Source organism: Xylanibacillus composti, assembly GCF_018403685.1.
Lineage (GTDB): Bacteria > Bacillota > Bacilli > Paenibacillales > K13 > Xylanibacillus > Xylanibacillus composti.
Genome location: NZ_BOVK01000049.1, coordinates 1 through 57,671, shown reverse-complemented (window position 1 = coordinate 57,671; position 57,671 = coordinate 1). Strand labels below are relative to the sequence as shown.

Below are 57,671 nucleotides of genomic sequence, written 5' to 3'. Positions count from 1 at the left end.
CGGATGATCTGGAGAGGGACGGACTTGTCATCCGACATTACTTTCAGTTGAAAACAACAGTAGATCGGGTTCAACTGATCCGGACGCTGAAGACAGATGATGAGTACGATCTCGTCTTTGTTGTCATGACATATACAGATTTTCCAGCCGTACTCCCTGTCCTCGCAAAGAATAGAAGTCAAAATATCGTGATCATTGGGAACAATACTGATGCTCATGATATGGATCATTATTTGAGGGAGCATAGCGATCCCCCTAAAAATGTCGCCTTCGGATTTCAAACAACCGCGGGCACTCGGAAGAACAACCGAATCATCTGTATCCGCGGAGGGGGAGGGCAGATGGTGCTCGGAGGACTGCATGGTCCTATCCCTTTCGAGCCCCTTCTCAATCAGGCGTTTGCGAAAACCAAGTATAAGCTTGTCTATCACGAGAATATAGACGCATGGCTTAAGAATCATATTGTGCCCATCGTTGTGCTGAACGTTGCAACGGTTATACACGAGCATCAAATGAAGAAAATTGCTGGGGACGACAAGCTGTTGCGGCAAATGATTGCTGCTATGGATGAAGGGTTTCGCGTGCTAGAGGCCTTGAACTATCCGTTAACGCCAGCGGCACAAGCCTCACTAATCCGCAATCGCCCCATGCTTATGCGCCTGCTTTTGAAGGTGTATCATAGGTTGCCGTTTAGTCAGTTGGTTAACGGATCCGTAAGTGAAATCGTTGCGCTGAGTCGTGTGCTTCGACGCTGGAAGGAACAGACCCCTATCCGTACTCCTAACTGGGATGATCTGGAGAGGAAGTTTCATGCTAAACTCAACTGATCCCGTATTATACGCCTCAACGCAACGCCCCTTAATGCCTGATGTTTTCAACCTACTGTCCTAGCACTACCTGTGATGATATGGTTCTCTGTAACGGGACTATCAGCGAAGACAAAAGGCGGCCCTATGGCCGCCTTTTGCTTATTGGAATGTTTGTCGAGTAGGAAGTGTCCGCATATCAAATGTTCAAACCGCCTGACAACGGCAACAACTTTCAATTTCCATGGCTGTCCGCAATCACTTGATCAAGAAACTTGTCGGCGTCACAGTTGAACTTCCAGCAAACCCCAAACTTATCCACCAGCATTCCGAAGCAGGATGACCACGGCGTGTTGGATAACGGCATGATCACATGGCCGTCAACCGATAGATGATGAAAGTATGTCTCCAGTTTTTGTTTATCCTCGTAGACTAAACTGATCCATACGTTGTTTCCTTTCACCAGCTCACCTGTCACGCTCTTCATGGAAGGCAGCAAATCCGACATCATGATTTTCCCGCCTGCGAATTCAATCGAAGACTCCATAATCATATTCCATTCATTTTCGGACAGCGGGCGGCTTGGGTCTTGTGGAAAGTCCTTATAAGCAGCCTTTTTTACTTCCGTTGCCTGCAGAGCCTCCGAATAAAATTCAATCGCTTGTTCGGCAACCCCGTCAAAATTCAAATACGCTATAGCTGACATCAAGCAAAACCTCCTTCTTGTGATACATGTAGTATAATGGACAAAAGGTGACGGCTTGGTGTCATCGTTCTGAAAATCATACAGAAAAAAAGAGGGCAATTATGGAGAAGGTTGAAAGACTCATTTCGATTATCATGATATTGCTGAAAAAAGAGGTTGTTTCTGCAACGGAATTCTCGCAACTATTCCATGTTTCCAAAAGAACGATCCTGCGCGATATGGAAACCTTGAGCTTATCGAACATCCCCATCTACTCTGTCACTGGGGTCAAAGGCGGCTTCGGCATAATGGATGAATACAAGGTGGACAAACGCCTTTTAAGCAACTCCGATTTAGCGAACATACTAACTGCGCTCGGTGGATTGGAACAAATCCTCCTTACGGAAGAAGTTGAAAGAACGATGAAAAAAATAGAGGCTATGGTCAGTCCATTGTCTCTGAATCGTTCCATTCAACTGTCGTTTTATGATTGGGAAGGTCGGTCCGAGATTCTTGAAACCTTAAAGACATGTCAAGAATCCATTTTCAAGAAAAGGCTGGTTTCGTTTGATTATACGGATAAAGACGGGGCTGTAACGAATAGGATGGTCGAGCCCTATGAGCTGCATTTCAACGAAACGAGTTGGTACTTGAAAGGATTCTGTTTACAGCGACAGGGATATCGTACATTCAAATTGTCCCGGATCGATCATATTGCTATGGATGAACATGCATTTCGCCCTAGAGACGATTGGTCAGAGCAAGAACAAGATGCAAGTTATCTGCCGCAACTCGTCTCGATTAAGGCATGGATATCGCCCAGCATAAAAGATCAAATCATCGAAAGATATGGTCGAAGGAGTATTGAAAACCATAGTTCTGGATGTTTATTAGCAACCATTCATGTCCCTCAGAATCGTACGGGATTTCAATTTTTGGCAAGCTTCGGCACTCATCTCAAAGTTGTAGAGCCCGAAGCCTATGTTGATGACTTTCGGAATTTTTTGTATCAAATGATGGAGAACTACTCTTGATTAGACCTCGTCTCGGCGATTTGGGCTATGTTTTTGCAGGGACACTATAGTTATACGATTATGCAATCGCCGCATTCATCTGTTCAAGCAGTGAAACAGCCTGCTCTTCCAGCGCCTTAACAGATTGCAGTACTTTGACGGCACGTTCAAGGTTCACAACCGAGTTTGGATCGCCGCCCGCAGGAAAAGGAAATAGCACAACAAGCTCTTGCAGCTCTTCCGACATCTGCTGGTACACCTGCGCGGCCTCGGCACTGAGAGCACGCATGCGTTTATACGATTCACCATCTCCTTGCCATTTTGCGCAAATTTCCCTAAGGAATTCTGCAGCAAGTCGGCGAGCATCCTGCACAACTTCCATATTGTAGGCGTTCCCATTCGGCTCAATCTTGCCGCCGTGGAAAGCATCTATCCACACGTCATAGGCGCGCAATCCCCGTTCGCCACGATCGGTCGGAGACTCTATCCCGTGGTAGTGATCAAGAATCATCATGAGCGCATCCCGAAACATGGAACGCAGATCCTTCTCAGTCCGTTCCTCCAGAGCCAGTATAAATAATTCCTCCAGCGTCCCTCGTCCGAGATGATCGTAAGGGAGCTTGTCATCCTGCATGCATGCCATTGCCGTCAAGATCCGCTGCTCATCGTCATAACCATAGATGACTCCGAATTCGGGAATGAACAAATCCCAAGACAGAACCGGAATGCCTCTGTCGATGGAACGGTGAATCAGATCCAGAGCGGCGGGCAGCTTTTCTTGGATTGGCCTCTTCTCTTTGGCGGCTGCCGTAAGCAATGCCGGGTCGAGCAAGCTGGCATTTTCTCCGGGCCCATCTTGCATGTTTGGCGTCTCTACGATACGGCTGCTCCATCCGATGTTTTGCAAGCCGCGGGCCAAAATATCCCGGAACGAGTACATCGTCGGCCCCGCGATATGGACATCGTTATGGCAAATGGTCATGCGAAAAGCTTGACCGGTAAGTCCCATCACCATCGGCAATGACAGCTGCTGATCGGTAAAGCTCAGCATTCGGTAGAAGGCCCACCCAACTGATGTCCATGTTCCGGGCGCATGGAATGTTGCTGTTTTCGGTAACAAGTTTGTTTTCAAAGCTCCCAAATCCTTTCGTTCCGTTATATATTGGTCGACTACGATACGGATTCGCTCTTTGGCGACTTTTTTCCGGGAACGGGACAAGATTTGATAGACGTTGGCGGGGGATAAACTGAACAACTTCGCGATTTCCTGCGGTGACAAATGTTCGAAGAAATGAGACTCGAAAATTTGCCTCTCCCGCTTGGATAAGCAACTGAGCAGGCTCGTGATCATTTCATGCAGCTGTCGGCGCATCAAGTGCACTTCCGGATTGGCACTGGTGTTTGCATGTTCAGCGAACGAACGCGAGACACGGTGAAGAATATCGTCCAAATTCGACCAAACAACACCTGTCGGGTCTCCTTCTTCCCCGGAACGCTGCAGCGACGAGAAAGGACTCTCCTTCAGAATCGGGTCCCTTCTCAGCCGGGAATACGCTTGATTGCGGACGATCCGGTGAAGCCAAGGCAAAAACCGCGCAACATCGACTAACGTCCCCAGGTGCAAAAAAGCACGGATCAAAGCGTCCTGCACGATATCTTCTGCCAGGAAAGACTCCTGCGTTAATATTTGCGCATACCCGTACACTTGCCGCCGGTGACGCCGGATCAACTCTCCGAACGCCTCCCGGTCCCCAGCCTGCGCACGTTGAACCAGGATGCTGTCCTCCAGCATGTCAAGATCATGCTCCGTCTCTCCATTTCTTACCTCTGCACTTTTTCCCCAAATCACACCGTCCCCGATAAAAAACACCTCGCAACTATATCGACCTAATATACTGACTCGAAAGAAAAGAGATTTCTGACATAACGGAAGAAAATTTTTGCAAAGCTTTTTGTCGATCCCCGCATTTCACTTAAAAGCATTGGATACGGCGGGGTAATCCGCCTTCCCCTGTCAGACAGTTGGCGTATTCATACTGCCATGAGAATCTTAACGTCTACTCCTGACTCCGTTGGCACTCCTTCCCCAACAAGCAACGCTCGATGCAAGAAAGACAATGCCCAACCAACAACGACGTACCTTTACATCAGAATTTAAGGTCAGCGATCTAACATATGTGAAGGTAGGGTACCGGTGGCACTACGTTTGCGTCCTCATTGACCTGTTAAATCGAGAAATCATTGGCCAAAGTGCAGGTCCACATAAGGACGCTGCTTTGATTTCCCGTGCCTTTGCTACGGTAGAAGGCGATCTGAGCCAAATCCAGTGGTTTCACACGGACCGTGGGAGTGAGTTTTATCCCATTTAGCCAGCCAGACTTTTACAGCTATAAATGTTAATAGCCTAAAAGGGGGATTAGAATTAGCAAGCATACTGAAAGAGCACCAGGAAGTTCTGGTGCTCTTTATTTATCTAGTTAAATTATTATTCGCCTTTGTACGCTTTTTCGAGTTCGCTTATATTCAGTTTACCCTCCATACTAAGCATAGCAGCGCTAACCCGATCAGCTTTAGCAGGGTCTGGATCACGCATCATGATGTCTAGGCTTTCCGGCATAATCTGCCATGTCAAACCATACTTGTCCTTGAGCCAGCCACATGACATTATTTCGCCGCCTTCGGATAGCGCTTCCCAAAGATGATCAATTTCTTCCTGGGTTTTGCAGTTTACCGCTATTGAGATAGCCTCACTAAAAGTATAAAACGGGCCACCATTTAGCGCAGTAAAGTTTTGGCCATTCAGTTCAAAGTCTATTGTTGATACATCTCCGGGTTTCTTTCCAGCTGCTTTGGCCACTGACTCTGTGAGATACGATGTGTTTATTATTTTTGAATTTTCAAACAGTGATACATAAAGATCTACCGCTTCTTTTGCTTGGTCGTTAAACCAAAGATAAGTTACTATTTTTCTCATACGAACCTCCTAAGTGAGATGGATAATTACTTTAATTAGAGATGATTCCATTATAGGTTTCATCTCTTATTTTGACTGCCTGTACGGTTACTCTTGTTGGATTGCTATTTCCATTATTAAGGACACCTCTTTCATCATAAGCGTAATTTTGTTTCTTATATCGTTAGACGAAATGAAATTGCGAAATTCATCGGTGTATTTGTTCGGGAAGCCCAAATCGAGTAAATAATTTTGGGTTAATGAAATTTTGGGTGTGCAAAATTTTACCGTCTTTTATTTCAATGACGTGAATGCCCCAAGGCACTAAGACGGATTGATTGTCGCTTGGCATATATTGCGCAAATGCAGGATAACCGCCATTCACCGTTATCGGCAATAATCGAGAACTTTCACAATGCCAACGAGTTAGTGTAAAAAACTTGGACAGATTGTCCTTGCCGCGGACCCACATCTCGAAAGGCGGCATGGATAGGCATCCCTCTTCATGAAACAACGCCACTAATGCAGGGATATCAAATTGCTCAAAAGCATCCACATACCGTGAGAGCAGCTCATGATTCGGTACAGCCTCCATCGTGCATAACTCTTCGGAGCGAAGTTCGGCCCGGCCCATCGTCTCTCTCGCTCTTTGCAAGGCGCTGTTCACGGCTGCATGTGTCATACCTAGCGTCTCCGCGATCTGTTTGGAGGACCACTCGAACACATCCTTCAATATAAGCACTGCACGTTGTCGGGGAGGTAACGTTTGTAAAAGGGCCATAAAGCAAAGTTGAAGCGTATCTTTCCGCAAGACAATATGTTCCGGGTTATCAGTAAAATCCGGAGCAGGCCAAATCCATGACGATTCTGGCAACGTCTCGCGAGGTTCGATGATGGAAACAGCCGGGTCAAATATGTCAACAGGAAGGGAGCGGCGTTTAGCTTGTCTCAGCTTGTCTATACATACGTTTGACGCGATGCGGTAGATCCACGTTTTACGCGAAGATTGTTGCCTGAATGAATTCCAGCTCTGCCAAACGCGAATGTAGGTTTCCTGAACTGCATCGTCCACGTCTTCGATAGATCCTAGCATCCTATAGCAGAACGATGTTAACTCCGGCTTTAACTTCTCAAATATTTCAAGATCAAGTGCGGTTTCGTTCATCTTAGCCTCCTAATGATCTATCATCATGCTACATTCGACGAAAACCAATCCAGCCCGATAGTTAAGTGGAGTAACCTAAACAACACTTTTTGTACTTGCTTCCACTCCCACATGGACAGGGATCATTTCGATCTATCTTTTTATTCAAAAGTATCCCTCTTTCCCGCGAGTTTGTGAAAATAATTTCGAAAAGATTCAATCACGATAATCTGTCCCTCTGGTACACTGACATGTATAATGTTATTGGCTCACAGAGACAGAAGTGTTCCTGCTGTTGCGCTGACCAACAAACCATTTACAATATCCTCCATCTATTATAACAGATTGCCCGCTTAGTTTATACCATCACAATCATCCCTATCACAAGTAGCTGCTGCCTAAATCGCCCGTTTGACTTGAATGACCTTGCCTTCGAACATGCAGAATGTGAACTTGATTTCATCGCTCAAATCGAATGGTAAGGTTTTAACTGTGGTAAGCATCTCCGTGCTGTCTGTAACGGCAAGTTTGATGGAAAATGGCCATCCTTCTGGATGGCCGATTCTATATCAATTTAGTCTGATTGAGTTTTTGCGACTTTTAAAATTGACTCTAATTGGTTCAAGTATGCCAAGAACGCTTCACGTCCCTCTGGAGTGCCAACTAAAACAGTCTTTGGTCTGCGACCCAAAAAAGTTTTATGTATGGCAATATACCCTGCCTCCTCTAAAATCCTTGAATGAGCCGACAAATTTCCGTCACTTAACCCGAGCTTCTGTTTCAATTGCGTAAAATCTAATTCGCCTTGTGTGACTAGCAGTGTCATAATGCCCAGTCTTGCCTTTGCATGGATCGTCTCATCTATCGTGGAAAACAGACCCTTATCCAACAGTGGCACCGGCTTTCGATCGACTGACAAGCCACCAGCTTAGTCCAAGCAATAATCCTCCAAGGATCGCCTTCACAACGAACACTGGAGTTTCTACATGATGTATCGGTGTAAAAATCCACAATTTCAAGATCAGGGATTTGCTCAAAAAAGAAACCCCGAAAAAGCCCACTCCAATCCATCCTATTCGACTTTGAAGAGTCACCCCAGTCATCAGAAAAGCAACCCCAACAACCATAATCCAATAATTATACATATGTGTAGCCGAATAGCCGCCTGTATTCCAAAATAAAACCGCGACGGCAAAGAAGAACAGTATCGACCAGTTCCAAATTAAAATCCTCATCATAAATGGAACCCTTGGCAGCTTTGTTCTTTTTTTAATGAACCATGTCCCTACTAGTCCAATTAGAAAAAGAACCGGCCAATGCTTTCCATCAAGACTAAAGCTTGTTGGAACTCCAGGAATTGATGGTATTAGCATTCCAGCCATCCAAATCACTGAAAAAAGTAGAAAAAAGGGCCTCCAAGAGAAAAGGCTGTCCCTTGCCTCTTTGCACAGTGATTTGATGTAACCAATGTCTTCTAAAGCTTCTGTCGTATTCATGTTGAATAAACACCTCTTTCCTTTGGAATTTAATAAACTTTGTTGTTTTGATTACTTTGTATTATAAAGTATATTCTTCACAGGCGCAAGCGGAATCAGAGTTCATCCTTATTATAGTCAGCAATAATTGAAATTGTTTTATTTGCCACTTCACTACCGAGCGAGGCATACAATTTCTTATCGCCAATAACATAAAATTCTTCTTTAGCTCGCGTAGCTGCAACATTCATCATATTTGGGTCAGAGACAGCCCATCTTGCCGCTCCCCTGCTATTAGAGTCAGCTCCAAGAACAAAGTAGACAATTTTAGCCTCTTTCCCTTGAAAAGTATGAACAGTTCCAATATTCGTTGTTTTCCCATTTTCTCGTTTGGTAAAGTTAATTTCATCTAGAACTTGTGCAAGTTTATAAGCCACATTTCTAAATGGGGTGATCACATAAATTTCATCCGCTAAACTCGGATCCTCTTGCAAACGTTTATCAATCATACTTTTTAGTAATTCAGCTTGTTCTTTAACAAATTTGTCATTTGCTATTCCGGTTGAATCATACCACTGTGATTTTCCTTGTGACTCATCTTCTGATTTACCTTGCACCATCAACCCGTCATACGATATCTCGTTTGAAATCGTGAACATCGGATAGTTCGAGCGTCTGTGTACCCAGAGGGGGATGCCAATCCATTCATCCTCACTTTTTTGATAACCATACTGACTTGTGGCATCCACAATGGTTTGAGTAGACACATCAGCAGAGACAAATTTCTCATCGACTTTATAGTGTCTTCCAATCAAGGTCAGAACATTTGAATCTAACGTCAATACTGGTTTAATTTGTGATGGATCCCCAACAACCATAACCTTCTTGCTTCTAAAAATTGCACCAACACTAGCTTGTGGTAGTGCTTGACCAGCCTCGTCTATGAATAGATTGCCTATTGAATTTTCATTTAGATTTCTAAACATTCGCCCAAAACTAGCAAAAGTGGTGCTGACAACCGGAATAGTGAAGTTCAACCAATTCCATGACTCTGAAATTAGCTGTTGTCCGTTCTCTTTTCCCATGTACTCAGACTGCCTACTCCATATATTCCTTGCAGCTTTTAGATTCCTTCGGTTTTCAAACAGGAATTGCTTTCTAACCTTTAAAGCCGCAATAAATAGCTCTGATTGTAATTTACGGAAGTTCCTTGTAAACCATGGATTAGACTTTTGCAGCTCATCATAGCATTGTGTAAAATTCAGTTCCTGAATGCCACTTTGAGATTTAAGATTTTCTAATGCTGCAATTTCTTCTTCCATTTTTTTAGTAGCGTTATGTTGAGTAATCATCAAACGCTCAAAGTCTGCTCTTGTGTCCTGAATTTGTTTTTGGATATGCTCACTTTTTGTAACTGTTTTTTTAAACCTATTTTCGAGTCGCATGCGGTCATTCAACCATTTCGTTTTTTGTTTAGATAGACTATTTAATTGATGATTCACATTATTCAGGTTTTTGAAGTATTGCTCAACCTCGGGTCGATTAAATATTTTATGAAACCACAAAAAGCTAGGCTTTTGTAGAGTGACTACATCATAATTCCTTTTGGCTTGAGCTTGTAGATCGATTAGATTCTCTATTTCAATAGAAACATGCGATAAATCATCTTGTAGATTTTCACTTTCTTGCCTCAGTCTTTCAAGTTCACGTGTCGCTTCTTCCTCCTGTGTAATTAAATTTGTTCGTTTCTTTTTTTCTTCATGTTCAAAAGCAATCATTTGCTCCTTATGGATAGATATTAATTTTCGCAGATAAACCATTTTCTCGCTATATTCTTGCATTTCTTCTCTTTCACGTTTTAATACGTCGAACAGGCGGGAGAACTCTTGATATACACTTTCACCTGTGTTCGCTTGCTCATTATCTTCTAGATCTTTTTCAATTGCTTCAATGTTTAAAAGCAACTTGTTCATATTTGTTGACGCGCCACCCTCTAACGAGAATAAACCCCAACTTTCCTCGCTTAAAAGTTTAGTTTTAACCTCTCGGTTCTTTCCGAAGCCTTCTCCGGTTATTTCAGAATTAGATATATCCTTGAAATAATCTGCTTCATCCAATTGCTTTTGAAAATCGTCGGCAATCGCTTCTTTCTTAGGCAACTCCTTAACAATGTTTTGGACAGCCCCATTGTTTGAACTTGCAACAACAATATTTTTATCTGAAATGGAGGGCGGTAAAACGCCAATTTTAGCACTTTGCCAATAAACTAAACTCCCTTTAATCCTTTTATCAGAAAGCTGTACAATTTCCGCTGCCTGTTGTACCACCAAATCAGCAAAAATATCTTTTAACAGTGTTGTTTTCCCTGTTCCTGGCGGACCATTGACACTGCGAATCTCATTTTTGTCGTTTAATGCTAGATTCACCGCAACCTGTTGCATGAACGAAAGCGCAAAACCAGGATTTCTTGGGTATCGACCCAACGGATAGTATTTAGGTTGTAAAATAGTCTCGAAAATCGGTGAGTTAAAATGATCAGACTCTTTATTCCCATCCAAATTTTGCTTGAATCCTGAAAAGCCATCAAAATATCGATCCAAGTTTTTATTAGTAATGATCTTTGCTTTGTTCAGGTCATCAATAAAGAACGAATGTAAATTTACATCCCCGTTCTCCAGATTTTTCACAAATGCATAGCGGAAATTTTCTACGGAAACATGATACTTTTGAAAAAGCTCAGAAATGGTGGAATTGAAACCTTCATCAAACTTGCTGATCAAGTCTTCTCTAAATTCGTTTTCAACTTTTGATATATCCCCCGGTAAATCACCATGTTGGCGAATGTAACCGCTCATTGTAAAGAACAATTTGTCTGCTATAAAATTCAATTCATTATCAAAGTAAATCGAGAAAGTGAATTTATCAGAGTTGCTAATTTCTTCATAGGTTTTAGCAATCTTGTACTTCTCCCTCAATATATCCACAACTTCTTGAAAATCGAAAATATCAAAATATAATACTAGGCCCGACTTCTTAAAGAAATTATCCGTTACATTTTGTTTTTCTTTTTGCTTAGTTAAAAAGTCTGTAAAAAACTTATTCCAGTCTTCTTCCATTGTATGTAAGGACTTTAGCGATTTGTCTTTTCTATTAATAGAACCTTCGGATAGTTGTTCTATCGTAATCCAAGCATTTAAAATATCTTTCCTTTTATTCATGTTCTCCCCCCAGTATCATCTCCACTTACATATTATAAGCCTCTCACCTGAGCATATGAAGACAAAAAAGCTCTCAAACCCTAGAAATCTACATGGGAGAGATGATCCATATGGAACATGGCTGGAGAATAGCATTCCATCACATCCTCCATGGGTGCCAAGTTCATTCGCAGCATTTTGGACGCCGAAGAGGCCGCATAGCCCGCCTTATCGGCAAACTGGTTGCGACCAGATAACAAATTCCATTATGGTTAAGCTTCCCCTTCCCTCCTCGCATCATGATTAGATTAGTAATTGCGCAATCTCCCAAATATGCCCGTCTGGATCGGTGAAACATACAGTGCGCATACCGCAAGGGTTCATTGGACCATCGATTACGGTGACGCCACCTGCACATAAATCGGCATGGGCAGCATCCACGTCGTCTACTAGTATGGTGAGCTGGAATCGTGACCTTGCCTCTTGGTTCGTGACCGCTTCAGAAGGGGTCAGGCCTCGTACAGCGCCAACATGAAACAAATTAATGCTCATGTTGGCAAAGTCGAATACAGCGGAGTTCTCATCCTCATAGGCAGGGGAAAGACCGAAGATATCTTGATAAAAGGACTTCGCGGCGCGAAGATCATCGACGAACAATGTAATGACGTTAATGCTCATGGAATCTAGAGCGATCATCGCTTCACCTCGAATTGGTTGCTGAAGATTTAGCTAAAGAGTCCGCCTAAACGATCATCGGCAGGCGGCGGGTATCCCAGATTTCTCGCCATCGATACGATTTGGCCTTTGTGATGGAATTCGTGTGTCTCCAAATGCGTGATCAGCAGTAATGGCGTTGGTGCCTTCGGGTAACCTTGCCAGCTCTCGTCTTGCTCAATCGGTTCAGACCAGCGATTATCGAATTCGTATAAGAACTGTTGTACCCGTTCATCCACATTCGCAAACCACTCACGGACGAACTTCACATCAGCAGTCTCATTCACGGAAATTTCCCTATGTTCATCTAATTTTTTAGATGCGAAGGCTCCTAGCCACCACCTATAAGTGTCAACTACATGAAGATGGGTCCGAATGATCGTTCCGCGCCCAAACGCAGGAACCGGACTGTGCAAGATCGGGGTGGGTATCTCTTCCAAGAACGCAAACAAATTCTGTCGGGCGGATCTGACCCAATCGTATTGTTGCTGCAGTATGTTCAACAACTGCCGTCACTCCTCGAATATCGAATAATACTATCCATCTTGCATCGGCAACTTCTCGCTTATCGTCAACACGTTGCCGTCGGGGTCTATAATCGTAAAATATAGCGTGCTTCCGCGCAATTCGATCCGATCCACCAGGGCGCCTTTTTCAATCATCGACTGGTATGACTGGAAGATCGCAAATGGATCTGCACGGCGGAAAGCGTCAACTAACGCTTCGAACACTTCGATGCTAAGTCCGCCGCGCGGAGCAGTAAGCACGGAATCATCCCAATATTCAGGATGGCGCTCAACGGCCGTCTTCAGCCTTGTCCTCGCCCGCTTCAGCGCCGCCTTGACCGAACCCTCGGATTGTCGGAACAGCAGTCCCGTTTCTTTCGCAGTAAAGTGAAATACGTCGATTAGCAGAATGAGCACGACCTGCTTGGGTTCGAGCCGATCGGACAATAGCTCCAGCGCCTCCCGCACATCCCATCTGCTCCATTCGTCATAGGAATCGGTTTGCTCCAGGAGCGGTCTGACTTGCGGCAGCAATTTGCGACTGCGGCAAATATCTACCCACTCGTTGGCGGCAATTCGAAACATGAATGGCTTCGTAATTTCCCTTTTCGGAAACCGGACATGCCAACGATAAGCTTTAATCAGAGATTCCTGCAGCAGATCGTCCGCATCCCATGCTGAGCCCGCTTTAGCCAAACAATACCGTCTTAGATCGCTATGTAGCGGGATCGTCATCTCCGCAAACGTTTCATAGCCTGGGTTCGTACGGTCTTCCTGCGTCACGATAGTTGCTTCCTCACGTTATCTTTGTAAGTGTAATACGGCGTATTTCCCGTCTCTTGCACAATATCAACAGGATTTCCGTCTGGATCGAAAGCTTTAAAGAAAGAGTGTCCTTCCTCTACGAAGATTTCGCTTAATTCTGCGCCTTTCGCCTTAAGCTCTCTATACGAATGGTTAATATCGTACGAGGTGAAATTGAAATAAGGCATCGCATGTTTCCCGGTGTCGAATTGGACAGGCTGCGGTTTGTCCACTTTCCACAGTAAAACCAGTGTTTGAGCGTTAGGGAACGCGAGCCCGATTCGGTAATCGGTCTTCTCGATTGCCTTCAGTTCAAACATTCGAACATACCACTCTTTCGAACGTGCAACGTCGGTTACCGGAATAAAAATACTGGATACGAACGAGACTATATTTTCCATAGCTAATCAACACTCTCCTTTTACCTTTTTTTTCAACTCTATTAACGATAAAAAAGGATCAAAAGATACGGGGTACAAAAAACTTAATATCACGCTCCACTTTATTGAACGTTGTCGTTACTTATGATACGGTTCACCGCACTGTTTGCATCTCCAACCCTTTGATCCCGTATAACTCTTACCGATGCCGCCATTTCATCAGTGTGGGATATATTGATGTTGTACTTGCGGGCGATGTCCCCGTGTCTCTTCACCTGTCCGAAGTTCCTCCAATATTGCCAATTGTTCAGCTGCGTGATATTCACTTTTTATCGCCATAAGAAAAAACTCCCCTTCAAGCAGACCGTTTATTTGTTAAAGGGGAGCATATCAGATTTACGGGGGATAAATAAATCGTTTGACTACAGACGGCTATTTGAAAATTGGCGATGCCAGTCCGTATGCTGTTGAAAGTCATTTGCTACAGCGAGAACAGTGTTTTCATTATGCATTTGACTGACAACCTGCAGGCCAAGAGGCAAACCGTTTCCGCTAAAGCCGCACGGGATACTGATTGCTGGGAGTCCATAGTAGTTTGCGAAGAAGGTATTCTCTGCACTAATGGAAGTTGGGCCTCCGCTCAAAGCCTGCTCAATGGTGGGGGTAATGTCCGTTGTAGTTGGCAGCAGCAGCACATCCACATCTCGAAAAAGAGTTCGGGAAACTTCCGCGCGGATGTTATGAATCTGTGGCAAATCCACGTTCGGCTCTATGGGAGCATCCACTTCCTTTACGTCATAGTCTAACGACATAAGCATATCTGCCGCTTTTGTAAAAACATCCCTCACTTCATTTGAAGCACGATAATTCCGAACAACTCCGATCCGGGCTCTTCTTCTCTCAATTGTATAAGGCTTATCAATATGCTGCTGAGCCGGCTCCTTCTCTAAGCTCTGGTTTTTTTCGGAAAGTGCGTTAAGAAGTACGGCGGTATCCTCAACCGATCGGCACATGACGGCACCGTGGGCGACATGGAGAATAAATTCGTCGACGGGCTCCCCCTCCAGGATGCCAACTGTACTAAGCAGTCCATATGTAGCTTTAAACCCTGTCACTCCGCAGCACGCTGCGGGAATTCTGCAGGAACCGACCGCATCCGTATCTACCGTTGCATAACACATTCCCGTTACCACCGCTGCCGCAGAGCCGCCAGATGAGCCACCCGCTGCATAATCTATGTTCCATGGATTTCGCACACTGCCAACATGGCTGGCAACCGAGGTCGTCCCCATCCCGAGTTCGTGCATATTGGTTTTCCCGATTATAATACCACCGGCTCTCCTTATTAGAGAAACAACCACAGCATCCTTGTCGGGAATTCGATTGGAAAAATGGATGAAGCCTGCCGTTGTCGGAATACCCGCAGTATCATAAAAATCCTTGATTCCAATAGGAATTCCGTGCAGTTGTCCTTTCCATCCCCCTGACATGATCTCGCTCTCTGCTTTTCGGGCATCATTTAACGCCTGTTCCGCCAAAACCGTAATAAAGGCCCGGAGTGTTTGGTTCATATTAGCGATAACTGATAAACATTCTTGCACAAGCTCTACCGGCGAGATTTGCTTCAGGCGGATCAGCTCGCTGGCTTGTGTTAGGGTCATTAACTCGCTCCGTGCAATCGGCATACCCTATTCTCCTTTCGAAGCTCATTTTGGCAACAAAGGAAGGCAATAGTCGATCATAAACGCCGAGCCATCATGCCTTTCCTTCTGACAATATATTTCGAGACAGGGCTTGTCCGCTAACTGAAAGCTGCTGTCCAATAACCATTGCCCATACATAAAATCAACCGTTTCACCTATCTTTTGGACCACATCCTCCATTCGTTCACCCTCCTCTCGACATACTGCATAAAGCCCTCCCTCAACTTGCTGGATCCCGATTTCTCCGCTTGCTTCAGTGATTTCATTGGGGATGGAGAACGCTGCATCGTAACGGCACTTGTCCCTTGCGGTTATGTCGGGATTATCATAGGTAATCCCCATGCAAACCGTTTCCTCTGAAAACAAGTTCCTGGATGCAAGCCACTGCTCCACTTTGCGGAACGAAACAAAGATATCATTGTTGAAAACGCCTTTGTCGTAACCAGTGAAACAACGATGGTAGGCAACATGGAATGAAGGCAATGTTTTAATCTCTACTTTTCTATAGTAATCCATTTGGATTTTTCGGACTTTCTCCAAATTGCCAGCAACTTTGCCATTCTTGCGAAAATGATTTCGAAAGGAGTTGGCGGAGGTGCCGAAATGAGCCCGAAAAGCTCTCGCAAAAACGGATGGCGACGAAAACCCGCACTGCATGGCTATCTCGGTTATGCGACAGTCGGGTTGATGCAACAGCAAGTTTGCAGCTTTTTCAATTCGAACCCGTTGTATGAATTCGTTCGGGTTTTCCCTAACCAGGCTTTTGAAGATTCGATGGAAATGAAACGGTGAATAATGGGCAATTTCCGAGAGTTCGTGAAGCGGCAATTCGCGGTCCAAATGGTTATTGATGTAGTCCAACACCTGATTTACTTTTGAGACATAATCTTTTCTGCTCATCCGCACACCTCTTTGTTCTGTTTCACTCACAGGTTTAGTATACCGAATGCCCGTCATCCCAGGTAAATGTGTTTTGCTTACCTGGTCTAAAATCCATGTGAATAATGCATGGTCCGTCTGGATCCGATAAAGCAGAGAAAACTCCATCAAAGTGAAGAATACATCTTTCGTACACTGTTTTTGCAGGGAGGCTTCGTACTTACAGTAACATCTCTTCTTTCTTTACGAATCAACAATAATAGGCACTCCACATGTGTCGAGAACCTTACGATCTAAGCTCCAACCTGCTAATTTATCGCTGCCGCTTCGACATTCAGTTCAATTCTCTGCTTTACCCCTATTTGTGATACGGTTCTCCGTAGCATTTCAGAGGCGAAATTACGTTCCACGCCACTTATGCTTAAATAAAAAAGCCAGTCCCTAGAAAAGGAGACCCGCTACAAAAATGTGTGTATTTTGTCTAAACACTCATTGACTACTTCATCAGGAGCTTTCCCGACGATATCAATGCGCCTAGCTCGCCAATCAAGATTTTTGATCTGATCCGTTAAAATGACCCCGTTAAACACCAATCCGTCGGGGAGCAATACTTCATATCCCCAACCTCGAACCGTATGTGTAATTGGGCAAACAGAAACAAAGCCCGTCGTATCATTAAAAGCTTTTGGTGAAAGCACGATTCCAGATCTTCTACCGGCTTGTTCATGACCTGCCTGGGGATTAAAATTAATCCATACGAGGTCTCCGCGGTCTGCAAGCATCTAAAGCAATTCCTTCCCTTCAACACCGAATTCCAGTTCGTCGTGACGATTTTCAGGTTTACATTGGGCCAGCAATTCTTCCAACGTCGGCTTTTTCTTATTAGGTATTACGATGAGCGTATGATCGTCACTTACCACTAAATCCACTTCGGATCCTTGACTTATCGCAATTCTTTCTGCTATCTGGCTTGGAATACGAATGCCCAGACTATTTCCCCATTTCTGAACGGTGGTCGACATGGAGAATCCCTCCTTTTTTCGATAACTCTTTCTCATTTTATCACACCCCCAACAATTTGTATATACTAGTATATACATAGAGGTGTGATTTGATACCAAAGATATGAATAGGAGAGTATCTCATTGGAGACGGTTTACGGTTGAAGGCATCTAATTTATTGGGAATGGCTTCATTCAATTCGCACAGGGAAGCGAATAGCCGGGCGAACGTTATTAGATACACCAAAAGGTACTTGTTCATCTCCCGCAGCACGGGCAGCCGCCGTTCGATGAGCGACACCGCCTCCGCATCATGTCCGCCGAGGAGCCAATGGTCGACTGCTACCGCATACCCGTTTGCCTCCCAGCCAGCCTGCGGCTCTCTGAAGTGGCTTTCTATTCACTAAGTATCTTGCCCCAACGGTCAATTGAACTCTGCTATTATACGATGCAATATATTTTTGCTATCTTCGTCCTTGGGTCGGGGTTTCCTACCGATTTGTTTATAAACTTCCTTTCCCTCCAATAGTTGCCTTAGATTTAATACATGAGCCGATAATCCGTTCAACATATGTCTTTGTGGTAACAACGAATCGTCCCTCCATACCCACTCCGGTAAGTCATTCATAATAATGCTTCCATCATTGGTATGGGCATAATCGAAAACGAAAAGCATGGAAAGAAGTAAACCACTCCCCTCTTCTAAAATCATCACCCGAACGCATAGACAGCCTGATAGAGCATTTTCACTCCCGACACCACGTCTGGAGAGTACAAGCTCCCAACGTTAACCAGAAGCCCTCGCTCTCCCTCCTACCTAGCCAACTGTAATGTCAAAAACTATAATACATTCCAAATTCACGAAATCATAAATAAGCATCAAGAACTTTTGTCTTGATGCTTATTTATAAAACTATATCTTCAGCAACTGCTCAATCCATTTTTTTCTTACCGTTATAGCCTTTTTCCGCTTTACCATCACTTGTGATACGGTTCCCCCCGCTGAATCTTAAACGCCCGGTACACTTGCTCCAGCAGGAGCAGGCGGACGAGCTGATGAGGGAATGTAAGCGGGCCGAGGGTGAGCTTGGTATCGGCGCGTTGCAAGACTTCCGGTGCGAGGCCGAGGCTGCCGCCGATGACGAAGGTGAGGTGGCTTGTCCCGTAGGTGGTCAGCTGGGTGATGTGCGAGGCCCATTGTTCTGAGGTCCATGCCTTGCCATCTAACGTTAATGCAATCACATGACTGTCCGGGCGGATGGCAGCCAGAAGCCGTTCCCCTTCCTTGCGCTTGACCTGCTCCTCTTCGGCTCCGCTTAGGTTGTCCGGCGCTTTCTCGTCCGGCACCTCTGTGAGTTGCAGCTTGGCATAGGCGCCAAGGCGCTTCGTGTATTCGGCGATTCCCTTCTGCAAGTACGATTCCTTGAGCTTTCCTACTGCTGCGATCTGCACCGTTAGCATGCGGCCTGTCCCCTTCTCAACTGGTTTCCTATGCAAAAAACGCCTGATCGGCGTTCGTGCTGGCGAGTATTCGTGGCATTGCTATCCGCCGGTTAGTCGTCCTTATTGCCTCCCTCTCTTCCATATATGAGCGGTTGCCCGGCCCTCACACAACCAAATACTGCCCCGGCTTATCGCAGCGCTCGCACTGCTTGGGCGGGTCCCAGGCGGCAAAGTGGGTGTCCTCCAGATCGACGACATCCGGGGCCTCTTCGTATTCATCAAGAAATTGCTCTATGGCGAGCTCCAAGTGTTCACGGCAAACTACGTACATAGTAGATTCCAGCGCTCCTTCTTCTATAAGTCCTGTACTGCATATCATGCTTCAACTTCGTCTACGGCATAGCGTTTGCCGTTCGCACTGTATCATGCTATTCCTTATTCGCATACCGGCACGCGCCCGAATGCCTCTATCCCGGCAAGCTCCGCTCTCGAGCTTGCTGCGCCAACCCAAAGCTTAGGCCAACACAGGATTCCCCGCCACACCATACAAGCTATGATGGAATCGTCGTATAAGCGCAGCTTGCCATAGAGACAACCGCAGCAAATCGGCCTGCCCCACCCCGCTACTGTCCGGCATTATCAGCGAGCGTGATAGTCGCCGTCTGCTTCTTGCCGTTCCGGTAGTAGGTAACCTCCAGCGTATCGCCGATGGTCTTGTTGTCGTACAAATATTTGCGCAACTCGAGGAAATCGCGGACCGGCTGGTGGTCAAGCTGCACGATGACATCATCGGCCTGCAGGCCTGCATGCGAAGCCGGGGCCGACGCTTCGACGATGACTAATCCAGTATGGACATGATCCGGCAGATTTAATCGGGCTCGCTCTTCGCTCGGCAGCAGTCCTAAGTCCTGCGTACGCACACCCATGAGCGGGCGAAGCACCCGGCCTTCCTCTGCGAGCATCTGGACTATTGGGCGCACTTCGTTAATCGGGAGAGCAAAGCCGAGTCCCTCGACACCGGATTGTGCTACCTTCATGCTGTTGATGCCGATCACCCGGCCCTGCAGATCGATGAGCGCACCGCCGCTGTTGCCCCAGTTGATGGCGGCATCCGTCTGAATGACATCGACCAGCGATTCGGTCGAGCCATTCGCAGCCGGCATCCGGATCGTGAGCTGCGGCGAGCTGATAATGCCGGCTGTCACCGACAGCGCATAGTTCAGGCCGAGCGGATTGCCAATCGCAATCGCCGCCTGCCCGGCCTTCAGCTTCGAGGAATCACCGAACTCGGCTGCTTGTTTGATGCCGGAGGCGTCTACTTCCACGACTGCCAGGTCAGACAACACGTCGCCGCCTAGAATGTCGGCCTTCTTCCGCTCGCCGCTCGGCAGCACAACTTCGACAACCGTACCCTCGTCGATCACGTGCATGTTCGTCACAATGCGCGCCCGGCCATCCCGGATCTCATAGATGACGCCGGAGCCCATCCCTAGCTCCATAACGGAATCCGCATCTCCAATCCCGCTCAGAATCGTAACGATGGACGGGTTGACCTTCTCGACGGCTTCGACGATCAGCTCGTGCAGCATGCTCATCCCGCCCTCGGGCATGGCCTGCGTTGGTGCCGGCTGGTCTGCCTGCTGTTGGGTCGCAGCTTGCCAAGGCTTCACTACCGCCAAGGCAATGCCTGCCCCGACTAGCACGAATGCAGCGCAAACGATGGACATCAGAGCCGCAGCCGATACGAAAGGCAAGCTGCCCAGCCACTCCGGCCAACGCCGCTTGAAGCTGCCGCCGCCCAGCAGCTCCCGTCGGGCGCGCCTGGATAAGCGGGGGGAATAAAAATCATCTCGGAACCAACGCATAGCCATCTCCCGCCCTTTCTATTTCGAAATCCGTTGGAATATTTCTATCTCCATCCGACTACACTAGGATTAAGAGATTCAAAGGATCATTACCCTCTTTTCCATTGTAACCCAATCTGGAGCTGGCATGAACAGCAAAATGTATGAATCCATCGCCTGACCGTTCTGCCGAATGCCCCTAGGTTTCAATCAAGCCCATTTGGGTAATACCATTATACGTGCCCTATCAGAAGGAGGAATTTCCATGCAGAGAGAACGCATGCACGCCGCTTTGGATGAAATTAACGTAATCGGCAAGCTCGCCGACCTGAAGCACGATCATTACCAGCATACGCTGGTGTTGTCCGCCATCATAGAGCTGCTAGTAGAAAAACAGATCCTCACCCCCGAGGAAATTCACCAGAAAGTGAACGAACTCGATCGCGAGGCTACCCCAGGGCATCCCATTGCGTAGGGCGGTCGTAATACGTATCCATCAGCTCCATCCGATTCGGCTTGGGCGTAATGCCTCGCTCCTGTAATACATTATTCACCGTCAGCCTGGCCAAATCCATCAAATTATGATCGCGGCTCAAGTGTGCCAGATAGACGCGGCGTGTCCGGTCGCTCGCCAGTTCACAGAGCGCTTCCCCAGCCGCCTCGTTGCTTAGATGGCCGGTATCGCTCAGAATGCGCCGTTTGATATTCCATGGATAGCGGCCAACCCTTAGCATGTCTACATCATGATTGGACTCCAGAATCAGCACATCGGAATCGGAGATCGCTTCTTTCACTTTGGGACTTACATAACCCAGATCCGTAGCCAGGCTCAGTTTGCATCCTTCATAATGAAACACATAGCCGACCGGCTCGGCCGCATCATGCGAGATCGCATAGGATTCAACCTGCAGCATGCCGAAGTCCAGCCGGTCTCCCGTTTCGAACGACCGCACCTTGTCTTCCTCAATTTCGCCAATCTGATCGCGCATCGCTTCCCAGGTGCGGTCATTCGCATAAATCGGCAAGTTGTACTTGCGCGACATGACGCCGAGACCCCTAATATGGTCGGCATGCTCGTGGGTGACCAGAATACCGTCGAGCTTAGCCGCATCTACGCCTCTTGCTTCCATCAGGGCTGCCAGCTTCTTCGCGCTTAGCCCGGCATCGACCAACAACGACGCTTCCTTGTTGCGGACAACCATGGCATTGCCGGAAGACCCGCTTGCTAAAATACTGAATTGTAAGCTCATCAATGTCCTGCTCCTTCTGCTTCTTCACCTGATCGTGGTGGAACAATAATAGTCTAGTGAGGCACTGTGCGAATGGTTGGGATGCCCGCGAAAGGGACGAGCTTTGCAGCTTTCTCCTATTCGTATCGCAGGGCCCGCCATTGAAGCCGGTTCGCTTCTCCAGATTCAATCCACACTCCTGCATTCGCCTTCGTTCCACCTGTATGGATATCTACGGAATCTCTACTTCCCCGTTGATGGCATGAATGTAATAGATACTCCCATTGTCCAGCGCTACACGCCACTTCGGGGCCATATATTGAATATCCGAATTATAGCTCTGTCCGTGATAGCCGAGCCGAACATCGGTAATGACACTGCCGCGCTGCAAATAGTTTTCCGCCAGAAATTCTACAGCCCTGTACGCAGGCAAGATCTTCTGTTCCTTCTCGGTAATCGTCGATTCAATTTCGACATAGCTTTGCGAATAGGACTCGATCTGGCCGCCGCCGTCGTAGAGGGACAAGTTCACCTCGAACAACGGAATCCCCTCGTGAACCTGATCGAGCACCAGCACACCTGGACGGCTCATGATCGGATCGGGGATATATTCCTGGACATGGTCAATATAATTGGACAGGGTCGACTGCCAATCGGTGCGCCCGAACAAGTCCAGTCCGCGAATCGGCGGGCTGATCATCGTGCGCCCCATCGGATCGGCCTGTATCAGGAAGCGCACCGTAATCTCGTTCGCGCGAGGGGTCTCCTTCGGGATGCTCGTATCGAGCTGAATGCCGCGGGAGGCAAGCAGCTGCTCCGTCTCTGTCACGACACTGGCGGTTTCGTCCACTTCCCCGAAGATATCGAGCTGCTGTGCCCACAGCTGATACCCGAGCAGCAGATTGAGAATGAGAAAGGCCAGGATCAATATCGTTTTTGCTCGTCCCCATTCCATCCTTCTCGCCTCCTCATGTCAGAAAGTCGACCTCGCCGTCGAATAGCTCCACAACCCATACCGGCACCAGACGAACGGTATCTTCCTTAATGTGAGCCTGGTAAGCGGGGAAGACCCGCTCCACCGCCGAATTGTACTCATAGCGCTCCAGCATCTGCTCCAGCGATTCGCCGCCGGCGAGCAGGTATTCCTCCCGCTCCGGACTCGCCTCATAATCAAGCGTAATCAGCGAGCGTTCATAATTGGAGACAACGCCTTGCTGCAGCACGATGCGCATATAGCCAAAAGGCGTGCCCGGCAGAGAAAAGATCGGGTAGGAGTCGTAGTACTGGCGGTACTGGATGACCTGCGTCCATTCTTGGTTGAACATATCCGTCGTATAGCTGCCGTTCCAGCCTCCGTGCTGGTTAATGAACTGCATCGCGGTCAGGAAACTCTCTTCCGGAACTGCGCGCCCCGGCGCCGGAGCGACAGGATCGGAATAGTTCATCCATTGGTTCATGCGATCGATTTGCAGTCCCCGCTTCCCATCTGTAAAAATCTCTGTGCCATCCCGCTCCAGCAAGTTTCGGCTAATGCTCGGATCAATAAACAGGCTGTTCTGCATCTGCTGCGGCGTAAGAGTGGAGTAAGGAAGCTCTATAATCGGGATGTGCAGCGGCTGCTCCGGCACATAATACTTGCCATACAGCAGGCTGAAGTTGTTTAGCTCGTTCAAGTAGCTGCCCAGCTCCACATACCTCGCCAGCTCATGCGCGCTCATGTCGACGCGGGCAGCCTCATAAGCGTTAAAGCCCCGATCCGCGAAAAAGTATGCCTTCACTTCCCCTTCCCGCTCCGTTGCGGTCAGCCAGATGCGGTCTATATGATCATTCGCATGATCGACCTCTCCTTCGATCCGAAAGAGTGATCGGAGCACGGAGAACGGCAGTCCGTCGTGGAACGTAATCTCCAGACCCTTGCGCTCATTCCGCATGGCGTTCCAGTCATTCATATACCGTGCAATCGGGCGTACCCCTTGGAAGCTCCGCTCTGTCAGCATCTCGTAAATTTCCTCGTAGAAATAATGCTTGGGGTACAGCAGCGTATGGCGCTCCTCGCCGAAGTGCAGGATCATCTCACTGGGAAACACCACATCCTCCACGCCCATTTCAGCACCGGCCAGCTCTGCGCGAATATATTCTGTGTCCCGGATCGGAATGAAGTTGGGCTGATTGTACGCAAGCATATAACTTTGCATCAGGCTGCCTGCCACCAATACAATAAGCAGCGCCGACTTCAGCTTCTCTTTCATCCCTCTCACTCTCCTTCAACCTCGAGCGGCAGTGTGAAAGACACGCGCGTGCCCTTGTTCACTTCAGACTCAATATAGATGAATCCGTTATGCGCCTTGACTATTTCCCGGGCAATGGACAAACCAAGCCCCGTTCCGCCCATATTACGCGAGCGCGCTTTGTCTACTCGATAGAATCGCTCAAAGATATGCTGCAAATCCTTCTTCGGAATGCCGACCCCGGTGTCCTGCACGGCAACTTCCACTTGCCCGCCTTCCACTTGGGTCGCTTCCAATGTAATCGTCCCGTCTTCCGGCGTATACTTGATCGCATTAGAGACGAGATTATCGAGCACCTGGTCGATCTGATCGGGGTCCAGCGGCACAGGCGGAAGCGGTTTTGGCGCATATACCTGGATCGAGATGCGCCGCTGCTGCAGCTGGAAGGAGAAGCGGTCGGCCACTTCCTCCAGCATCGCGGCGATATCTGTAGGCTCTCTTGTGACCACCGTCTGCTTGGAATCGAATCGGGACAGGTGCAGCAGGTCCGTTACAAGGCGGATCATCCGCTCCGTCTCGTTGCTCGCCACGCCTACGAATCGATGCGCCAGCTCCTTCTCGTCAATAGCGCCGTCCTGCAGCGCTTCCAAATAGCTCTTGATTGTGGTAAGCGGCGTCCGCAGCTCGTGGGACACGTTCGCGACGAACTCCCTCCGGGAGCGCTCCATCTTCTCCTGCTCGGTGACATCCTGGAGAACGATGATTGTCCCCGAAATGCGCCGTTCCCGCCGATAGATCGGCGTGAAGGTAACGCGCACTACGCTGTCCTCTTCTTCTTCCGTTGCTCCAAGCTCAATCATCACCGTGTGCTGGGCGCCCAGCACATGCCGGTCGATTTCCGGCTTGGCCATGCCGAGCACAGATGAGATTTCGCTTCCGACCGCTTCCTCGGACAGGCGAAGCATCTGGCGCGCCCGTTTGTTCATGACGATAATCTTGCCCATATCATCCGTGGCGATGACGCCATCGCTCATATTCGCCAGTATCGAGGCCAGCTTATCCTTCTCTTCCTCGTTAGCCGACAACGCTTCCTTCAATCGGTTGACCATGTAATTGAAGGCTTGTCCGAGCTGTCCGATCTCGTCATTGCCATTGACGCGCACCTGCTGATTGAAGCTGCCCTCGGCCATCGCCTTCGCGGTTCGGGTAATTTCCTTGATCGGATTCGTAATGGTGTTCGATAACAGAATGCCAAGCAGCGCCGTCAATCCCAGTGCGATCAACGTGCCGGCTATAAAAATCTGATTGATGCTGTTGATCGTTCCGTACATTTCCTCCATGGAGGCAGTCACATAGACAGCGCCAATAATGCGGTTGCCTGCTTTCACCGAATAGGCGAGCGCCAGCTTGCGCACCCCGTTCTCTATGACCCTCTCCTCGTAGCTGAATCCTTGAAGCGCCTGCGCTATCTCGGGCTGCGTCTTCTTCTGCCCTACCAGCATCGGGTTGGAGGATACCAGAATGACGCCGCTGGTATCGAGCACCTGCACCTCGGCCCCGCTGATCTTGTTGAAATTGCTGACTACATCATGCAAGTCGTCATAGCTTGTCCGTTCCTCGCCCTGCTCCCGCTCTGTCTGTCCGGACATATATTGACCGACATATTGCGTCAGCAAATCCACCCGATTGTTCAGCGATTGGGTGAAGTTGCTCGTGAACGAGCTCTCGACCGTATTGACGAAGTAGACGCCAATCAACTGCATCGCGATCAGGATCAGCAGAACGTAAATGATGATCAGCTTCAGCTGAATCGAACCGAACAGTCGCAGCGGCTTCATGCAGGCCCACCGGTTTTCGGATTGCGCATCAGATAGCCCAGACCGCGCCGCGTTATAATGTATTCCGGCTTGCTCGGGTCATCCTCAATCTTCTCCCGCAGCCTCCGGATCGTCACATCAACCGTGCGCACATCGCCCAGGTATTCGTAGCCCCAGACAGCCTGCAGCAGATGCTCGCGCGTCATCACCTTGCCGCTGTTGCGGACAAGATACTGCACCAGCTCAAATTCCCGATGGGTCAGATCCAGCGCTTCGCCGTCCTTGTAGACGACGTACATGTCCTGATCAATCAGCAGATTCGCCAAGCGAATGCCGTTCCTCGCCTGCGCCTGCTGCTCCGGCTCTGTCTCAAGCTTCGCCACCCTGCGCAGGTGAGCCTTAACCCTGGCCAACAGCTCGCGCGTGCTGAACGGCTTCGTCACATAATCGTCCGCGCCCATCTCCAGACCCAGTACCTTGTCCAGCTCCGTGTCCTTCGCCGTCAACATAATGATCGGCATATGAAGCTTGCCGGCCCGCAGTTCGCGGCAGACGTCCATGCCATCCTTCAACGGCAGCATCAAGTCGAGCAGAATCAGATCCGGCTTCTCCGAAAAAGCCAAATCAATCGCTTCCTGCCCGTCGAATGCGCAGACTACCTCATAGCCTTCCTTCTCCAGGTTAAACTTCAGAATATCGGCTATCGGCTGCTCATCGTCCACGACCAATATTTTCGCCATACGCAACGCACCACCTATCATCCGATCCAATGTGTACGCCCCCTGTTTTCTATCCTATTATTTTAGCATAAAAAGAATAGAAAAGAGACAGCTGTCAAAGGTTGACACTGTCTCTTGCTATCTCATGACTTAAGGCAAATATTTGACCGGATTTTGGGCGGTGCCGTTCTTCAGTACTTCAAAATGCAGGTGAACGCCGGTAGAGTTGCCGGTGCTGCCCATAATGCCGATTTCCTCGCCCTTCTCCACTACAGAGCCTTCCGATACAGAAATCGACTTCAAATGAGCGTAGAGCGTCTGATATCCGTTATTATGATCGATAATGACCGTATTCCCGTAGCCGCTCTTCTCTCCCGCATGAATCACTTTCCCGTTGTCGGATGCCTTGATCGTCTTGTTCTTCGATGTCAGGTCGATGCCCTTGTGCAAGCTGCCCCAGCGCATGCCGTAGCTGCTGGAAATCTTCGCTCCGCTGACTGGCCATGCGAACGAGCCGGTGCCCTCGCCTGGAATGACCTTCGTGCCTCTTCGCACAATGGCCGGCGTCGCTTCCTCGATAATTTCCTTGTTGATCAATTCCTGTTCTTGCTCAATGCCGTTGATCTTCGTCAGCTTGAAGGTAAGCAGCTGCTTGCCGTTAACCCCCTGCTGCTCGACAACCGTCTTGCCCATCTTCAGTTCGTCATCCTGCTTGTAAATGGTTTCATACTGGATATCGTGCAACTCTTCCACCAGTTCCTCCGTCTTCACGGACAAGTGAGGCTGCAGAATCGTCACATCCAGCTCGTCGCCGATATAAATATTGTCATTTTCGATGTGCGGGTTCTTGGCCCGAATTTCTTCCTCCGAAATATCCAGCTTGCTGGCAATGCAGGAAATGCAGTCTCCTTCCTTCACCACGTAGACGGTAGGAGCTACATCACCTGTGATAAGCTTGTCCACCAATTCCTGCGGATCGGCCACTTGGCCCGGATCGAAACTCTCAACGACATCAACATCTACTTCTTCCACGAATTCAATAGATTCGTATTCGCTGTCCCTCTTCTTCACAGCTTCCGCCGCTTCCGCTTCAGACAAAATACGTACGTTCCGGACTGCCTCGTCCGGGTCGGCTGCTGTGAAGTGAAGCTTGATCTGATTCAGGATCGCGTCCGCCGTCTCCTGATCCTTGACAATGCCCACGGTCTCACCGTTAATCTTAAGCGCAACACCGACCGACTTCGGCTCCAGCAATTCCGCTAAGTTCTGAATGGCTCCGTCATCATCTGTTTTGGGCTTGAAGGAGGTCTCCTTCTCAAAGTTGATATCCTCATCATTCAGTACCATATGTACTTGGGGATATTGTTCTTCCAATTGCTTGTACCGCTGTTCGACATAAGACTCTATGATTTGCGGGTCCGATACCGTTCCCGCTTGATGTTCGTTCACATAGACATGCCAAACGTCAATCGTATTGCGTTCGACATAGGCGTTACCCGCTACCGAGGCGACTGTTACCAGGCCGATTGTGCCTACACAGGCTGCAATCCGAACCTTGTAAGTTACCGTCCAGGTTGCGGCTGACTTGACCGCGTTGGCAAGTCGTTGCCCCAAGTTCCCCCAGAACTCTTTCATATTCGTCTCCTTTGGTCTAGTATATTGGATTGATTTTCTCCCTTATATACTCTACCACATGACAGAATCCCCGGGCAATCCCCATCTTGTGAACGGATTGTGAGGCTTCTTGTCGCCATAAAGACGAATATTGCATGAGAGCCGTTAATATTTGTTCACGATTTCGAGCAATTGCTCCATTTCCGAAGCATCCAAATAGCTTTCCAGAATAGACAGCAGCTCGATCATCTCCGATTCCGTCAGCCCATTTTCCATAATTGTCGATATCATTTGCAGTTCCTCTTTGGGCAGCTTGGTCATAATCAGCGAAAAGATCGTCCACTTGTCGTCATCTGTCAGCATTTCCCGCTTTGCGCTGAATTCTTCCATGCTGATGAACAACTGGTCCTGGGCTTGCTCCTCCTCCCCAATGCTCCTGCCCCAAACAGCCACTGCATCGGGCATAGGAGGCTCCTCGCCGTTCTGGTCTCCGGACCCGGTCTCTGCCCCTCCTTGTACCGGCTTCTCCTCCTCTTCTTCTTCAAATGCCATCGGATCATTCACTTCGAGAATGCGATCCACCTCCTCGCGCAATCCGGAATTGCCGGCGGAGCCTGTCTCACCAGGCAGCTGCCTCACAGCCTGTGCCAAAAAGTCCGTAAATTTCACATCGAGTTGATCGCCCGGCAGCTGGAAGGATTCCAGCACCCGTTCTACATACATCTGCATGACGGTCCATGTCGACAGCATGGATACGGTGCTTGCCAGCAGTACTGTCAACAGCAATCGGCTGATCCAGCCCAACATGCGCATTGCTTGTGCCCCCTGCCCTCTTAGTCCTCGCCGAATCAAATACGGCCATCTTGTACCAGTATTGCCGCATTTGTTCCGCTTTCAATCACGCAACGGCGAAAAAAAAAACCGCCTTCTCGTTCGTATAAGAACGAAAAGACGGTTCGCGGATTAGGGATTAGGCGTATAACGGACGAACGATATTCGTCTGCTCGCGGTTGCGTCCGACAGAGAAGATCGCAATCGGTATGCCGGTCAATTGGGACACCCGCTCCAAGTAATGGCGCGCATTGTCGGGCAGCTCGTCCAAACTGCGTACCTTGGTCAGGTCTTCCTTCCAGCCTGGCATCTCTTCATATACCGGCTCACACTGCGCCAGCGTCTTCAGGCTGGCCGGGTAATGCTCGATCACTTCATCGCCAATCTTGTAAGCCGTGCAGATCTTGACCGTTTCAAGACCGGTCAGCACGTCAAGCGAATTCAGCGACAAGCCGGTGATGCCGCTCACCCGGCGGGAATGGCGAACAACGACGCTGTCGAACCAGCCTACGCGGCGCGGACGTCCTGTAACGGTTCCGTATTCGTGGCCCTTCTCGCGAATTTCATCGCCAATCTCGTTATGCAGCTCGGTCGGGAACGGGCCGTCGCCTACGCGCGTTGTGTATGCCTTGGCCACGCCGATGACTTGATGGATCTTCGTAGGCCCTACGCCTGCGCCGATGCAGACGCCGCCCGCGATCGGGTTGGAGGAAGTGACGTATGGATACGTGCCCTGGTCGATATCCAGCATAGCGCCCTGCGCTCCCTCGAACAGCACCCGCTTGCCCTGGTCGATGGCGTCGTTCAAGACGACAGACGTGTCTGTGACATATTTCCGGAGCTGTTCCGCGTAACCCAGATACTCCTGAATAATCGCTTCCGCATCCAGTCCTTCGCGATGATAAACCTGCTTGATCAGGTTGTTCTTGTCTGCGATAAGCGCTGAAGCCTTCTCGCGGAAGTGGTCGGCGTCGAGCAGGTCGGCAATGCGAATGCCGTTGCGCGCAGCCTTGTCCATATAACAAGGACCGATCCCCTTCTTCGTCGTACCGATCTTGTTGTCGCCCTTGCGCTCCTCTTCCAGCTCATCCAGCAGCAGGTGGTACGGCATGATCACATGCGCGCGATCGCTGACCTTCAGATTGGTCGTCGTGAAGCCATTGTCATGAATGTATTGGATTTCATCCAGCAGCGCCTTCGGATTGATAACGGTGCCGTTGCCGATGACGCATGTTTTGTCTGCATAAAAAATCCCGGACGGGATCAATGTCAGCTTATATTTATGTTCGTTAATCAAAATCGTATGTCCGGCGTTGTTGCCTCCCTGGTAACGGGCTACAACCTCGGCTGATTCTGCTAAATAATCGGTAATCTTGCCCTTTCCTTCATCGCCCCATTGGGTACCGATGACGACAACGGTTGACATGGATAAATCCCCTCGCTCAGGGAGCCTTCGCGCTCCTGGAATGTCCGCCCGGTTGCAGGCAGCAATTTTAGTGTAGCAGTCGCTCACTTGAAAGTCAATAAAAACGAACGATCAAATGCCTGTACATTCAATCGTTCGGAATTTACACTATTATTCTCATCATTATCCTGCCGCTTCCGCCATATTGGCGTGAGAACGGTCCAGACTGACGAATTTATTGTAATTTTTGAGGAACACCAGCTCCACCGTGCCAACTGGTCCGTTCCGCTGCTTGGAGATGATGATTTCGATGATGTTTTTCTTCTCGGACTCCTGATCGTAATAATCATCGCGATAGAGGAAAGCGACAATATCCGCATCCTGCTCGATCGAACCGGATTCCCGCAGGTCGCTCATCATCGGGCGCTTGTCCTGCCGCTGCTCAACGCCCCGGCTGAGCTGGGACAAGGCTATGACAGGCACCTCCAGCTCCCTGGCGATCTGCTTCAAGGTTCTCGAGATTTCCGAAACCTCCTGCTGCCGGTTGTCCCCTTTGCCCCGTCCCTGGATCAGCTGCAGGTAGTCAATCAGAATCATGCCGAGACCCTTTTCCTTCTTCAGCCTTCTGCACTTCGCCCGAATGTCGGCCACGGTAATCGACGGCGAATCGTCAATATAGATGCTCGCCTCGGACAAGGTGCCGATCGCCATCGTCAGCTTCTCCCAGTCGTCGCCCTCCAGATATCCGGTTCGCATGCGTCCCGCATCCACATTGGACTCTGCGCACACCATCCGCTGCACCAGCTGCGCCGCCGACATCTCCAGACTGAAGATAGCGACCGTTTCCTTCGCGCGGACCCCGACATTTTGCGCAATGTTCAAGGCAAAGGCGGTCTTGCCGACCGAGGGACGCGCCGCGACGATGATCAAATCGCTGCGCTGGAAGCCGGAGGTCATCTTATCCAGATCCGGGAAGCCGGAAGGGATGCCCGTTGTGCCGCCCTTGTTCTGGTTAAGGAATTCCACACGCTCGAACACTTCCATGACCACATCGCGAATGGCGATAAACCCGCTGCTCTTCTTGCGGTTGGCGATTTCCATGATGCGCATCTCTGCATCGCTGAGCAGCGATGTCACATCTTCCTCGCTGGCATAACCGCTGCTGGCAATTTGCGTGGCCGCCCGAATAAGTCTGCGCAACAGAGACTTCTCCTCGATCAATCTTGCATAATAGTCCACATTGGCTGCAGTAGGCACGGCATTCGCCAGCTCGGTCAAGTAGGTGATGCCGCCGATTTCCTCCAGCAGCTGCTTGTCCTTCAATCTGGCCGTCAACGTGACCAGATCGACCGGCTCCTGCTCTTCAGCAAGCTCCAGCATCGCCTCGTAGATCGATTGATGCGAAGCCCGGTAGAAGTCCTCCGGCTGCAGCCGCTCCATCGCGGTCACCAACGCCTCGCCATCGAGCAGGATCGCCCCCAGCACGGCCTGCTCGGCTTCTACGTTCTGCGGGGGCGTGCGATCAAACAACATGCTTTCATTCATCTGGACGTCTCCTTTAATCTGGACAACTTGCCTGCGATTTAGTCAGCTCTCAAGCTTCCTCGACAACATGAACATGGATCGTACCAGTCACATTCGGATGCAGCTTGACCGGCACCTGCGTTACGCCGAGAGAGCGAATCGGCTCATCGAGCTGGATCTTCCGCTTGTCGATCTTGATCTTCTTCGCAGCCAGTTCCTCGGCGATCTGCTTGCTCGTGATCGAACCGAACAGACGACCGCCCTCCCCGGACTTGGCGCGGATTTCGATCTTAAGGGATTCCAGCTTCTTCGCCAGCTCCTCCGCCTGCTCCTGCTCCTTCTCCTTGCGCACGTCAGCAGCCTTCTTCTGATGATCCAGCTGCTTCATGTTGCTGGCATTGGCCTCTGCCGCCAAGCCCCTCGGGAACAAAAAGTTGCGGGCGTAGCCCTCGGAAACATTTTTGACCTCGCCTTTTTTGCCCTGTCCTTTGACATCCTGCAGTAAAATTACCTTCATTCCGATAACCCCTCTCTGATATCCATTTCTTGCAGCACACGCTTCAGCTCCGCTTTCGCCTCGGCAATGGTGCCCTCCAGCTGCGCAGCCGCATTGGTCAGATGGCCTCCGCCGCCAAGCTGCTCCATGATTACCTGGACATTGACTTTGCCTAAGGAGCGGGCGCTAATCCCTATCAGGCCGTCCGGCCGTTCCGCAATCACGAAGGATGCGGCAATATCCGTCATATTCAATAACGTATCAGCCACCTTGGCAATGAGCAACTGGGAATACTTGTGTTCGTCTTCCGCCGCGCAGACCGCCATGCACGGATCCCATATTTCCGTGTGCTTGATAATCTCTGACTTCTCGATGAACTCGTCCAAATCCTCCTTGAGCATTTGCTGCACTTGTGCGGAATCCGCACCATTCCTTCTCAAGAAGGATGCCGCCTCGAAAGTGCGGGCGCCTGTGCGCAAGGAGAAGCTTTTCGTATCTACCACAATGCCGGCAAGGAGCGATGTCGCCTCAATGGGCTCCATAGACAGGCGATCCTGCAAGTACTGCAGCAGCTCCGTCACGAGCTCGCAAGTCGAAGACGCATAAGGCTCAATATAGATCAAAACAGCATCATCAATAAATTCCTCGCCGCGGCGGTGGTGGTCGATCACCACAATGCGACCAGTTTGCTGCAGCAGCTTGGGCTCCGCGACCATCGAGGACTTGTGAGTGTCGACAACGACTGCCAGTGACCGCTGATGCGTGATGGACAGCGCCTGCTCCGGCGTAATCATCCACTTCTGAATCGACTCATGCTGCTCCAATTCCCGCAGCATGCGATGGATGGAAGGATTGTCCCCCTCCAGCACGATGTAGCCTTCCTTGCCGCACAGCTGGGCCATCTTCAGTACGCCAACTGCCGCACCCATGGAATCCATATCGGGATAACGGTGACCCATAATGATCACCTTGTCGCTTTCCTTCATCAGATCGCGCAGCGCATGGGAAATCACCCGCGCCCGGACACGCGTCCGCTTCTCGACCGCATTGGATCTTCCCCCGTAGAAGGAAAGCCGCTGTCCAGACTTCACAGCCGCCTGGTCTCCGCCGCGTCCCAAAGCAACATCCAGACTCGATTGCGCAAGAGAGCCGAGCTCCGGCAGCTGATCCGCGCCGGTAGCGATCCCGATGCTGAGAGTAAGCGGTAGCTTCAAGTCTCCGGTCAAATCGCGAACCTCATCCAGAATGTCAAACTTCGATTGCTCGATTTTCTTCAGCGTTTTGGCATGCATCAGGATGAAGAACCGGTCGGACGCGCTGCGGCGTATGAAGATATGGTTTTCATTGGCCCATTCCGTAATAGCCCCGATCACCTTGGCCAGCAGCAAGCTCCGCGACTGATCGTCCATGCCTTGCGTCACTTCGTCGAGATTGTCCAGCATCAGGATGCCAATAGCCAGCCGCTCCTCCTCATACCGCTTGGCCAGAACCGTATAATCCGTAATGTTGTACAGATAGATCAGGCGATCCTCCGGACGCACCATGCAAAGATAATGTTCTTCCCCTACCGTCACGTGGATTTCTTCTTCCTTGTCCTTCACCGATTTCAGCGAGGGGAGCACATCCGCCAGCAGTTCCCCCGCAATGGATTCCTGATCGAATATCTTCCCAACATACGGGTTATGCCATTCAATGGCTTTTTCCTCGTTGTACACGATCATCCCGATCGGCAGCTCCTGCACGACCTCTGCGCCTGCTTTTTTTACCCGATGCGTCAACGTCATAATGTAGTCATTCAATTCTTTGTAAAAAGCCTGCTCAGCTGCGAGCACATAGTAGATGAGCACGCCGACCGCAAGCAATGCCGCCAGCCCGGCCCACCAATGTAAGAAAAACAGCGCAGCCGTGAACAGCGTCAGCAGGATGAGTCCTGCCATGATCGGGAGTCCGCGCCACCTGCGAAGCAAAAACTTCGGCATATCAACGAGCCACCACCCTGACTATTTTTTCATCCTGTCTCGAAGGGGAAACGCTGTATCCATCACTCCGAGCAAGCTGAGAACCTGGGGCATCAACAGCCCCACCACAATGCCGAGAATCGGAATGGCCCGATTCCATTTTCTTTCCTTGGTCATGAACCTCAGGAACGAGATCGCTTGTACAGAGAATACCAACAGCAGAAGCGGATACAAATTATGATAAACGGCCGTCAGAAACGAATCGCTCTCCATATTCCAGAACATGCCGATCAAGAGAACAATCAAGTAGTACCAAACCCATGACCTCGGCAAGCGCCACGTATGCAAAGGCGGCAGCCCGGGTACGGCATGCCCGCGAGAATCAAGAATGCGCCGCGCAAAGGCGTGACTGATCAGCGTATAAAAGCCGGCGAGCGCCAACATATAGAAAGGGATCATCTGAATCATCATATCTACCGATCTGTCAATATACGCGTCCCCCAGCTCCACCGTGATAAAGGCCGGCATCGTATCCATGCTGTCCTTCAGATACTGGCGGAAATCCGATGTCAGATTCGGATAGGCGGAAAAAAGCAGCACAAACAACACGAGCTGCATGGCAATCAAAGCCAACACGCCGCCCGTTATGACACTGCGTGCCGACTTCTTCTGATGATACCCCCGTCCCATAACCGCTGACGGCACAGCGAAAAATCCGAGTATCGCCCACGTCAGCATCACGACGAATGGGCCGAATGCGCTGACGAACAACCCGGCAACTGCTGCCACTGCCAGTGTAACAATCGCAAAGGTATTCCTTCCCCGCTCCCCATACAGGACAATTGCCGGGATCATCATAAACGGAAATGCTACGATCACGAATGGCGTAAAGGACGCCATCAACAAGAAGACCCAAATCATGCCCCATAGCAAGGGGACTCCGTTCTTTCGCACAGTTTCACCTCTTACGCATATGATTTTCCAGCGTCGAGATGTCTTGATACCAATCTTCGAGCTGGTGCCCTTCTTCCTTGTGCTTCTTCAACTTGTCGACGATGGCATCATCGAGGCTGTGGTACGGCACGCCCAATCTTCTGCCCAATATGTAGCAGCTGACAATCATGCTGGCCAGGCTATCAGTGATCTTGGCCGTGCTTCCTTCCCACAGTCCCTTGAACAGACGGGAAACTTGATCCACTACCTCAGTCTTCAACCATTCGATGACCTTCGCCCGTTTTGCCAAATCCACTTCCGGACTCACTTTGTTCACATCGAAACGCTCCCTCATAGGATCGCTCCTCCGATCCGCGTTGTTCCGTGACGCTTGCTTCACGGCTGCCAAGCATCAAGGAACTTCCCCTTCCCAAATGCTTTGGCCCTAATTATAGCATAAAATGCCGTCATCCCGTTACCAATCGGCTTATTCGCTGCCTTTTCGTCTTCCCTTGTCAAACATTCCTGCCTGGTTTACACTATTCAAAAATCAACCCTGTTCCGTATAGATAGGAGGGAACGCAGATGCACAGCAAGGATCGAGCAGTCATCCTCTTCGATGGCGCATGCAACTTCTGCAACGCCAGTGTCCAATTCATCTTGAAGCGCGATCCCAACGGCTGCTTTCAGTTCGCCTCCCAGCAAGGGGATGCAGGCCGGCAGCTGATGGACCGTTATGAAGTTCCTTCCTCCATCAATAGCATTGTGCTTATTAAGAACAATCAAGCGTATTACAAATCCGATGCCGCCTTGCAAATCTGCAAACAGTTGAGCGGAGCTTGGCGCATGTGCGCCTGGCTGCTGGTCATCCCGAGACCAGTGCGCAATTTATTCTATGATGTCCTCGCCCGCAATCGATACAAATGGTTTGGAAAAAGCGAAAGCTGCATGCTTCCCAAGCCGGAATTTCGCAGTCGGTTTCTGGAGTAGCTTTATCGCTTTTTTCGCCCCCATATATTCAAAAAAAGCCAGACTGCGCAAGCAATCTGGCTTTTCCCAATGGCTGTGTTATTCCGTTGTATAAGGCAACAGCGCAATTTGGCGGGCACGCTTGATTGCTACTGTCAGTTGACGCTGATACTTCGCACTTGTACCGGTTACACGACGAGGAAGAATCTTGCCGCGCTCGCTGATGAACTTCTTCAGCAAATCGGTATCCTTGTAATCGATGTGCGTGATCTTGTTGACGGTGAAGTAGCACACTTTGCGACGCTTGCGACCGCGACGGCCGCCGAATCTGCGCTCGCCGCGCTCTTCTCCGCCTTCTCTTTTTTGGTATGCCATGTTCTTTTCATCTCCTTCCTAGTTCCAGTCCGTTCTTTAGAACGGCAGTTCTGCACTCTGACACTTGTGCCAAACTCCGATTCCCTTGATTTAACTGCATTTTTCTCTATATTTTTCGATTGGCACATTTTTTTGTGCCACCTGTTAAAGTCGCTTGTAATAATATAACTCAATCCAAAGCGAAAATCAAATTTTTTTCACGATTCGATTCGAAGGTCTCTCCTAAGCTCAAAATTTTGTGTTCCTTCATTAATAAACCCTACAAAGGTAATTAACATAATAAGGACTCAATTATAATGAAGGTTTCAGAATAAGGAAAAACAAAACATCAATAAATAAACTTTAACCTGCAAGAGAAATTTATGCGTACTAATACACTTTTCTAAAAATAATACATCCGACCTTAAAAAATCAAATGCTTTTCAACTTCACTGAGTTCTCTTTTTTCAATCCTTATTTTGTCGGTGGACAATCCTGGTGTATAATAACAGTAAATATTTGTTAGGCGGGGGTCACTATGGGTTTCAAATCAAATTATCAAGGTGGGACATCGATTGAAAGTCCGGAAGCCTTATTATTGGATTTACGAAATCGCAAAATTGAAGGTCTGCTTTCCCATCAAGCTGATGTATTACGCGTTTACCAAGGGAAAATGAATGTTCCCGATGTGGCTATGGAATTGCCAACAGGCAGCGGGAAAACTTTGATTGGTATATTGATAGGAGAATATCGGCGACGTATGCAACATGAACGCGTGGTTTATCTTTGCCCAACTAAGCAATTAGTGCACCAAGTTGTGGAGGAAGCAAAGAATAAGTACGACATTCATCCGATTGCCTTTACTGGTTCACATAGAAAATACAATCCACTCGATAAGGCTGCCTACCGCGATGGGGAAGCAATCGCGGTAACAACATACAGTAGCTTGTTTAATTCCGGGCCATTCTTCGATAATCCCAACTTCATTATTTTAGACGATGCTCACGCTGCAGAAAATTATCTCGTTAAATTTTGGTCTATGCAAGTTAACCGTTTCGAACATGGGAATCTCTACCACCAGTTGCTTGAGACATTCAAACATTCTATGCCACTTGAACAATATCAGCGAATGAAATCGGATTCAGCTACGCCTGATGATAAAGGTTGGGTTGAAAAATTGCCGACCCCGAAGTTTGCGCAACTGATTCCTCAAGTCATACCACTCTTAGATGAAGCTACGCCGGGAATTGACGGTTTGAAGTACGATTGGCGCGTTTTGCGAAACCACTTGCGCGCGTGCCATGTGTATGTCAGTTGGAATGAGATATTGATCCGTCCTATTATTCCACCTTCAACCACATTTATTCCATTTTCATCAGCCAAACAACGTTTATATTTATCTGCTACATTAGGATCGGGCGGTGAACTGGAACGTATTACAGGTCGTAGAAATATCGAACGAATTAAGGCACCGGAGGGCTGGGATAAGCATGGAATCGGACGTCGTTTATTCTTTTTCCCAGAAACATCAGGGATAAAAGAAGAGTCGGGCCAGGTGATGGTAAATTTAGTTAAAGAATCACCACGTGCACTTCTATTGGTTAAAGACGACTCATCAGAAAAATATTTAATGGAATGGTTTAATACCAATACAGATAGGACTGTGTTTTTAGCAGAGGATATAGAACGTACAAAACATACTTTTACATCCCATACGAATGCAGTTGCCATTTTGGCAAATCGTTATGACGGCATTAATCTGGCCGGAGATGAATGCCGACTGGAAGTAATGTGGGGATTACCTTCAGCATCTAATTTACAAGAACGATTCTTAGAATCTCGGATGTCAGCGCAATTGCTTCTCCGAGAAAGAATCAGAACTCGACTAGTCCAAGCCATTGGTCGCTGTACACGTAGTGCAACAGATTATTCTGTGGTCTGCATCTATGGTGAAGATCTTTCGAATCGATTGTTACAACATGAAAATTTAAAGTTGTATCATCCCGAATTACAAGCCGAGTTAAGTTTTGGTCGGGAAGAATCTAAACAGGCAAATAGTGTTGAAGATTTCCTTGATATGTACAGAATATTTCTGAAGCAAAACAGCCCCGAATGGCGGGCTGCTGATCAACAGATTATCGTTAGAAGACAAGGAGCAAAACAAGCTCCTGATCCTAATATTGATGTGCTCGAGAAAGCAGTTTCATTTGAATTGTCTTACCAAGAAGCGATGTGGTCGGGTGATTACGAAAGAGCGTTAGAAAATGCTAATCGTGTAACATCTCTATTAAGTGGTGACGCATTAAAAGGATACCGGGGCTTTTGGTATTATTTAGCCGGCTGCGCCGCTTGGTATGCAAGTCAATCAAACGAAAATTTTAAGGCGATCGCGCAACAACGCTTTAATCAAGCTGCCAATTGTACTTCTTCAGTACCCTGGCTGAGAAAATTAGTTGAGTTTGACTCCTTGGGACATGTGGAAGATCAAGATCCATACACCCCGGTACTTATAGAACGACTAGAGTTTGAATTGAATAAAATGGGCACTACGAATGATCGAAAATTCGAAAATCGGGTTAACGAAATTCTATCAGGACTTGCCGACCAAACCGACAGCAAGCGTTTTGAAAGAGCCCACGTTGATTTGGGTCGGTTACTTGGCTACAACGCTGATAACACCGATGAAGACGGGGGACCAGACCCTTGGTGGATTGTTGGAGATTTCTGTTTGACCGCCGAAGACTACACCGAAACGGATGGGAAAAAACCTATATCTCTGTATAAAGTAAGACAAGCGAATGATCATCCTACTTGGATATCGAAAAAAGTTCCCGGCATCTCGGAAAATACCGAATTTGTACGAGTCATTATCTCACCGTCAAACTCCGTGGAGAGTGCCGCGGTAACAATCGCTAGAGATGTTGCATACTGGAATCAAGAATCATTCGTGAAATGGGCACATGAATCAATTGCCGTCATCCGAAGATTGCGCCTTGATTTCCCAGGAGAAGGCGACGAAATGTGGCGTGAAAAGGCAATCATAGCCTACCGAGAAAATGGAATGGATCCTTTATCGATAAAAGAGCGTCTCAAAATGTCACCTATTTCTAGCCTAACGATTTTGGGTTGAACATAGTATAACGGTATGCAAGAGCCGAGGGGATATTTGGCCCTCGGCTCATTTTAGGTGTGATTAATTATTCTTGATTATGCGTTAACCATACTTCCCTATATTTCTGTTCAGCTTCTTCGTTGCTTAGTTGGTTAAGTAGCTCTTCAAATGTCAGGACGAGATTTGCAGCATCCATTGCGTCCGGGAATTTAACTTTGTTGACTGCCGCGATTAAATAACCAATTGCTTGAGTACTAGTTATTTTCATCCAATCATCCTTCCCCCGGGTAGCATCAATCGATTATTATATTTACTCCTTCTCCTTGGTAACTGCGGCCATGTCTCATCATTCTGATGATCACTAATGCATGCTTAATACCTTTGATTTTCCCTTTCAAGAATTCATTTTGCAGATCACCTTGTAGATCGGCCTCCAACTCTTCCAAGTACCTTTCAAAATAACTAATTAAAGAGTCAATTTCTGAAATACTGTGTTGCTCTAAGTTTTCAAAGAACAGAATACTATTAGAAATTGCTTCCTTCTGAAGGATAGAATCATCGGTTTTTAAGAAGTCTTGAATTGATTCGATGTAGTTTCTAAATGAGCTCTCATTCGGAAGTTTTGCCAGATGTTTCTCAAACAAACCGATCAAAAGCTTCACTTTTTCTGTTTCATTCAATAGTGTCATGTTTCCACCCTTTTTTGCACTGGATTTCCTATATAGAAATGGACTGTCCTCACCCAGGAAACAGTCCGGTCATTTCATCTGAAGTTAATTGATTAGTACCTCATCGATATTACGAAGTGGGCGTATAATCATGTCTAGACACCATTGTCCCTGCTGGTCCTCGGTCTTGAACGCTAATCCCAAAGCCACATAGAGATCAAGAACGTCAAGTATCGATTTTGGATACAGGAATCCATTGGCCTGTAATTTTCGTTTGATTCCAGCTTCCCTCTCATATAAAGTCTGAACCTCATCATCCTGATGATCTCTTCTATCCATTCCCTTTTCGTCTAGGTTAATAAACGTATTTTGTTTTACCTTTCTTTCCATGAAAACGACTGTTTCTTCCCAGTTAAAACCGCTTGCTACAGCCACACTAAAGTAGGGCAATAACGTAATATTCGGCATAGGAAGCCATCTCCCCCAGCCTCCCTCATAAAACCGGTTAGGAATCACACATTGCCCTTTAGGGATAAGCCCTAATTGCGCGAGCCCCCTTACAGTAACCCTGCCATTCATTATAAAATTCATAGCATCATTCTGAAAAGAATACATGTTCTGCACCCGTCTGGACAATATAAGGGAGAATATCAATTGGTTTATCCCCAGAAATCATAAATTCAGAAGAACGGCCGTTATTATTTTCGACTTTGTTGAAGCTTATCCCCACAACCCAGAATTCTTCTGTCAAGTCAGGGGCTGATGAAGTCTTTTCATACCCCTCACGTAAAATACCTACTAATTCATCGAACTCTTCCTTAGTTGATTCAATTAGTTTAACTGTACCATTGCAACTTTTTATTTTCATCACGTAGTGTTCTTCTTCCCGCTGAAGGATCAAGAATTGAGCATCTTTGTGAAATATAATTTTCCGAAATCGAACTGCAAATTTTTCAGACGATTGATTCGTTAGAATCAGTGACTCCACTGATCTGACTTTTGGAATCATTTTGCTCACCCCTGGTTATATTAGCAAAATGATATCACTTATAAGTGAAAATAACAATATACATCACTTATGTTGTTATATATTTTTTAGATTAAAACACTTACCCTTAGGATAAGCAGGGAGGTTGTAAATCGATGTCTGATTTAAAAAAACTAATCGGTGAAAAAATTCGTAGCATACGTAATAAAAAAAATCTGACCCTACTTCAGTTAAGCCAAATAACAGGGCAACAAACCTCATATCTAACCGAAGTTGAACTTGGAAAAAGAAATCTATCCATTGATTCATTGGAAAAAATCATGGATGCTCTTAACATAAAGCCAGGTGATCTTTTTGATTTTCGAGAAATCGATCCAGATTCTCAGGAATTTGAGACCAGAACTGTCCTTGAGGTCCACTACCAATTTCTATTAGGGAAGAAAAGCGAAGACGTAAAGATGATCCATAAGATAACAACGGAGATTTTCAAATCAATAGATGCCGCAGAGAAGTCTGGATAGCCATTCTTTATCGCCATTAACACAAAAAGAGCGTTTCCCTTTTTTACACGGGATTTCGCTCTGTATTTTCTTTAACTGTACTTGCCAATAATCGCTTCAATAATTTGTAAGTATTGAGAGCTGACAGTATCCCTATGCAACGCTTAGCCATGTTTTAATTTGGTCTAATGTTGCCTCACTTTTGGCTTGGTTGTAAATATATTCAATCGTGTCGTGCTTTTTCTGGATACGGTAGTGATGTAACCCATCGTTTAAACTTCCTTGGCTGTCATACTGGTAATATAACGTAGAAAACATGAGCAGGGTCAAGTAACGATCAATCGCCTGAGTAGATCGAACCTGGTAACGATCCATGGCCGGTTGTACTTTCGCAGTTCGAAAATACGTTTCAATGTCCCAACGTTTGCTGTAATAGCATAGAATCTCTTCATTGCTCAGTGAAATATCCGTGCTCAGAAAGGCCTTCATCAGCTTAGATTCAAAGCCATCTCCCTCTTTCCAACATAGGAGCAGGGCGGCATTTTCCAAGAGATTGAGCTTCCCTTCATAGCGATATACTCGGTAAGCGGAGGAGCCGATCGTTCTCCAGACCTTCAGCTCCTTTAAAATACCCAATTGGACAACCAACCTAGGTTATAACCAGGTTTCTGAAAATCCCGATCTCAAAAGTAAAAAAAGCGCTTGAAAACCCAAGCGCTAGGTGTTATTCATGATAAAATGGCGGCGAAATCCCTTTAAGCACTTAGTTCCAGAAATACTGCATCCGCGTATACCCGACATCCCATGCTTTCATGTCGCCCTTAATCGTGATCTTCAGCTCATCCCCCGGCTCAAGCGGAATCTTGAATAGCGAAGGGAACAGATCAGGATGAGTACGCTGAAGTTCTCCAGAATTGCTCATGATCTCCCTGTCATCCCGAGTAACACTGATACTACCGGAATAATCCGTTGGTTCGGGGCATCCGTAATCGAAGGAGAAAATCGTCTGTCCCTCAGACTTGTACGTGAACGTTCTGGAATCTCCGCCTTCAGCGCCATATAGGTTATAGCGGAGCGGTATCTTCTGTCCGTTGATTTGAATACTGTCCGGTTTGTCTCCGGTGGATGAATTGCCCGAGTTGTCCGTCCATTCAGTGATCGCCACAAACGGACCCTCTACTTTAGTTGTTAATTTGTCTACCGCCGCCCCTAATCCCCATAAAGCTATAAAAAGAACCATACCCGATATAGCCGTTGCCACCAGATTGCGCCCGAGGCTCCGGTAACGGAAACCAAGCTTGTACGCCCCAAAACCGAGGGCTGCTCCAATCGAATTCTGAAGAGCGTCGTTGATATCGAAGCTGCCCAGGAATGTAAGGGCCTGGATCGTTTCCAGCACAAGAATCGCGATGAAGAATAAGATGATGAACCGGACAAAGCTGACCCGGTATAGCCATGGAATCAATATACCGAAAGGAATAAACGCAATAGTGTTCCCGAAAGCCACCATACTCATTAGGTTGGGATGCAGGAGATCAGCTGGAGACGGCAAACTAATAAAGTTCTCGGGCATGAAAATAAAGGTGTAGCTGGAAATTTGCTCCGAAGCCTCTCCTCTGCCGAAAGCGAAGAACATAAAATAAAGTACAATAATGGTATAGACAATAGTTGCGGTTAGTAAAATTTTGCGTTGTTTGACCATGCTTAACTCCTCCACTCTATTTTTCCACTTGTCACTATAACCTACTTGCCTGTTTCATGAAACCCCCACCCCTTAGCTTGATTAACTTTACTTGCCCAAATTCAGTTCTATGAAATGTAAAAAGAGACACCCTTGACTCTCTGACCAACCACTCCACGCAGAGGAGAACATGATATGTCTCATACGTTTATCACAACAAAATCATTGGAACAATCGGTCGGAACAATGGAAACTTCCGCTCCCCTGCATGATACACGCCGCTCATGCTTACTTGATGCAGGGTTTGAACCGGTGATCCGACTTATAGACGTCCGCATTACACACAAGAGCTAAGCATCGCAAGGCATGTAGAATTCAAGGCAATATCTTCACCCAGCGATTAGTTTCTGAAGTATTTGGCGAGTCATGAATGTGATCGGTCGGTCTTCGCAAATCATGTTCCAGATTTATTGTGTTATTCGCTTTTGCTTCATCCAGCAGGGCGGCCATTAACTTCTAGTATTCTTGGTAAGTCTGATCCGACCTCTTGGCTTACTTCCGGCAAATTTTGAAGCAAGAAACGCCGGAATCCCCGGTTGTTCTTCATTTCACCGAATTACACTTTCCACCTCGATCATGCGCCGGACGGAAAGTTCACGACCTTCCTCGCTCTGAAGTTCTTCACGTGCTTTTGCCTTTTAGCCAAGATAAGTCATTTCTCACTTTAATCTCGCGATTCCCTTGCGCTTTGCTGCAACGCTCCTTAAGTGGGCAACCTTCAAGTCTGCACATCGGTAGTAACGCATTTGTACTTCATACACGCTTTCATTTTTTTGTATGCTCTCGCGCAGAAGTGAAGCGCGCATGGGCTTAATGACTGCAGGCGGCTCATTCAGGTTACAAAAGGGCGAGGGAGTGGGTATGGGTGAAGGAGTTTACGTCCGCCCTTTGAACGTCGTGCTGTACTCTTCTAACCTTTTCCAAGAACACGACGTTCAAGAGCGACCAGAACTCGTTCCCCCTCCCGACAACTGCAAGATTATAAAAGAGGGATCTGTCCCTAGTCATTTATGACTTTGAGACACCCCCTTAAAATTAGAGTAGTAACCCGTAGTGCTTGATTTTACAACTTTTCCTCAAGATGGTTCAGTCGTGACCGTTATTCCAACACCTCCACATCCGCATAAGGCGATGCCGGTGACTCCAGCAGCGGCTGCGGCAACCCTTTCAGATGCATGTCGAAAAACGCGCCAATATAATCGCGTTGTGCCGCGAGCGCCTGTTCCGGCTCGACGGTTCCAACACTCCCCTGGACGACTTGAGGAGAAAGGCTCAGCTTATTGCTTATTTGCGGCAACAGATATTGTTGATCGGTGAACGTATAATGCGCCCCGTTCGGTATCGCTACATCTAGTTTCCACCCGCTTGACTCGTTCCAGAACGATGCCCTATCCTCCGCCGTGAGATGGGAATCCACCTCTCCCTCATCGGTAAAGCCTGCATTCATTAGTAAAAACGGGCGGTCAAGTCCATACAGGGCAACAGGTAGCAGGTGATCGGGCAAATAACCCATAGAACCGTCCATATCGATACCTGCGCCGATTCGCTCATCTTCATACATGGCCTGGGCAGCCGTTGCGCCCCCGGCAGAATGTCCGAAAATACCGATTCTAGATAGGTCCAGCGCCCGGTCCAACCCTTCAGGCAGCTCACGTTTCGCATGATCCGGATTGTTCCCTTCCTTGAGCGCCTCCAGTCGATCCAGTACAAACCGGACATCATCAACCCTGACGCTCATCATTTTCAGTACCGTATCCGCCCCGAAATCAGGCAATTGCTCGGTCTCTATTCTCCCTTCGGGAAACTCGACGACCGTTGTCTCATATGTGTGGTCAATGGTCACAACGACATAGCCATTACTGGCCAATTCCTGAACGTTAATCGTACCTAGACTTCTCGGAACAGATCCGCCCGGAGAATATATGATGACAGGCCAGCCCTTCTCTCCGTGCTCTGCGGGTGCGTTCAGCGAAGCATGAACGCCGATGTTGGATAGATCGATTCGGCCGGGCTCTACTCCGATTGTCGGCATGACGGTTTCGTCGTAAAATGCAGCTGCGTTTGGCGGTATATATTTGGCTTTCTGGCCAACCTCCCGGGTGGCCGGGTACCAGATGCTGATCATAAGCTCCCGCTTTCGATCCTTTACCCAAGGATCGGCTCGGTCGATATCTGTCAAGTGGAGCTCCGTCACGCCCACTGGCATCTCGCCAGTCGGCTCAGGTAACGTGATGTGAATCCGTTCACCGGTATGCGGTTCGTCGTATTGTACTGGCGGTTCCGCCAAGATGAACAGGCTAACGGCCGCAACCATTACGGCTGCTGAGGCGAACATGGCGAACCTAACCTTACGAGCAGACTCCCCGTTGATAAACTTTATGATAGAATTTACTGTGATCATGTAATATGTCATATAGATCACCATAAACAATCCAACGCAAACCAATATTGGAAGCAGGAGATTTATACCACCCATTCCTCCGAAGAGCTTCCGCAGCCAGTTAAAGATAATCAAATAATGACCGAGGCCGACCAACAGCGGCAACAAGAAGATCAGTGCGTTCTGTTTCAGGATCGTAGCGGCGATTTCCTTGTGGCTCACGCCGATTTTTTTCAATATCTCATAGCGAGAACGATCGTTCGTCGCCTCTGTCAACTGTTTAAAGTATAGGATACTGCCCGTTGCGAGAAGGAACATCACACCCAAAAACCCTAGAATGAAAACATTAAAAGCTGCATTCTCGATGCCGAGGCGATACACGGAATAATAGGTCGATAGCTTCATTTCTGATGTCTGTATAGCTGCAAGCGCATCAGCGGTCGCCTTCGTATTCTTCTGGTCCTGAACGATGTAACCAACATATTGCTCGGTAGGAACTTGCGCTTCCAGCATGCGAAATGTATCGTCCGCAACGACGACCATAATATCCGGATAATGCCAATTGAGAACACGTTCAATCGTCATGCCTGCAAATGCTAAATTAACGTTCCCATTAGGCAAATCCAGGGTGATGGTTTCTCCTGCATAATCCGCCCATTCGTAATCGGTATACATGGGGCGAATCGCGATCACTTGATCTGATTCGTTCAGCGTTAACCGACCAAGACGCAGCACATCCGCTACACGATTATATGCGCTGACCGATATCACTTTCACCGGATGCTCGGCTGCCTTGCGCTCACGATCAGACAAGATTTCGTCACTTGACGCTTCGCCGCTCAGATGGATGACCGGAATCGACATCTTGGCTTTCACGGGATGTGCATTGTCGCCACGTATGATCTCCTCGATCTTTTGATCGACTTCGTCATCCTGCGCTATATGCATGTAACTGAAAGGTGCCGTTACACGTGCCGTGTGCTCGTAAGCGTAGTAAGTGCTGAAACCGAAACTGAAGGCGCATAATGCGATAGCGGACAAGATGGAAATGACGCTTAGCGTACGTGCATTCCCTTTCATTCGGTACACCAGGTTGGAAATCATGATTAGGTTCATGCCCTTGTAATAATGGGACTTCCGCCTCTTGGCGTATTTCAGCAGGTAAATAACGAGCGATGAAAAAAGCAAGAAAGTTCCTGCGATGATGCCGACGGTCATGACGCCCAGGTTCGTAAAGATCTGTTCATTATTTTCAAAATTCCGAAGTCCAAATCCGTAGCCGACGATGAGCAACGCGACCGCGGCGGCAGCGGGAACGATCGACGCCCTCGGTTCCTGCTCCCCTTCCTGCTCTGCGCGGAACAATTCGATAAGCTTGAATCGATAGACCAATCGATAAGCTTGCACAGAAGTTATTGTAATTAGTATAAGAAATACAACCACAGTGGTAAGCACCGCAGGAAGGGAGAACGTGATTCCGACATCGACAGCTACTCCCAATAAGCGCATCAAAATCATGGCAAACAGCTTCGACAATAGTGTACCGGCCACAATGCCGAGAACTAGGACGCCGGCTCCAATTATCATATTTTCATAGAACAGCATCCGGCCGATTGTTTTTTTTGGAAAACCTAATAAAGCATATAGCCCGGCTTCTTTTTTCCGTTTGCGGGTAAAAAATTGGCCGGAGTACATCATAAAGACGGATACAAACAATACCAGGATGATTGATCCAACCATGAACACAGATTGCATGCTATCTGAAGATTCGACAGCCTCGACTACCTGCGTACTATATTGTAGTGAAGCAAAAACATAAAATATGGCGACGCTTGCGAACATGGAAAATAAATATATGAAATAGTTGCGAAGATTACCTTTTATATTTTTCTTGGCCAACTCAAATAACGTCATCCGTACGCCCTCCAAGCACCGTCAATACATCCAGAATCTTTTTAAAGAATGCTTGTCTCGGTGTCGTTCCTTTGACGATCTCGGCAAAAATGACACCGTCTTTTAGAAAGAGAACTCGACTGCAGTAGCTTGCCGCTAATGCATCATGAGTCACCATCAGAATGGTCGCATGCTCTTGTTCGTTCAGTTCATTTAGCGCCTCTAGCAGGCTGGCCGCAGCTTTAGAATCCAGCGCTCCCGTCGGTTCGTCGGCCAGAATCAGTCGCGGACGCGTCACAATGGCACGGCAGGCAGCAGTTCGCTGTTTCTGACCTCCGGAGATTTGGTAAGGGTATTTTTCTAGAATATGCTTGATGTTAAATCGTTCCGCAATGGCAGACACTCTGTTCTCCACTTCGTCGACCGATATACCGGACAACGCGAGGGGGAGCAGAATGTTTTCCTTGACCGTCAACGTATCCAGCAAATTATAGTCTTGAAAAATGAATCCTAGCTTGGATCGCCGAAAAGCCGATAACTGCGCCTCGTTCATTTGAAGAACGTTTTCCCCGTCGATCACGATGCTGCCGGAGGTCGGTTCATCGATGGTGGCGGCCATATGAAGCAGTGTTGTCTTCCCGGAGCCCGATGGCCCCATAATGCCGACAAATTCTCCTTCGCCTATGCACATATCGATCCCGTGAAGCACCGGCACGACGTTCCCTTTATTCCCATAACTTTTCGTTAACGCTTTTATTTCAATAACCGTTTCCACTGTATCTTTCCTCCCTGCTTTCCCTTTTTCAATTTCCATCGTACCATGCCGGTGACTAGTTATCCTTACGCTGAACTTACGTTTTTCTACTGGCGAGCTTACATTTTTGTCACGGTACTAGTTGCAGTAGTGTTAGCCGAATTAAGATATAATAGGATTAAGGATATGGAGGCGTATGGAATGAAGATGAAGATAATGATCGTAGAAGACGACCCGACTATTCGGGGGTTAATCGGCGAGACCGTCGGGAAGTGGGGATACGAATCCGTATTGTGTGACGAGTTCAACAGGATTCAAGACATGTTCCTTCAGACCGAACCGCACCTCGTGTTAATGGATATTAATTTACCCATATTCGATGGATATTATTGGTGCAGCCGAATTCGGGAATTGTCTAACGTGCCGATTATTTTTCTCTCCTCACGGGATTCGCCAATGGATATGGTCATGTCGATGAATATGGGCGGTGACGATTATATCCAGAAGCCGTTCTACGACGAAGTACTTATCGCTAAGATTAAAGCATTGTTGCGTAGAACTTACTCTTATGCCGAAACGCCAGTCAACATAATCGAGCACGAAGGCGTCCTGCTGAACCTAGGTGATCGGAAGCTTATTTCCGGCGATCGATCGGTTGAACTGACAAAGAACGAATTCGTCATCGTACGGCTATTGTTGCAGAATAAAGGCCATATCGTAAGCCGGGACAAAATCATGCGCTGCCTATGGGAGGACGAAAGTTTCGTCGACGACAATACGCTGACCGTGAACATGACCCGAATCCGAAAGAAATTGGATGAGGTTGGACGTTATGGGTTCATTACGACGATCAAGGGAGAAGGTTATATAATCAAATGAGCTTTCTACGTTATTTGGATGATAAACGTTATTTTCTGATTTTCTTTGCTGGGATGCTATCCTTCGTTGCTTTGATGATGTTCGTAAGCATCGAGGGAACGTATCGTGTTGGAGACATTATGTATACCCTGTCCGGATGTGTGTTGTTGGCCGCGGTATACGTGGTCGGAGGCTATTTGCGCTGGAGAACCCGCAGCAGGATATTACATGACCTGGTAAACAACAGATGGGACGAACTAACCGTAGCTTTGCCCGAACCTCTAACATATGAACAGCGTCAGTATACGGCACTGATCAAGAAGCTCTACAGCAATAAGCTTGAGGCCATTGGAAAGCTTCAAGACGAGAAAAAAGATTTTCATGATTTTATTGTCTCCTGGATTCATGAGGTCAAGCTGCCGATAACGGCAAGTACTCTGCTCTTTCGCAATTCGGCGGGCAAGTCAGTAGAGGAGCTGATCCATGTATTCGAAGATGAATTGTTCAAGATCGACCATTATGTCGAGCAAGCCCTGTTTTACGCAAGAATTGATTCCTTTTCCAAGGATTACTTGATCGCGGAAGTCTCTCTAAACCGAATCGTGCGAAACAGTGTGAGAAAGTACGCAAAAATGTTTGTAGCCAAGCGAGTTCATTTTACAATGTGGGAAAAAGAGGAATGGGTGCATACCGATGCTAAGTGGCTCGGATATATCGTAGATCAGATCATGTCGAATGCCTTGAAATATGTCGGTGACAGCGGAAGCATCGTGTGCTCTTTCGAGGCTGATAACGAAGAGAAGAGGCTTTCCATAAGGGATACTGGTATTGGTATTAAAGCTGAAGATATTGGTCGTATTTTCGAGAAAGGGTTTACGGGCGCTAACGGAAGGCAATTTGCAAAATCGACAGGATTGGGGTTATATCTCGCTAACCGCATGGCCGTCAAACTCGGACACCGATTGTCCGTCCAATCGGAAGAGGGAAGCTATACGACACTTACGCTTCACTTCCCTAACTCGAACCATTTATATGAAATGTGAATTATACTTTCAACTGGCGTAACGCCTTCAGCTCGGTTAAGTATCACCAGGACGGGGGATTACCTGCCTATGTAGCCTTGTGTTATTAAGCTACTGTGATAATTTAAGTCACTGGAACCCTATAAAAGATAGTACTAAGAAGACGCAGATAATTTGCTTTAAAAATGGAGATCGCTCGATAAACGGTTATTAGAGTGTTCTGGTTCTGTTCCGATGGAGCAACTTTCTGTGAGACACCGAAGTTTTTTATGTAATCTTAACAAGTATAACATTCATCCTGCCAGTGATTGAGCTCGCCTTTCCCATTGTCGGAACCGCTAGCGACGGCCAACATTCAATCCGTTTGGCGTTCGAAGTTCTGCTTCCAGACGTCCCCATATAAGTATTGCCAATATCATTTTTTGAAGGATATTGCTAAGCCCGTCTTCGATGCCGATCGAAAGCTCAAAACCGAACTGAAGAAGGGCATGCGCGGCATTCGAGACATCGAGCGCAAAATCGAACGAATCGAACATCGTGCTAGCGAATCGACCGCGAGCTAATCCGCAAAGGAACAAACGACAACCGAAGTAGCTGAAGCTCACATTGCTAAGAAGTACATCGCGACCGTTCGCGCGCCTTATTGTTAGAAGATGGGTATCCTCCGCTCGAATTGCCCGGGATGCTCATCTAGAACGCCAAGGACAAATAACGACTTGGAGCAATTTATTCGGCAAACGAAGGCCAATCATCGCCGCATCACAGGATTTCTGAACTGGAATACCTACATACAACGCAACGGCGAGTTGATTGTACTCACTATGGACACACTTGGACAGGAGCATATTGAAAGTCGTCTGCGTTCTGTTGGCTATGTCGCCTAGAAAAAATACAATTTTGCATGGCGCTCACGTTTAAACGAACATGTCGAACGGCAGACGTTTTGATCGAGATCCAAGGCGTACTTGCTGCACTTGAGCACGAATGGGATGAGTAATTCTGCTAGCTAATTATGCTGTCGCAGAAAAAAAATAAATCCCGCAGTGGACAGACACATCCTAGTTACCGTTGCGCTTCCGGGGCGTTGGTTGTCGGGAGACGAACTTCAAATAGCGTGCGAACGGGGGCGCTTTGCGCTGAGATCGTGCCCCGATGCTGTTCCACTATATTTTTCGCAATAAACAGACCGATTCCGGAGCTTCCTTCCCGCTCAGTGCGCGCTTTATCGACCGTGTAAAACATATCGAAGATATACGGCAGCTCTTCCGGGGGAATGCTATGACCGTAATTAATCACTTGAACTACTGCGTTCTCCGCTTCCAGATTGCAATGAATATCTATATATTGGCCATCTTTGCCGTAACGGATGGCGTTCGTAAGGAGATTCTCAAATACGCGCGCCAATAAATCTCCGTCCCCCAAGATCATCACATGCGGGGTCACATGCAATCGGGGTGTCAGGTTATTTCTTTCTAAAGCAGGGTATAATTCCTCATTTAATTGAATGAGCAGTTCGCCAAGATCGATCGGTTGTTTGTTCATCTTTAGCTGGCCGTAATTCATGCGAGCGATTTCGAACAGCTCGTCAATCAGCTTCTCCAGCCGTTTCGACTTGGAGAAAGCAATGCCTGTATAGTGCTTGATCTGTTCATTCGTCAAATTATCGTCCTGAAGAATAAAGTCCAGGTAGCCCAATACGGAAGTGAGCGGCGTTCGCAAATCGTGTGCCAGATTCAACACCAATTGTTCTTTACTGTTCTCTGCAAAGTCCCCCCTCTCCAGCGCTTGCTTCAATTTTTCACTAGCCAGATTGATATCCCGCGCAATATTTTCGAACTCATCATTGGATCGGATGTTTATTTTGCTGTTGAAGTCGCCGTTTGCCAGTTGATTGATTCCACGCGATATTTCGTGAAAATATAGGGAATACCGTTTCGTGAGGAGAAAGAAAAAATAAAAGGAGAGAGGAATAAAAATAATTAAGAAAAAATTGAGGTCCCCGATTTCTCTCATGAAATAACGAATTTTAGTCGTCAGGTCTTCAAGCTTCGTCGTATGATAATAGAGCTGAAAAACTTTAAAGATCAAAAAGGTGATCGTGCCAGAGCAAAGTGTACTTAAAACAAATAGCTGAATCATTTTAAATCGGAAACCTCGGATCTTATTAGCCATTGAACGTATATCCCACTCCCCAGACCGTCTTGATCCATTTGTTCTTGTGCTTATCTTCTTCGAGCTTCTTCCGCAACGCGCGTATATGCACCATAACTGTATTGCTGCCTTCGTAGTAGGCTTCCCCCCATACACGTTCGAAAATATTCTCCGTGCTGAACACCTTATTCGGGTGGCTGGCCAATAAGTACAAGATGTCAAATTCCTTCGGGGTTAGCTCAATCGGTTTGTTATACAATCGTACCATTCGTTGTTCGGGATTGATCATCAGACCGCGCACCTCCAGAACGGCAACGTTCGATGTCGCCGATGGATTGAACTGCAACGCTCGCCGCAATTGCGCATTTACCCGAGCGACCAGCTCCATCGGATTGAACGGTTTGGTCACATAATCGTCCGCTCCTCTGACCAGTCCTGTAATTTTATCAAGATCGGTCGCTTTAGCACTTAAAAAAATAATGGGCAGGTGGTGACTTTCCCGAATGAGCTGCGTTGCTTCGTAGCCGTTCAGATTCGGCATCATAATATCGAGAATCGCCAGATCAATCGGTTGTGTCCGAATGGCTTGCACGGCGGCCAGCCCGTCAGAAACTTTCACACAACGATAACCCTCTTTGGTTAGATGCAGTTCTACCAAATCGGCAATTTCCGGTTCGTCATCGGCGATTAAAATAGTGATCGATTTCATAATCCACCTCAAGTAAATATGATGATTGAACTACATCGTATCAGAACTTCTTCGCCAGAACAACGGCGCGCGGGGCACCCGGAACGGCGGATGCCGGCGTCGTCAGCCAGGACCCCAGTCTATAAGCGACGAAGCCGAGCATGCCTCCAATGGAATTTAAAAAAGATCGTCCACGTCAAACGTACCGAGCGAAAATAACACTTGGACGCTTTCCAGCCCGATACTTACCGCCAAGGAGCGCCATAGCGTCCCCGCCAACGTCAGCTTTCCGGCCTTCGCAAGAACATTAAGGAACATGCCGAACGGGACAAAGATCGCAATATTTCCGAAGAGGTTCGTCAGGCTGTGTACAGTCAACGCATCAAGCGCTCTGGTAATTTCCTTCAAGGGAACCAGATTCCCAGCTTGCAGTCTGGCAACGATATATTCCGGATAAGTCGCGGTTCGCAGTAACTGATCCCATAGAAACGCAACATCCACCCGGCCGAACTTGAATAAAATAATTTTGAGCAGCGCGTACATGTAGAAAGCAAACAATAGCCGAACGCCCCAATGTTTCAACCGGTAGCCGGCTCTCATCCGTTCCCCTCCTTTGGTATCGAAACCTCCGGATTCTTAACTTCCGGCATCCCATCCTCCTGAAACGCACCCTCCGGCTTCTCAAGCGCCGGATCGATGTCCGCTGGCGTATCGCTAGTCGGCGTATCAATCTGCGGTTTATCGTTCGGACGATTGCCGGTTGGAGCCCCCTCGTTTGTCGGCGTATCGCTTGTCGATGAATCGTTCTCCGGTTTATCGTTTGTTGGAGTATCGCCCTGCCCGGAATATACTGTCACAATAACACCATCCATATTGTTGCCTGAAATTTCATAGCGGGTATCCGCCGGCACATGAATCGTGATATCTTCGAGAACAGAATAGTAGTAAATGGAATACTCTTCGTGGTTTATCGTGGTCTTTATCGATTTCCGTTCCTTCAAAAATCCCAAATATTCCTCAAGAACAAAATTGTTCTCATACATAATAGCGCTATGCGGCAAACCGACATAACGATAATGCCATGGTTCATACGGAATCCCTGTAATTTCTGTTTTGTCCTCCGGATAGCGCAAGATAAAGCCGTATTTCCAGGCGTTCTCTTTCAGCCATAGCCCTTCAGAAGCAGACTCCATCTTCCCTTGCGTTGATCCGATATCCACCGCCAAACCGAGGTTATGCTCACTAAAGCCTGCCGGCAACGCGTAGCCGGGCTCGTTTTCCTCGTATTGCTTGCTCTGTTCCGCTTCGTCCCGATAGCCGCTGGTGAGCATAAAGTGGTTAATGCCATCCTGATGTGCCGCTGCAATCATCACAGATAATTTTTGTGCCAAAAAAGGCGTCAATCGGATCGAGTTGTCCAAGAGCCCGTATCCGTTTATCAGTTCCGGATTTTTTGCCAAATTGACGGCATCCGATACGTTAGTCCCCGGAGGTACGGGATAAACTTCATTGATCAGCAGCAAATTGCCTTTGTAAACCTGATCCTTTGTTATCCGTACCGGAATCCCGTCCCCTTTAAGAGCCTCATCAAGATTCTCATCCAGATTTTCATCCTCTACTTGGTGGTTTTCTTTCGGCACATTTTCATTGTTATCGGGTTCCGGTTTAACTTGGATTACGGCATAGCCAATTATTAAAAGGATGACAAGCCCCAATAGCCATTTCTTCATTCGTAGTTTTCCTCCTTATCTTTCGTCTAATATAGAGTAGGGGAGACTATTTAAAAAGAAATGGGGCTAATATTAAAATTTTTATTAAATCGTTATCGAAAACTAACAAACGGGTTAGTGTAAAATCTTCGTGGGATTAAGATCTGGAAAAGCGAACATCGGAAAAGAGCTTCATCCTGGATACAGTGATGTTTACCAATAACACACCGTAAGGAGGAAGCTCTTATTCATTACTTAGGGCTTGCTGAATGGTGAAAAAAAGGCTGAAAACCGCATAACAATAAGGATTTTAGGCTCTTGATGTCGAATTCATATGTAAAGGAAAGCATGGAGAACGGGCCCAAATCCTTGCAGATGGAGTGACAAATGTGTTCAAGCCGACCGCGCATCTCGACAATCAATTGATCCTGCCAGGCGATTTCTTTTTGCCCTTTGGCGGAAAGCTGGACGAAGAGAATCGTTGGGTTCAGTTGGCGCGGTTAGTGCCATGGGCAGAGGCCGAGAAAAAATACGGACCGTTTTTCAAAGACACCTTCCGCGGCCAGCAAACGATCAGTTTGCGGATGGGGCTCGGGGCGCTCATCATTCAAGAGAGAATGCAGTTGACCGACAGAGAAACCCTAGAGTCGATCAACGAAAATCCATACATGCAATACTTCATCGGTCTGCCCGGATTCGTCATGAAGCAACCGTTCCATCACTCGATGATGACGCATTTTCGGAAGCGTCTGACGGATGTGCTGGCTGAGCTGAATGAGGTCGTCGCCACGGCAGGCGCGAAGGAAACGAAGGACCATGACGACAACAACGTTAGCGGCGGCGGAGGGAAAGTAAAGCGGTCGAAGAAGCGCGCCTCTGTTATTGAAGCCGAACAGCAAACACTGTTCGCGGAACCACAAGTCGAACCGTCAGCAGCAACATCTCCCGTGGAGCAGACGGCCGCGGTGCCCGAGCCTCTTGAAGCGACCGCGCCTCCTTCCGAAGGGCATCCGGTATCGGCCATGGAATCGGAAGCACCTGCGCTACCCAATCAAGGGACGGTGCTCATGGACGCTACCTGCGCGCCAGCGGATGTGGCGTATCCGACCGATCTGAATCTGCTGAATGAAGCGCGGGAGAAGCTCGAATCGATCATCGATACCCTGCATGTGCCGGCCGTCAGCAAAGCGACGAAACCGCGCACGTACCGCGAAAAAGCGCGCAAGCAGTTTGGCGGTGTCCAAGCAACGCAGGCCGGGACCCAAAGTGATCCGCAAAGCAATCAGGCGGCAGCTCGGTTACGTTGGACGGAACCTCTCCATCATCGCCGAGCAAGCCAAGGTGCAACCGCTCACGCTGCTTAGCCGGAAAACCTATCGCGACCTGCTGGTGATTCATGAACTGTACCATCAGCAACTTCAAATGTGGAGCGAGCGTTCTCACCAGATGGAAGACCGGATCGTCAGCATTCATCAGCCGCATATCAGGCCAATCGTGCGCGGGAAAGCCAAGGCACGCGTTGAGTTCGGAGCCAAGATTGCGGTAAGCATGACAAATGGCTATGCGTTCCTTGATCGTCTGTCTTGGGATAACTTCAACGAGAGCACGACGCTAATTGGCGTGATCGAGAAGTACCGTGAGCGCATGGGGACCTATCCGGCTGTCGTCCAAGTGGATCAGATCTACCGCACGCGCGAAAACCGGAGCTTCTGCAAACAGCATGGGATTTGGCTCAGTGGGCCGGCATTGGGACGAAAGCCTAAAAACGGTCCGTCAAGTGAAGATAAGCAAGACGTCAAACAGGATACCGGGGAACGAAACGCAATTGAAGGCAAGTTTGGAGAAGGCAAGCGCAAGTATGGGCTTGGCTGTATTCGCGCACACCTCGCCAAGACAAGCGAATCGGTGATTACGCTGCAACTTCTCGTGATGAACCTGGAGCGCAGGCTCCGCGTTCTTTTTTGCCTTATTTTCGCGATGCTGTCTCGCCGGCGCCTAGCTCTGAAATTCGGATAAAAATCGTTCAGCAAGCCCCCTACTTAACCACAAGAATCCCAACATTGAAAAAGCTGGAGCAATGGCTTTCGGAAAATGCAAGAAGAGTTTGCCCGTATCATGAAAATGATACTGGAGATGCTGGATGAGCAGATATTGACTACACTTCACGTCCTATTACCCTTTCAGACATTGGTGGAAAAGCTATATGGAAAAAAGGTCGTCTACACAATTTCACCATATATTATCACTTTGATTGTTTTTAGCTGCTCACAAAACTTCCCTATATCCAGGTCTCCTTCTACCGTAATCCAATGATTATAATCCAAGTCATTTCTCAATTTCAAAAGAATCGATGATTTTTTTCATCTCGGTGGATGGAACGTTTCCGGATATTGTGTAAAACAGATTGTCATGTACAAAGACTGCAATCTTTTCTGTAGTACTTTCCACAGAATATACCAATAGTCTCTCCTCCTTCGTATGCTTTAATAAAAGTAAAGTGATGGAATGACATTCTATATAATCATTAGTTTGTTCAAATAATCGCTGCAAATACTGGTCGGTGAGTTGAGTCCGTATAATTGT

General features: G+C 47.9%; 53 protein-coding genes and 4 pseudogenes (1 of these 57 running past the window's edge). 10 read left to right on the top strand and 47 right to left on the bottom strand.

Annotated elements, in window-relative coordinates:
- Positions 1–827: the 3' portion of a ketopantoate reductase family protein gene (locus XYCOK13_RS16340; protein ID WP_213413303.1), read on the top strand. The gene continues 103 nt to the left of window position 1, outside the view; 827 of the gene's 930 nt are visible here — the last part of the coding sequence; its start codon lies beyond the left edge, outside the window; the stop codon is at positions 825–827.
- Between the two features lie 214 nt (positions 828–1,041).
- Here the strand turns inward: XYCOK13_RS16340 and XYCOK13_RS16335 are convergent, their stop codons facing one another.
- Positions 1,042–1,512, bottom strand: coding sequence for a VOC family protein (locus XYCOK13_RS16335; RefSeq protein ID WP_213413302.1), 471 nt, complete (start codon positions 1,510–1,512; stop codon positions 1,042–1,044).
- A 101-nt stretch (positions 1,513–1,613) separates the two neighbouring features.
- On the opposite strand from XYCOK13_RS16335, the gene XYCOK13_RS16330 reads away from it, so the two are divergent.
- Entirely contained in the window at positions 1,614–2,525 is a 912-nt protein-coding gene (locus tag XYCOK13_RS16330) for a helix-turn-helix transcriptional regulator (protein ID WP_213413301.1), read from the top strand.
- Positions 2,526–2,583: 58 nt separating this feature from the next.
- Here XYCOK13_RS16330 and XYCOK13_RS16325 read toward each other — a convergent pair whose 3' ends face one another.
- On the bottom strand, positions 2,584–4,353 hold the full coding sequence (locus XYCOK13_RS16325) for an RNA polymerase sigma factor (protein ID WP_308443032.1): 1,770 nt from the start codon (positions 4,351–4,353) through the stop codon (positions 2,584–2,586).
- A 310-nt stretch (positions 4,354–4,663) separates the two neighbouring features.
- Between XYCOK13_RS16325 and XYCOK13_RS21975 the strand changes: the two are divergent.
- Positions 4,664–4,861 (top strand): annotated as a pseudogene (locus tag XYCOK13_RS21975) (DDE-type integrase/transposase/recombinase); the annotation flags it as partial.
- Positions 4,862–4,989: 128 nt separating this feature from the next.
- Here XYCOK13_RS21975 and XYCOK13_RS16320 read toward each other — a convergent pair.
- The 17 genes from XYCOK13_RS16320 to XYCOK13_RS16240 form a co-directional block, all read right to left on the bottom strand.
- Entirely contained in the window at positions 4,990–5,478 is a 489-nt protein-coding gene (locus tag XYCOK13_RS16320; RefSeq protein WP_213413300.1) for a VOC family protein, read from the bottom strand.
- Positions 5,479–5,665: 187 nt separating this feature from the next.
- Entirely contained in the window at positions 5,666–6,622 is a 957-nt protein-coding gene (locus XYCOK13_RS16315) for a sigma-70 family RNA polymerase sigma factor (protein WP_213413299.1), read from the bottom strand.
- A 61-nt stretch (positions 6,623–6,683) separates the two neighbouring features.
- Complete coding sequence (locus XYCOK13_RS16310) at positions 6,684–6,770, bottom strand: SEC-C metal-binding domain-containing protein (RefSeq protein WP_244865212.1); 87 nt, start codon at positions 6,768–6,770, stop codon at positions 6,684–6,686.
- Between the two features lie 405 nt (positions 6,771–7,175).
- Complete coding sequence (locus XYCOK13_RS16305; RefSeq protein WP_280520913.1) at positions 7,176–7,499, bottom strand: winged helix-turn-helix domain-containing protein; 324 nt, start codon at positions 7,497–7,499, stop codon at positions 7,176–7,178.
- A complete protein-coding gene (locus tag XYCOK13_RS16300) occupies positions 7,483–8,097 on the bottom strand; it encodes a hypothetical protein (protein ID WP_213413298.1) in 615 nt (204 codons plus the stop codon). Before XYCOK13_RS16300 ends, XYCOK13_RS16305 begins: the two co-directional genes overlap by 17 nt.
- 95 nt (positions 8,098–8,192) lie before the next feature.
- Complete coding sequence (locus tag XYCOK13_RS16295; RefSeq protein WP_213413297.1) at positions 8,193–11,294, bottom strand: DEAD/DEAH box helicase; 3,102 nt, start codon at positions 11,292–11,294, stop codon at positions 8,193–8,195.
- Between the two features lie 282 nt (positions 11,295–11,576).
- Positions 11,577–11,969, bottom strand: a complete 393-nt coding sequence (locus XYCOK13_RS16290; protein ID WP_244865209.1) for a VOC family protein — start codon at positions 11,967–11,969, stop codon at positions 11,577–11,579.
- A 29-nt stretch (positions 11,970–11,998) separates the two neighbouring features.
- Complete coding sequence (locus XYCOK13_RS16285; protein ID WP_213413296.1) at positions 11,999–12,493, bottom strand: DinB family protein; 495 nt, start codon at positions 12,491–12,493, stop codon at positions 11,999–12,001.
- A 30-nt stretch (positions 12,494–12,523) separates the two neighbouring features.
- Positions 12,524–13,276: an RNA polymerase sigma factor gene (locus XYCOK13_RS16280; RefSeq protein WP_213413295.1), complete on the bottom strand. Its 753-nt coding sequence runs from the start codon at positions 13,274–13,276 to the stop codon at positions 12,524–12,526.
- The gene (locus XYCOK13_RS16275; protein WP_213413294.1) at positions 13,273–13,698 is read right to left on the bottom strand and encodes a VOC family protein; all 426 of its coding nucleotides are present in this window, start codon (positions 13,696–13,698) and stop codon (positions 13,273–13,275) included. The genes XYCOK13_RS16280 and XYCOK13_RS16275 overlap by 4 nt, the downstream gene beginning before the upstream one ends.
- 401 nt (positions 13,699–14,099) lie before the next feature.
- On the bottom strand, positions 14,100–15,362 hold the full coding sequence (locus tag XYCOK13_RS16270; RefSeq protein WP_213413293.1) for an amidase: 1,263 nt from the start codon (positions 15,360–15,362) through the stop codon (positions 14,100–14,102).
- Positions 15,363–15,383: 21 nt separating this feature from the next.
- Complete coding sequence (locus tag XYCOK13_RS16265) at positions 15,384–16,280, bottom strand: AraC family transcriptional regulator (RefSeq protein ID WP_213413292.1); 897 nt, start codon at positions 16,278–16,280, stop codon at positions 15,384–15,386.
- 437 nt (positions 16,281–16,717) lie between these two features.
- Positions 16,718–17,041: a type II toxin-antitoxin system PemK/MazF family toxin gene (locus XYCOK13_RS16260; RefSeq protein WP_213413291.1), complete on the bottom strand. Its 324-nt coding sequence runs from the start codon at positions 17,039–17,041 to the stop codon at positions 16,718–16,720.
- Complete coding sequence (locus XYCOK13_RS16255) at positions 17,042–17,281, bottom strand: AbrB/MazE/SpoVT family DNA-binding domain-containing protein (protein WP_244865208.1); 240 nt, start codon at positions 17,279–17,281, stop codon at positions 17,042–17,044.
- A gap of 957 nt (positions 17,282–18,238) precedes the next feature.
- The gene (gene rlmH / locus XYCOK13_RS16250) at positions 18,239–18,721 is read right to left on the bottom strand and encodes a 23S rRNA (pseudouridine(1915)-N(3))-methyltransferase RlmH (RefSeq protein ID WP_213413289.1); all 483 of its coding nucleotides are present in this window, start codon (positions 18,719–18,721) and stop codon (positions 18,239–18,241) included.
- A 145-nt stretch (positions 18,722–18,866) separates the two neighbouring features.
- On the bottom strand, positions 18,867–19,034 hold the full coding sequence (locus XYCOK13_RS16245) for a CxxH/CxxC protein (protein ID WP_213413288.1): 168 nt from the start codon (positions 19,032–19,034) through the stop codon (positions 18,867–18,869).
- A gap of 292 nt (positions 19,035–19,326) precedes the next feature.
- Positions 19,327–20,568, bottom strand: a complete 1,242-nt coding sequence (locus tag XYCOK13_RS16240; RefSeq protein WP_213413287.1) for a S1C family serine protease — start codon at positions 20,566–20,568, stop codon at positions 19,327–19,329.
- A gap of 244 nt (positions 20,569–20,812) precedes the next feature.
- On the opposite strand from XYCOK13_RS16240, the gene XYCOK13_RS16235 reads away from it, so the two are divergent.
- Positions 20,813–21,022 carry a hypothetical protein gene (locus XYCOK13_RS16235; protein WP_213413286.1) on the top strand — a complete coding sequence of 70 codons (210 nt, stop codon included), beginning with the start codon at positions 20,813–20,815 and terminating at the stop codon, positions 21,020–21,022.
- Here the strand turns inward: XYCOK13_RS16235 and XYCOK13_RS16230 are convergent.
- The 13 genes from XYCOK13_RS16230 to XYCOK13_RS16170 all read right to left on the bottom strand — a co-directional run bounded on the left by XYCOK13_RS16230 (position 20,997) and on the right by XYCOK13_RS16170 (position 35,656).
- On the bottom strand, positions 20,997–21,797 hold the full coding sequence (locus tag XYCOK13_RS16230; protein WP_213413285.1) for an MBL fold metallo-hydrolase: 801 nt from the start codon (positions 21,795–21,797) through the stop codon (positions 20,997–20,999). The genes XYCOK13_RS16235 and XYCOK13_RS16230 overlap by 26 nt on opposite strands.
- 211 nt (positions 21,798–22,008) lie before the next feature.
- Positions 22,009–22,731: a two-component system regulatory protein YycI gene (gene yycI, locus XYCOK13_RS16225; RefSeq protein WP_213413284.1), complete on the bottom strand. Its 723-nt coding sequence runs from the start codon at positions 22,729–22,731 to the stop codon at positions 22,009–22,011.
- 13 nt (positions 22,732–22,744) lie between these two features.
- The gene (locus tag XYCOK13_RS16220; protein WP_213413283.1) at positions 22,745–24,025 is read right to left on the bottom strand and encodes a YycH family regulatory protein; all 1,281 of its coding nucleotides are present in this window, start codon (positions 24,023–24,025) and stop codon (positions 22,745–22,747) included.
- Between the two features lie 5 nt (positions 24,026–24,030).
- Positions 24,031–25,842 (bottom strand): cell wall metabolism sensor histidine kinase WalK, encoded by a 1,812-nt coding sequence (gene walK, locus XYCOK13_RS16215; RefSeq protein WP_213413282.1) that lies wholly within the window; start codon positions 25,840–25,842, stop codon positions 24,031–24,033.
- Positions 25,839–26,561 carry a response regulator YycF gene (yycF, locus tag XYCOK13_RS16210; RefSeq protein WP_213413281.1) on the bottom strand — a complete coding sequence of 241 codons (723 nt, stop codon included), beginning with the start codon at positions 26,559–26,561 and terminating at the stop codon, positions 25,839–25,841. The genes walK and yycF overlap by 4 nt, the downstream gene beginning before the upstream one ends.
- 129 nt (positions 26,562–26,690) lie before the next feature.
- Positions 26,691–28,175, bottom strand: coding sequence for a M23 family metallopeptidase (locus XYCOK13_RS16205; protein WP_213413280.1), 1,485 nt, complete (start codon positions 28,173–28,175; stop codon positions 26,691–26,693).
- A gap of 144 nt (positions 28,176–28,319) precedes the next feature.
- The gene (locus tag XYCOK13_RS16200) at positions 28,320–28,967 is read right to left on the bottom strand and encodes a hypothetical protein (protein ID WP_213413279.1); all 648 of its coding nucleotides are present in this window, start codon (positions 28,965–28,967) and stop codon (positions 28,320–28,322) included.
- 157 nt (positions 28,968–29,124) lie between these two features.
- A complete protein-coding gene (locus tag XYCOK13_RS16195; protein ID WP_213413278.1) occupies positions 29,125–30,411 on the bottom strand; it encodes an adenylosuccinate synthase in 1,287 nt (428 codons plus the stop codon).
- Positions 30,412–30,573: 162 nt separating this feature from the next.
- Entirely contained in the window at positions 30,574–31,935 is a 1,362-nt protein-coding gene (gene dnaB, locus XYCOK13_RS16190; RefSeq protein WP_213413277.1) for a replicative DNA helicase, read from the bottom strand.
- 49 nt (positions 31,936–31,984) lie between these two features.
- A complete protein-coding gene (gene rplI / locus XYCOK13_RS16185) occupies positions 31,985–32,431 on the bottom strand; it encodes a 50S ribosomal protein L9 (RefSeq protein ID WP_213413276.1) in 447 nt (148 codons plus the stop codon).
- On the bottom strand, positions 32,428–34,389 hold the full coding sequence (locus XYCOK13_RS16180) for a DHH family phosphoesterase (RefSeq protein ID WP_213413275.1): 1,962 nt from the start codon (positions 34,387–34,389) through the stop codon (positions 32,428–32,430). The genes rplI and XYCOK13_RS16180 overlap by 4 nt, the downstream gene beginning before the upstream one ends.
- A 21-nt stretch (positions 34,390–34,410) precedes the next feature.
- The gene (locus tag XYCOK13_RS16175; RefSeq protein WP_213413274.1) at positions 34,411–35,322 is read right to left on the bottom strand and encodes a DUF2232 domain-containing protein; all 912 of its coding nucleotides are present in this window, start codon (positions 35,320–35,322) and stop codon (positions 34,411–34,413) included.
- Between the two features lie 4 nt (positions 35,323–35,326).
- Positions 35,327–35,656, bottom strand: coding sequence for a MazG-like family protein (locus XYCOK13_RS16170; protein ID WP_373314429.1), 330 nt, complete (start codon positions 35,654–35,656; stop codon positions 35,327–35,329).
- A gap of 230 nt (positions 35,657–35,886) precedes the next feature.
- Here XYCOK13_RS16170 and XYCOK13_RS16165 point away from each other — a divergent pair, with 230 nt between their 5' ends.
- Entirely contained in the window at positions 35,887–36,291 is a 405-nt protein-coding gene (locus tag XYCOK13_RS16165; RefSeq protein ID WP_213413273.1) for a thiol-disulfide oxidoreductase DCC family protein, read from the top strand.
- A 78-nt stretch (positions 36,292–36,369) separates the two neighbouring features.
- Here XYCOK13_RS16165 and rpsR read toward each other — a convergent pair whose 3' ends face one another.
- Positions 36,370–36,645, bottom strand: a complete 276-nt coding sequence (gene rpsR, locus XYCOK13_RS16160; protein ID WP_213413272.1) for a 30S ribosomal protein S18 — start codon at positions 36,643–36,645, stop codon at positions 36,370–36,372.
- Between the two features lie 517 nt (positions 36,646–37,162).
- On the opposite strand from rpsR, the gene XYCOK13_RS16155 reads away from it, so the two are divergent.
- Entirely contained in the window at positions 37,163–39,754 is a 2,592-nt protein-coding gene (locus tag XYCOK13_RS16155) for a DEAD/DEAH box helicase (protein ID WP_213413271.1), read from the top strand.
- A 67-nt stretch (positions 39,755–39,821) separates the two neighbouring features.
- Here the strand turns inward: XYCOK13_RS16155 and XYCOK13_RS16150 are convergent, their stop codons facing one another.
- From XYCOK13_RS16150 to XYCOK13_RS16135, 4 genes are all read right to left on the bottom strand, one after another.
- Entirely contained in the window at positions 39,822–40,004 is a 183-nt protein-coding gene (locus XYCOK13_RS16150) for a hypothetical protein (protein ID WP_155618885.1), read from the bottom strand.
- Between the two features lie 25 nt (positions 40,005–40,029).
- Positions 40,030–40,425 carry a hypothetical protein gene (locus tag XYCOK13_RS16145; protein WP_213413270.1) on the bottom strand — a complete coding sequence of 132 codons (396 nt, stop codon included), beginning with the start codon at positions 40,423–40,425 and terminating at the stop codon, positions 40,030–40,032.
- Positions 40,426–40,509: 84 nt separating this feature from the next.
- On the bottom strand, positions 40,510–40,983 hold the full coding sequence (locus XYCOK13_RS16140; RefSeq protein WP_269058397.1) for a DUF6042 family protein: 474 nt from the start codon (positions 40,981–40,983) through the stop codon (positions 40,510–40,512).
- A gap of 16 nt (positions 40,984–40,999) precedes the next feature.
- On the bottom strand, positions 41,000–41,413 hold the full coding sequence (locus tag XYCOK13_RS16135) for a hypothetical protein (RefSeq protein WP_155618882.1): 414 nt from the start codon (positions 41,411–41,413) through the stop codon (positions 41,000–41,002).
- A gap of 134 nt (positions 41,414–41,547) precedes the next feature.
- Between XYCOK13_RS16135 and XYCOK13_RS16130 the strand changes: the two genes are divergently transcribed.
- Positions 41,548–41,913, top strand: a complete 366-nt coding sequence (locus XYCOK13_RS16130; RefSeq protein WP_213413269.1) for a helix-turn-helix domain-containing protein — start codon at positions 41,548–41,550, stop codon at positions 41,911–41,913.
- A 132-nt stretch (positions 41,914–42,045) separates the two neighbouring features.
- On the opposite strand, the gene XYCOK13_RS16125 is transcribed toward XYCOK13_RS16130, so the two are convergent.
- From XYCOK13_RS16125 to XYCOK13_RS16110, 5 genes and pseudogenes are all read right to left on the bottom strand, one after another.
- Positions 42,046–42,528 (bottom strand): hypothetical protein, encoded by a 483-nt coding sequence (locus XYCOK13_RS16125; RefSeq protein ID WP_213413268.1) that lies wholly within the window; start codon positions 42,526–42,528, stop codon positions 42,046–42,048.
- A 127-nt stretch (positions 42,529–42,655) separates the two neighbouring features.
- The gene (locus XYCOK13_RS16120; protein ID WP_213413267.1) at positions 42,656–43,594 is read right to left on the bottom strand and encodes a VanZ family protein; all 939 of its coding nucleotides are present in this window, start codon (positions 43,592–43,594) and stop codon (positions 42,656–42,658) included.
- Between the two features lie 517 nt (positions 43,595–44,111).
- Positions 44,112–44,418: pseudogene (locus XYCOK13_RS22440) on the bottom strand (transposase); the annotation flags it as partial.
- A 314-nt stretch (positions 44,419–44,732) separates the two neighbouring features.
- Positions 44,733–47,927, bottom strand: a complete 3,195-nt coding sequence (locus XYCOK13_RS16115; protein WP_213413266.1) for an FtsX-like permease family protein — start codon at positions 47,925–47,927, stop codon at positions 44,733–44,735.
- Positions 47,914–48,681 (bottom strand): ABC transporter ATP-binding protein, encoded by a 768-nt coding sequence (locus XYCOK13_RS16110; protein ID WP_213413265.1) that lies wholly within the window; start codon positions 48,679–48,681, stop codon positions 47,914–47,916. Before XYCOK13_RS16110 ends, XYCOK13_RS16115 begins: the two co-directional genes overlap by 14 nt.
- Before the next feature lie 186 nt (positions 48,682–48,867).
- On the opposite strand from XYCOK13_RS16110, the gene XYCOK13_RS16105 reads away from it, so the two are divergent.
- Positions 48,868–49,539 carry a response regulator transcription factor gene (locus tag XYCOK13_RS16105; RefSeq protein WP_213413323.1) on the top strand — a complete coding sequence of 224 codons (672 nt, stop codon included), beginning with the start codon at positions 48,868–48,870 and terminating at the stop codon, positions 49,537–49,539.
- Entirely contained in the window at positions 49,536–50,561 is a 1,026-nt protein-coding gene (locus XYCOK13_RS16100; RefSeq protein WP_213413264.1) for a sensor histidine kinase, read from the top strand. The genes XYCOK13_RS16105 and XYCOK13_RS16100 overlap by 4 nt, the downstream gene beginning before the upstream one ends.
- Before the next feature lie 1,041 nt (positions 50,562–51,602).
- On the opposite strand, the gene XYCOK13_RS16095 is transcribed toward XYCOK13_RS16100, so the two are convergent.
- From XYCOK13_RS16095 to XYCOK13_RS16080, 4 genes and pseudogenes are all read right to left on the bottom strand, one after another.
- Positions 51,603–52,712 carry a sensor histidine kinase gene (locus XYCOK13_RS16095; protein WP_213413263.1) on the bottom strand — a complete coding sequence of 370 codons (1,110 nt, stop codon included), beginning with the start codon at positions 52,710–52,712 and terminating at the stop codon, positions 51,603–51,605.
- Positions 52,705–53,400 carry a response regulator transcription factor gene (locus tag XYCOK13_RS16090; RefSeq protein ID WP_054819298.1) on the bottom strand — a complete coding sequence of 232 codons (696 nt, stop codon included), beginning with the start codon at positions 53,398–53,400 and terminating at the stop codon, positions 52,705–52,707. Before XYCOK13_RS16090 ends, XYCOK13_RS16095 begins: the two co-directional genes overlap by 8 nt.
- A 156-nt stretch (positions 53,401–53,556) precedes the next feature.
- Positions 53,557–53,979 (bottom strand): VanZ family protein, encoded by a 423-nt coding sequence (locus tag XYCOK13_RS16085; protein ID WP_213413262.1) that lies wholly within the window; start codon positions 53,977–53,979, stop codon positions 53,557–53,559.
- Between the two features lie 209 nt (positions 53,980–54,188).
- Positions 54,189–55,109 (bottom strand): annotated as a pseudogene (locus XYCOK13_RS16080) (M15 family metallopeptidase); the annotation flags it as partial.
- Positions 55,110–55,477: 368 nt separating this feature from the next.
- On the opposite strand from XYCOK13_RS16080, the pseudogene XYCOK13_RS16075 reads away from it, so the two are divergent.
- Positions 55,478–57,104, top strand: a pseudogene (locus XYCOK13_RS16075) (IS5 family transposase).
- A gap of 309 nt (positions 57,105–57,413) precedes the next feature.
- Here the strand turns inward: XYCOK13_RS16075 and XYCOK13_RS16070 are convergent.
- On the bottom strand, positions 57,414–57,671 hold a 258-nt coding region (locus XYCOK13_RS16070), incomplete at its 5' end, for a DUF4367 domain-containing protein (RefSeq protein WP_213413261.1).

Bases quoted from the DNA above. Each gene is read 5' to 3' on its own strand.
- XYCOK13_RS16165 (WP_213413273.1), top strand. From the start codon at position 35,887: ATGCACAGCAAGGATCGAGCAGTCATCCTCTTCGATGGCGCATGCAAC.
- rlmH (WP_213413289.1), bottom strand. From the start codon at position 18,721: ATGCTAACGGTGCAGATCGCAGCAGTAGGAAAGCTCAAGGAATCGTAC.
- XYCOK13_RS16100 (WP_213413264.1), top strand. From the start codon at position 49,536: ATGAGCTTTCTACGTTATTTGGATGATAAACGTTATTTTCTGATTTTC.
- XYCOK13_RS16330 (WP_213413301.1), top strand. From the start codon at position 1,614: ATGGAGAAGGTTGAAAGACTCATTTCGATTATCATGATATTGCTGAAA.
- XYCOK13_RS16205 (WP_213413280.1), bottom strand. From the start codon at position 28,175: ATGAAAGAGTTCTGGGGGAACTTGGGGCAACGACTTGCCAACGCGGTC.
- XYCOK13_RS16240 (WP_213413287.1), bottom strand. From the start codon at position 20,568: ATGCGTTGGTTCCGAGATGATTTTTATTCCCCCCGCTTATCCAGGCGC.
- XYCOK13_RS16295 (WP_213413297.1), bottom strand. From the start codon at position 11,294: ATGAATAAAAGGAAAGATATTTTAAATGCTTGGATTACGATAGAACAA.
- XYCOK13_RS16085 (WP_213413262.1), bottom strand. From the start codon at position 53,979: ATGAGAGCCGGCTACCGGTTGAAACATTGGGGCGTTCGGCTATTGTTT.
- walK (WP_213413282.1), bottom strand. From the start codon at position 25,842: ATGAAGCCGCTGCGACTGTTCGGTTCGATTCAGCTGAAGCTGATCATC.
- XYCOK13_RS16150 (WP_155618885.1), bottom strand. From the start codon at position 40,004: ATGAAAATAACTAGTACTCAAGCAATTGGTTATTTAATCGCGGCAGTC.
- XYCOK13_RS16115 (WP_213413266.1), bottom strand. From the start codon at position 47,927: ATGACGTTATTTGAGTTGGCCAAGAAAAATATAAAAGGTAATCTTCGC.
- XYCOK13_RS16105 (WP_213413323.1), top strand. From the start codon at position 48,868: ATGAAGATAATGATCGTAGAAGACGACCCGACTATTCGGGGGTTAATC.
- XYCOK13_RS16335 (WP_213413302.1), bottom strand. From the start codon at position 1,512: ATGTCAGCTATAGCGTATTTGAATTTTGACGGGGTTGCCGAACAAGCG.
- XYCOK13_RS16245 (WP_213413288.1), bottom strand. From the start codon at position 19,034: ATGTACGTAGTTTGCCGTGAACACTTGGAGCTCGCCATAGAGCAATTT.
- XYCOK13_RS16290 (WP_244865209.1), bottom strand. From the start codon at position 11,969: ATGATCGCTCTAGATTCCATGAGCATTAACGTCATTACATTGTTCGTC.
- XYCOK13_RS16220 (WP_213413283.1), bottom strand. From the start codon at position 24,025: ATGAAAGAGAAGCTGAAGTCGGCGCTGCTTATTGTATTGGTGGCAGGC.
- XYCOK13_RS16270 (WP_213413293.1), bottom strand. From the start codon at position 15,362: ATGCCGATTGCACGGAGCGAGTTAATGACCCTAACACAAGCCAGCGAG.
- XYCOK13_RS16090 (WP_054819298.1), bottom strand. From the start codon at position 53,400: ATGAAATCGATCACTATTTTAATCGCCGATGACGAACCGGAAATTGCC.
- XYCOK13_RS16265 (WP_213413292.1), bottom strand. From the start codon at position 16,280: ATGAGCAGAAAAGATTATGTCTCAAAAGTAAATCAGGTGTTGGACTAC.
- XYCOK13_RS16130 (WP_213413269.1), top strand. From the start codon at position 41,548: ATGTCTGATTTAAAAAAACTAATCGGTGAAAAAATTCGTAGCATACGT.
- XYCOK13_RS16200 (WP_213413279.1), bottom strand. From the start codon at position 28,967: ATGCGCATGTTGGGCTGGATCAGCCGATTGCTGTTGACAGTACTGCTG.
- rplI (WP_213413276.1), bottom strand. From the start codon at position 32,431: ATGAAGGTAATTTTACTGCAGGATGTCAAAGGACAGGGCAAAAAAGGC.
- dnaB (WP_213413277.1), bottom strand. From the start codon at position 31,935: ATGAATGAAAGCATGTTGTTTGATCGCACGCCCCCGCAGAACGTAGAA.
- XYCOK13_RS16135 (WP_155618882.1), bottom strand. From the start codon at position 41,413: ATGATTCCAAAAGTCAGATCAGTGGAGTCACTGATTCTAACGAATCAA.
- yycI (WP_213413284.1), bottom strand. From the start codon at position 22,731: ATGGAATGGGGACGAGCAAAAACGATATTGATCCTGGCCTTTCTCATT.
- XYCOK13_RS16320 (WP_213413300.1), bottom strand. From the start codon at position 5,478: ATGAGAAAAATAGTAACTTATCTTTGGTTTAACGACCAAGCAAAAGAA.
- yycF (WP_213413281.1), bottom strand. From the start codon at position 26,561: ATGGCGAAAATATTGGTCGTGGACGATGAGCAGCCGATAGCCGATATT.
- XYCOK13_RS16255 (WP_244865208.1), bottom strand. From the start codon at position 17,281: ATGTCGACCACCGTTCAGAAATGGGGAAATAGTCTGGGCATTCGTATT.
- XYCOK13_RS16120 (WP_213413267.1), bottom strand. From the start codon at position 43,594: ATGGTCAAACAACGCAAAATTTTACTAACCGCAACTATTGTCTATACC.
- XYCOK13_RS16170 (WP_373314429.1), bottom strand. From the start codon at position 35,656: ATGAGGGAGCGTTTCGATGTGAACAAAGTGAGTCCGGAAGTGGATTTG.
- XYCOK13_RS16140 (WP_269058397.1), bottom strand. From the start codon at position 40,983: ATGAATGGCAGGGTTACTGTAAGGGGGCTCGCGCAATTAGGGCTTATC.
- rpsR (WP_213413272.1), bottom strand. From the start codon at position 36,645: ATGGCATACCAAAAAAGAGAAGGCGGAGAAGAGCGCGGCGAGCGCAGA.
- XYCOK13_RS16195 (WP_213413278.1), bottom strand. From the start codon at position 30,411: ATGTCAACCGTTGTCGTCATCGGTACCCAATGGGGCGATGAAGGAAAG.
- XYCOK13_RS16095 (WP_213413263.1), bottom strand. From the start codon at position 52,712: ATGGCTAATAAGATCCGAGGTTTCCGATTTAAAATGATTCAGCTATTT.
- XYCOK13_RS16180 (WP_213413275.1), bottom strand. From the start codon at position 34,389: ATGCCGAAGTTTTTGCTTCGCAGGTGGCGCGGACTCCCGATCATGGCA.
- XYCOK13_RS16235 (WP_213413286.1), top strand. From the start codon at position 20,813: ATGCAGAGAGAACGCATGCACGCCGCTTTGGATGAAATTAACGTAATC.
- XYCOK13_RS16230 (WP_213413285.1), bottom strand. From the start codon at position 21,797: ATGAGCTTACAATTCAGTATTTTAGCAAGCGGGTCTTCCGGCAATGCC.
- XYCOK13_RS16145 (WP_213413270.1), bottom strand. From the start codon at position 40,425: ATGACACTATTGAATGAAACAGAAAAAGTGAAGCTTTTGATCGGTTTG.
- XYCOK13_RS16315 (WP_213413299.1), bottom strand. From the start codon at position 6,622: ATGAACGAAACCGCACTTGATCTTGAAATATTTGAGAAGTTAAAGCCG.
- XYCOK13_RS16155 (WP_213413271.1), top strand. From the start codon at position 37,163: ATGGGTTTCAAATCAAATTATCAAGGTGGGACATCGATTGAAAGTCCG.
- XYCOK13_RS16300 (WP_213413298.1), bottom strand. From the start codon at position 8,097: ATGAATACGACAGAAGCTTTAGAAGACATTGGTTACATCAAATCACTG.
- XYCOK13_RS16275 (WP_213413294.1), bottom strand. From the start codon at position 13,698: ATGGAAAATATAGTCTCGTTCGTATCCAGTATTTTTATTCCGGTAACC.
- XYCOK13_RS16260 (WP_213413291.1), bottom strand. From the start codon at position 17,041: ATGCTTGCAGACCGCGGAGACCTCGTATGGATTAATTTTAATCCCCAG.